This window comes from Infirmifilum sp., from assembly GCF_049970975.1.
Taxonomy (GTDB): domain Archaea; phylum Thermoproteota; class Thermoprotei; order Thermofilales; family Thermofilaceae; genus Thermofilum; species Thermofilum uzonense.
In genome coordinates, this window is sequence record NZ_JBMFLX010000001.1 from 1 (window position 1) to 43,479 (window position 43,479).

Sequence of the window (43,479 nt, forward strand, 5' to 3'; positions counted from 1 at the left end):
TTCCTGGCGATGTTCAAGCATGAGTTGAGATCGGCGTTTACCTCGAGGCCCGAGTCCTGCACAAGCATCGCAGCCTTCAGGTCGTACACCTGCATCCCGCCAGACCTGGGGAAGGCACTCGACAGCATAGATGCAATGCTCAGGGAGCTCGAAGAACTCTCAGCCAGGATTGAAGTCCTTCTCGGAGGCTGGATTCTTTCTCTAGCCTTGACTTGAGAAGCTATCACCTCACCCCTCAAACAAACCGGCGTTCGACAATCATTCAATAAAAAAGAGAAGGTAAATAATGATTACTCTCTAAGTCCCAAAAGAGTGTTGGGGCATGCCCCAGGGAATGGCTCCTCAGGAGAGAGCTGCCATCCACTAGACTCAGAATACTTCCGATCGAAGATGAGATATAAAAGCCGGTATGGCATGAGTAAAAGCGATATGAACAATAGTAGTTCTGAGAAAATAGGAGTATTATGGTATACCGAGTGGCTTAGCCCACTAGAGGCTCATGTTCACGGAATCAAGGAGGTTATCTTTGACGGCTGGACTAAATATCAGCGGGTAACAATTGCGAAGACCGGGTCATTTGGAAAAGTACTCTTCCTAGACGGATATGCCCAAAGCTCCGAATATGACGAGTTCATTTATCATGAATCATTAGTACATCCTGCGATGATTACTCATCCCACCCCGAGAAAAGTCCTCATTGTCGGAGGAGGCGAGGGGGCGACATTGCGGGAGGTATTAAAGCACGACACTGTGGAACACGTGGTTATGGTTGATATAGACCAGGAGCTGGTAGAGCTGGCTAAGAAATACCTCCCCGAATGGCATAAGGGCGCTTTCGATGATCCACGTGTAGAGCTACTCTTTATGGATGGAAAAGAGTATATCGAAAAAACACGGGAAAAATTTGACGTAGTAATACTAGACTTGACAGACCCCATAAAGGATACGCCCGGAGTCTTACTTTACACACGCGAGTTCTACGAAGCGGTCAAGAAGATTCTAAACAAGGAGGGTGTAATGGTTACTCAGGCCACCTCGACAAGATACTATATAAATGCGTTCACAATAATTGGAAACACTCTACGGGAAGTTTTCCCATATGTGAGACTATACAAAGTATTCGTTCCCGCCTTTTATAGCGAGTGGGGATTCGCAATAGGCACGATTTCCAGGGATCCATTGTCCATCCCTCAGGAAGAGGTTAAAAGGCGTCTCGAAGCGATGGAACTCAAGTACTTAGATCCAGAAGCCTACGCGTTTCTATTCCACATTCCACGCTACATGCTGGAAAAAATGAAAAAATACACTCAAGTATCGACTCTAGAAAACCCCTTAGAGTTGGCCCCTTGGAATCATCAGACGTGAGCTCTTGCAAGTAGCCTCCAATAACTGATAGACTTCGACGTCTGTTCCGCCTTCGTCTCAGCTCTTTCTTGGATCATTGTTGTAGTCACAGGCTCCTCCAGGTTTTTGAAGAGTTCTCTTTTCTCTAGAATTTGGGTGGTGTAGGAGCCTTTAACGAAATCCTCATCTTCCAGTATCCTAATCAGAAATAAACGATTTGTTTTTAACCCTCTAATCTCAAGTTCGCCTAATGCACGTTTCAGCCTTCTTGTTGCTGACTCTCTATCATGGCCCCAAGCTATTACCTTCATAAGGAGTGGATCATAAAACTCAGGCACTCTGAAGCCCTCATAGACGCCGCTATCTACTCTTATCCATGGTCCAGCAGGAAGGCTTAAACGTGTTATTAAGCCGGGCGAAGGAGCGAAATCCGATGCGGGATCCTCGGCGTAGATCCTGGCCTCAATAGCGTGACCCCTGAAGGAGGGGTCGGAGAGAGATGAAGGTAAATGTTCCCCTGAAGCTATGGCTAGCTGTTGCTCAACGATATCCACACCAGTAATCATCTCAGTTACGGGATGTTCTACCTGTATCCGCGTGTTCACCTCGAGTAAGTAAAATCTCCTTTCATTTAAATCGAAGAGGAACTCAAAGGTTCCCGCGTTCACATAATTGCAGCTCTGAGCAGCTTTAACAGCCAATGCAAGGAGCTTTTCTCTCTCCTCAGATGTTATCGAAGGGGAAGGCGCTTCCTCTATGACCTTCTGGAATCTTCTTTGCACACTGCACTCTCTCTCGAAAAGATGAATTACTTTCCCGTGCATATCCCCGAGAATCTGAACCTCTATATGTTTAGCCCTGGGAAAATATTTCTCAAGGTAGACCTCGGTTCTCGCGAAGTATGCTTTAGCTAGTCTAGAGGCTTTGGCGATTTTTTCTTTCAGTTCCTCGGGGCTGAAAGCCACAAACATGCCAATACCGCCGCCACCACCTGAAGGCTTCACGACCACAGGATATCCAATTTCTTCTGCTTTAGCCTCTGCCTCCTCCAGACCAACCGGATCAAGTGTACCGGGAACAATAGGTATTCCAGCCTTGGCAAAAAATCTACGGGAGGAGATCTTGTCTCCAGCCAGCTTTAGAACGTCGGGTGTGGGACCTATCCAAGTGAGACCGGCCTCCTTAACCTTTTCCGCAAAAACAGGATTTTGTGATAAGAATCCGTATCCAGGATGTATCGCTTCCGCCCCTGAAGATGATGCAGCACGAATAATTTTTTCCATGTTCAGGTAGCTCTCCCTAGGTTCGGAAGGCCCTATAAAGACTTTCTCATCAGCAAGCTTTACATGAAGGGAATTTTCATCTGCCTCGCTATACACAGCTACAGTTTTTATTCCAAGCTCCTTAGCAGTTCTTATTATGCGAACTGCTATTTCTCCCCTATTTGCTATTAGGATTTTGTCAAAGTATTCTCCCATTACACATTCCCTATCTTAACCCGTAGAATATTAGTGCGTTTTCAGTCGTTATTTTGTCTATCTCCTCAAAATTGACCTCTCTCAATCTGGCTATCTCTTCTATCACATATTGCACTCCAAGTGGAGTGTTTACGCCCCCATCGGGTCCAAGGAAAGGTGAGTCCGTCTCGGTAAGTATGTGTTCCAAGGGAAAGCCCTTAGCTATTTTACGCATGTTCTTAGTGTCTCGGACTTTTAAATTGACTGAGAAATAAAAGCCCATGTCGAGGGCTTTTCTAGCTGTGGTCATGTTGCCTGTGAAAGAGTGCATTAAGACCTTCTCGTCTAGTTTATAGCTAGAGAGAATCTCTACAGCCTCCTCCTCTGCTTTTCTACTATGAATGACCACGGGTTTTCCAATTTTCTCAGCAACCTCGAGCATCTCCAAGAAGACTCTTTCGGAGCGCTTGTATTCCTCCTCGTTTTTTATCCAGAACCTGTCGAGCCCTATTTCCCCTATAGCCACTATCCTATCTTTATTCTCGAAAATGAACTCCTTGTATTTCTGAATTTCTAGATCACTCATTTCAACCACTTGGGTTGGGTGTAAGCCGAGGCTGACGAAAACTCGCCCATTATATCTTTGAGTGAGTTCAAGAGCTATTCTGGCATCTATGAAATCCTCCTTTTTCTCACGGTCGAAAGGGAATGCTGAAGTCACTATTCCCGTTAGGACAGTTGCTGCCTCGGGAAGAACCCTATCCAAGATTTCCTTTAAACCCGGATACGTTAAATGGCAGTGCGCATCGAACACAAATCGGTGTTTGTGGATAGCCTTATATTGCTTATGTAAAGTGATGAAAAAGGTATTTCATGCTGAACGCTGCCACAGTGTACTCCCGGATGAGTGTGCTTCGAGAAATGCTTGAAGCATATATTCAGGATACCCTCTCAAAAGAAATCCCTTACGAGGAGGTTTTCTATGCTCTTAAAGGAGGTAAAGCACTTAGGGGTACACTGGCTCTTTTTATGGCTGAGTGTCTTGGAGGTGATCCATCGATTGCTCTCCCGATTGCATTTGCCTTAGAACTCATGCATTCTGCCTCCCTGATACACGATGATATAATTGACAAGTCGGAAGTCAGACGAGGGAGGGAAAGCTTCTGGAAAAAGTATGGTTTAGAGAAGTCTATAATATACCCACACGTCCTTATGGCCACCGCCATTAAATATGTTTCAAAAGCGGGGATAGAAGCGGTTCGGGAGAGCATGGATGCTTGGAGGAAGGCAGCTATTGGCCAGATTTGGGATATGGAAATCCTTAAAGGAGAAAGGGGCGTCGCCAGTTACATCGACATAGTAGTTTATAAAACGGGCGCTGTATTCGAGGCTTCCTCCGTTCTTCCACTCTACGCTTTAGGATTAGATGGAGGAATCATAAGTACAGCTAAAAAGTTCGGTCTATCTCTCGGTTCAGCGTACCAGATCTTGGATGATCTTTCCGATATCGAGAAGGGAGAAAAGAGCAGCGGAAGCGTTTTAAAACTACTTGAAGAATCTGGTGGAGAGGTATATCCTTATGCTCTAAATCTGTTTAAAGAGGAACTAGATAAAATTCTAAAGAATGCAGCAGAGCTTTCAATCAAACTAGCATATTATGCAAGATATTCTCTGGAAACATTTCTACAGGAGACTAGTGACGCGACCCGCCAAAAAATCCTTGGGATTATAAGTTCGAGGTGGACTTATTGGGGACTACCGGATTATCGGTAAAGCTTTGGCTTCAAGTTGAGGAAGTTTTAAGATATCTCTTTGATGAGGATATCTACGAGAGAGCTAACACTGCGATGAGCCTTGGTCTCCACAAGCTTTTAAGAGAATATGTTTTGAGTATGGTTACTAATACAATCTTAGACGTCGGATGCGGTAAGGGGGAGTATATACCTTATCTTGCAAAAAAATCCGACTTTCTCGTGTGCCTCGATCCAATCCTACCCAGGTTTAACTCGAAGCATCCAAAAATGGATAGGGTTGTAGGTGTTGCCGAGTACCTACCCTTCAGAGATTGGGCTTTCTACTTTGCTACTGCCATGTTTAGTTTTCGGGACTTTTTCGATAAAGCTAAGGGCATATACAATCTGAGGCGTGTCGTTAAAAGAGGCGCGCTAATCCTAGATCTTTTCTCGCCGTCCTACATCCTTCGTCCTCTCTTAGTGCTATATTTCGGTGTTGTTGCTCCTGCTATGGGTTGCCTGGCAACAGGGTGTAAGAAAGGACGGTGGGAGCTAATCTTACCCACCATCTTGCTAATGCCTAGGTCAACCTTTTTCGAAAGAATAGGAGGAAAGATCATGTTAAAAAAGGCATATGGTTTGGTTGCTATTGTGTACTTGCCTCCTTATTTTTGAGAAAAGGTGTCTAAGGATTCGTACAATATTTCAATAAATTTATATATATCCCAAACAAGAAGTATTTCAGGATCCTATGTCTAGGAAACAATCTTCAAGCGATGTGGGGGCACTCCGAGTAAATACAACTATAAAACTTTACACCTTAATCCTCCTAGCAGAAGGGGAAAAACACGGATACGAGCTCATGCGAACCCTTGAGAAAATGATTGGAGCGCCTGTAGGTCCCTCACAAATATATCCCTATTTAAGGAAGCTTGAAGAAGCAGGATTAGTCAAATCAAGAGAAGTGGGGTCACGGGATAAAAGATCTTACAAGCTTACCCGAGAAGGTGTGGAGTTCGTAAGAGATGTTTTGGAACGTTCTCTTTCGGTTATCCAGGCCGCTGTTAAGGTTATCGGGAGAGAAAAAGTGTGCTTACCTTAGGAGCTGAAAAATTCACAATCAATCCTTAAATAAATGATAGTCTCTAAGGGTGCTGATGCTCAGGGTTGTAGTCATAGGCGTTGGACCAGCAGGCGCCGCTGCGTTAAGACGTCTAGAAGAACTTGGTGTGAAAGCCATAGGAATAGAGAGGAAAAAAAGTCTGGAAACACCAACTGTGTGCGGTGAGTTTCTACCTGAGCCAACTGCAATATCTTTCATCTCTAACAAGCCGTCTGTTAAGAAAGCCTATCAGTATATCGCTCTTGCCCGTAAGCTAAACACCTTTAGGGAAGTTCACCTTGAGATAGAAGGAATAAAGACTTTCAAGATGAAGATTCCTGGCTTCACAGTAAACCGTAAGGAACTAGTCGAGAAACTAGCCGGCAACTCCGAGTTGATTCTTGGAGATGACATCGTTTCCGTTTTAAAAACTCCCGATGGATATCTAATCAAGACGCGTAAAGGTGTATCTATAGAATCCGAGTACATAATAGCGGCAGATGGTTTTCCATCTACGACTCGGAGAATCGTGAACTGTCCTGCCCGACTCAGCGAAGTGGATTTGGCTCTAGGCATTAACGTCAAAGCCGAAACCCCCAATATGGACAAAAAAATAGTTTACATGTATGCCTCGCCCAAAACACCCGGTGGTTATGCCTGGATAATACCATACAATGGGTCGGTTTCAAACGTAGGTGTAGGTATAAGGTATAACTTTGTAAAAAAGGGTGAAAACATCTCATATTTACTCGAGGAGTTTATACGACTTAATCCGAAGGGCTTTCTCACCGATTATAGCCTACTTGAAGCGCCGCGTTCAAGGTGGATTCCCGTTTCAGGGTTTTACGGGTCGCCTGTCTGTGGCCACGTCCTCTTTGCCGGTGATTCTTTAGGAGCCACTAATCCAATCAACGGAGGTGGTATATTTACCTCTATGAGTCTAGGAATACTCGCCGCTGATGCAGTCTGGCTCGATAATCCAACTGTTTATGAACAGAGGGCCTGGAATGAAATAGGAAGCATCCTTGAAATCGGTAGAGCTTACAGAAAACTAGTTGACTGGTTTTTCGAAAACTGGAGTTACGCGAAAATTATCTCTTTGTTGCCGAATACATTAATCACAAGGATAATAAAAGGTGAAAAAACACTCCTTTATCCTCTACTTACTCTTGGAACAAGAAGCTAAACCTTTGATCGACCTCTGCGGGTTCGAGCTTCTCATAAGCTTCAGTAGTCCCTAAGTCGAACCAAAAGCTAGAAGTTATATAGCCTCCTACTCGTAAATTCCGTTGAAGGAACATTCCTATTAAGTCGCCCATAATGTCAATATCCTTTTTGTTCTCAGCTATCTCACTCAGATAGTCCAGCGCACGCCTCCTTACGACTAGCACTCCTATTGTTACCGGCTTGCCGAGAAATGGCTTTTCGACAAGTTTTGTCACCCTGTCTCCTTCGAGCTCGGCTACTCCGACAGCAACACGATAATTTGGAGACAATGCAAGCGTTGAAGTGAAGTTTTTCTCCTCATGGAACTTGATCATATCAGCGAGATTAATGTCCGAGAGAATATCTCCATAATATATGAGAACGTTCTCCGCGTTATCTAAGACGCCCTTCAAGTAAGCATTATAGAGGGCTCCACCGTTACCTCCATAGTTAGGGTCATCCCACACATAAGAAATGCTTACACCATATCTCTCTCCTTTATTGAAGTAATTGACTATTTGTTGACCTTTGTACCCCACAAGCATTACAATGTCTCTAATCCCATGATACTTCATCAAACGTACAATGTATTCTAAGAGCGGTTTTTGCTGCGTGCCTATAGGTATCATAGCTTTCTGAAAGTAATAGGTTAAAGGTCGCAGCCTTTTTCCCTCACCCCCGCAAAGAATGACACCAACGGTATTTCCTAGTTCGCCCATACGGTTTTAGTGACGTCAACAAATTATTTGTTTTTATTGGTCACATCGTGATTTTACGAAATCAATGATTAATAATAAAGGTTAAGAAGGATAATTGTTAAAAAGGGGTTTCCTTAATACCATGTGCAAAGCAAAAGTTACTTGTGGGAAGATGACTTTGATATAACAAAGATTAGATCCCGATGGGTTCTTGATTCACGCTCTAATCCTACCGTTGAAACAGAGGTTTATACGCTCGCAGGTGGTTTTGGAAGGGCTATAGTACCTTCAGGAGCATCTACAGGTTCCCACGAAGCACTAGAGTTGAGAGATGGATCCCGCGAATTTCACGGTCGGGGTGTTTTAAAAGCAGTCGAGAACGTGAATACGGTAATAGCGCGAGAGATAATAGGAATGGATTCACGCCGCCAAGAAGACATTGATAAGAAAATGTTAGATATTGACGGGACACCAAACAAATCAAGACTAGGGGCTAACGCAATCCTATCTGTTTCCCTAGCGGTAGCCCACGCAGCCTCAAGCACTTATGGTGTTCCTCTATACTTTTACCTAGGAGGAATGCAGGCCTATCTACTTCCAGTTCCCCTAATGAATATAATTAACGGCGGGAAGCACGCTGGTAACGAGCTGAAGATACAAGAATTCATGATAGTCCCGGTGGGCGCTAAAACTTTCCGTGAAGCCTTGAAAATGGGCAGCGAGACATATAATTCATTAAGAAAAATTTTGAAGGAAAAATACGGCAGCTCAGCCATAAATGTGGGCGACGAGGGAGGTTTTGCCCCTCCAATGAAAAACACACGTGAAGCGTTAGATGCCTTGATAGCAGCCATAAAGGACTCGGGTTATTCTCCCGGCAAAGACATCGCCCTTGCTCTCGATGCTGCAGCCTCAGAATTCTACGACGATAAGAGGAATGTTTATTATCTTGATGGCAAGGAATATTCTCGTGAGAACCTCATCAATTACTATAAAGAATTAGTGCAAGAGTATCCCATTGTTTCAATAGAGGATCCTCTCCACGAGGAAGACTTCGAAGGTTTCGCCATAGCGACGCAAGAGTTAAAGATACAAATCGTGGGGGATGATCTCTTTGTCACTAATGTTAAGAGGATATCAAAGGGCATTGCCTCAAGGGCTGCAAATGCGCTTCTCTTGAAGGTGAACCAGATAGGAACACTGACGGAATCATTAAATGCTGCGAGGCTTGTAACTATGAACAACTACTCTCTTATAATAAGTCATAGGAGTGGTGAAAGCGAGGACGTAACAATCTCGCATATAGCAGTTGCTCTAAATGCTGGGCAGATAAAAACTGGGGCGCCCGCTAGGGGGGAGAGAACAGCTAAGTATAATGAGCTCTTAAGGATTGAGGAGGAGCTAGGCTCTCGAGCCACCTACCCGGGCATAGGTATATTCAAACACTATAAGCTAGGCTCGTTGTAAAGTGAAACTAAAAATTTATTTCTGATGTTAAGATAAGTCATTCTGTGTCTTTGCCTTTGACACATGGTACTGTCGTATCTAAGAATATCCTTAGTAAATGGACGGAAGCAGACCCCTTTGTAAACCGACTGGTTTCTACTCTAGAAAGCGACGAGGAGGTAATAGCTCTACTCGAAATGAGCAATATTAACGCAGTGAAACGTCTTGGATTCAATGATCACGGCCCGGTTCACGCTAGAATAGTTGCAGGTGTGGCGCTAGAGATACTAAACTTATTGCTAAACAGAAATATTGGAATGAGTACTTTGCAGGATGGAACATCTAAAAGCATCGATGAGGTAAAAGCGATACTCGTCCTTGCAAGTTACCTTCATGATGTTGGTAATTCTATTCACCGCGAATACCATGAAATGGTTGGAAGCCTCCTAGCTAAAGATATAGTTGATAGGATACTTCAACAAATATTTCCGAAAATTGGCGGAAGGCGTTACATGTTGCGCCAAGAGATACTCTCTGCAATATTCAGCACTGAATATGATGTGCGAGCATTAACGATGGAGGCCAGTATAGTGAAGCTCGCAGATGGATTAGACATGTCTGAAGGAAGAGCCAGACTGCCCTACAAGATGGGTAAGATTGACATGCATTCCCTATCGGCTCTTAACATTAAGCATGTTGAAATCTCTCCAGCAGAGGACGTTCCTATACTTGTATCAGTTTACATGGATGATCTGGCAGGTTTCTTTCAGGTGGAGCGCGTTCTCATGCCTAAGATTGAATCAACTAAGCTGAAAGGTCTAGTAAGGATAAACATCTATAACGCAAGAGGGGAGCTAGTAGCCTCTATAAAAACAGGCTAAATTGCTCGAAAATACCCTTAATTACCTCGTACTCCATAAAGCTAAGCGACAAAGCATGGAAGTACCAGCCATCGAAGGAGGCAAGCCGCTGCGTGAACATTTTAAAGAGTATTACCCCTCATTCACCGAATACGAAAAACAATTAGTTTTATCCGTATTGGAATCCGGAAGACTAGCCTCTGGTCTAGGCAAGTATGTAAGAGAGTTTGAGGAGTCCTTTGCTAGATTCATAGGGGTTAAGCATGCCCTCGCACTTATGAATGGAACAGCCGCGCTTCACACTGCCGTGGCAAGCTTAGGGATTGGTTCCGGAGATGAAGTTATAACTACGCCCTTCAGCTTTGTGGCAACTGCCACCTCCATCCTTCACAACAACGCGATTCCGGTTTTCGGGGATATAGAGCTGGATACATTGAATCTTGACCCAGAAACGATACCTGACAAGATAACAAACAGAACTAAGGCGATACTCGTTGTCCATCTGGCTGGGCACCCCGCCGAAATGGATGAAATAATGAAAATAGCCCGGGAGCACGATCTAGCCGTCATAGAGGACTGTGCACAGGCTATCGGAAGCGAGTATAAAGGAAGAAAGGTAGGATCCATAGGAAACATTGGAGGTTTTAGCTTCTATCAATCCAAAAATATGACGACAGGAGAGGGAGGAATGATTACGACGTCAGACGAACTCCTTTACCGACGTGCAAAGCTTTTCATCGAGCATGGTTCTGAGGAAAGATACTATCACACCATTCTCGGATGGAACTACCGAATGACTGAGTTACAGGCTGCACTGGGCCTTGGCCAGTTAAAGAGGATTGACGAGTTGAATCGTGCAAGAGAGGAAATAGCTAAAATCTACACAGATGAGCTGGAATCACTAGATGGGTACCTCTTACTACTGCCTAAACCTAAACCGCACGTAAAACATACGTGGCACATCTATCAGGTACTTTTAAAGCTGGAAAACCTGCGAGTAAATCGTGACCGAATAGTTGAGGCCGTAAGAAAGGAAAACCTTCTCGCACTAGTAGCCTATCCTAGAACTATATACGAGAACCCGTTATTTCAGAACCTGAATGCTTACGGTAATGGATGTCCATGGTCATGCCCGTTCTATGGAGCTAAGATCACATACAAGGCTGGCCTCTCTCCCAAAGCGGAGTTTGCCGCCCGAAGCGTCGTAACACTACCGACTCTAGCGGGTATGACAGCTGAAGATGCTATCGACACTGCAAAGGCATTAAAGAAAGTTTTAATATACTATAAAAAGTGATATACCTGTGAGTCATCCAATAATCGAGAAAGCGTTACAGGATAAAAGAACCCTTCTCTCCCTCTCTGAATCTCTCCAAATACTAGAGAGCTATGGATTACCCGTCGTAGACTATGTTTACATTAAATCCCCTGAGGAGGCTACCGCAATTAAAGGTCTCTCTTTCCCTGTAGTTCTTAAAATAGATAGTCCTGACATTGTTCACAAGACTGAGGCGGGGGCAGTGAAGGTGGGTATAAGGGACGCAGATGAATTAAAGAAATCAATAGAGGATATGTTGTCCAGAATCCGCCGGAGCCATCCAGATGCTCGAATAAACGGATTTGTAATCCAGGAGATGGTCCGAGGGGCTCAAGAAGTAATAATAGGAGGATTAAAGGATGAACAGTTTGGTCCCGTGATAGCTTTTGGGATAGGCGGAATACTAGTAGAGGTTCTAAAAGATGTTGTGTTTGAGATAGCTCCCGTAACTCCTGAACAGGCCCTGGGGATGATTCGTAGGATCAAAGGTTACCAGTTACTCGAGGGGTATAGGGGGTTGCCTAAAGCCAACGTAAATCTCTTAGCAGATATTATTAGCAAGGCATCCATAATGTTTACTCAGCTTTCCTCTTTTATCTCCGAAATGGATCTTAACCCGACCTTTGTCTCCTCTGATTGGGTCAAGATTGCCGATGCACGGTTCAAGCTAAACGTTTAGACACGATCAGGGCTCACAGTTTTTTTGTTTGAGTCTACATCAGTCGCGAGAAGACTCGTCACTCGTCCTGTTACCGTCGCCTCATCATCTAATGTTGAATACACAGTTCATTTATATATCGCTTACTTCTGGTTAGAAAAATAAAAATAGAAGTTTTACTAATATATTTGCGGTGACGGCCTTGACCCTTTCCTTTGGAACTCTTCTCGAGTTTCTCATTTCGTGGATAGTAAGTGCTGTGATAATATATATTGCATTGAAGATCTTTCCTGGTAAACAGCAACGAGAAAACATAACCGGGGCTCTAATTGCTGCTCTTATAGGCGAGATAATTTTCGCTTTCTTCAACCTTATAAGAATACCTTTCGGCAATCTACTAGCGATTATAGTGTGGTTGTATGCACTTAGAAAGCTCTTCGGGGTCGGTTGGCTGGGTGCTGTTGTAATTGCTATCCTGATATACATCTTGAGCTTAATAGTTTCACTTATAGGTCTACCTCACCTTCTGTAAGATTACTTCGAGAATAGAATATCTTTTTTAGGAACCTTTGCGTAAGGAGTTGCAGGTGTGTGTAATATCATGGAGGGGAGGATGTCGTATTCTACGCTGAAGTCCATTATATCTCATTATCTCTTAAATGTTTTCTCAGAGCTTTCACAACAAGAGGCTGATTTTATGAGCGATGTAGCTACACAGGACTTCATCAATTATGTTTCGGTAATGAATGACTTCTTACACGATAGTGACTTCTCTATTAAAGCTTTGAACTATATTTCGCGTTTGGCTGATCAAAATCCCTTGGAAATAGATAAAATTCTAAGGGATTGGATTGAGGTATGGGTTCTCAAGTGGAAACAAAGGGTAAAATTAGTCATGGGTGATGATGAGGCGAACAATAAAGCTTACCAGGAATTAGAAGACAAAGTCTCTCCTTTACTCAGCACGCTTGGAGGAGACCTTATTACTTTCAGGAAGTTTGCGATAGGTTCACTTATAAGTTCTGGGGAAGTATGTTTCACAAATCTAATGGCCGACATGATCATAAAGGAAGTTCTTTTTAAAGTCGCTTCGAGTCAAAATAGCGAAGAGGTACTGCGATTCGTGAAATCCAACCCTATTTTCATAGTAAACGAAATTATCAAGAAGGTTAAGGAGCTTAGCAGGTTTAAAGGGAACCTTGTTGTTGTAAGGATTAATCCAGCATTTTTCCAGGAGATGCAAGGTGAGGCAATTGAGTGGTGGTGAAGCCGAACGTTATTTGAAGGCTGAAGTTGTAGGGGTTTACCCTGTAGTTATCGAGTCATCAGGAGCAGCATTCGTGATGCTACTCGAAGCAGCTGAGTGGAAAGGTAAAATGCTGCCCATATACATCGGTGTCAGTGAAGGATTATCGATACAAAATGCTCTATCTGGAGTCAAGATGGAGAGGCCTCTAACGCATGATCTTCTAATAAATATTCTTGAAGCACTGGGAGTTACGATTGAAAAGGTGACAATAGATGCCTTGCTTAACAACACGGTATATACTGCAACCTTAGTACTGAGAAAAGGAGAAGAGGGAAACTCTGAGAGGATCTTCATAGACGCCAGGCCTAGTGATAGCGTTGCGCTGGCTTTAAGAGCCGGCGCCCCTATATATGTAGCCGCCCATCTTGAAGCATATGCCCGGAGTCCTGAAGAACTGGGGTTGAAGGAATAAAATGAGCGGTGCAAATCAAGCAACAGGTCTTTCTAATGATGAACTGGTGAGACTTTACATATCTCATTTGATTGCTAGGAACAGGTCTGAGAGGACTATAAAGTCGTTCCGCAGTATTCTTGAAAGATTTATCGGTTTTCTCGGAAGTAAAAGTGTAATGGAAGTAAGCGTCTACGACATAGATCTCTTTCTAGCTCATCTGCGCCAAAGAGGTTGGAAGCCAGATAGCTTGTACACGGCTGCCGTTGCAATTAAAAGGTTCCTCGAATTTATAGGGAAGAAAGATGTTTTGAAAGACTTCGAACTTCCAAGACGCGAGAAGAAACTCCCTAGATACTTAGAACCCGAGGAAGTTAAAAAAATGCTCGAAGTAGCGGAAGACTCCAAGGAGAAGCTAATCGTGCTCCTCTTGTATACGACAGGCTTGAGAGTTGCCGAACTTGTAAACATTAAAAAATCAGATATAGATCTCGAGAAAAACACTATAAGAGTCAAGGGCAAAGGCTCCAAGGAACGTTACGTGTACTTTCCACCCGGCGTCACTCGACTCCTAGCGCAGGAGCTAAGCCGTAACAGCTCTGAGTGGCTTTTCCCATCTTCAAAGAATCCCAATCATCACATACATTACACTACAGTCGAGAGAATACTGAGAAATCTAGGTAAGAAGGCAGGCCTAGGAAAACGTGTCACACCGCACGTTTTGCGCCACACATTTGCAACCATAAGCCTTGCAAGTGGTCTGGACATCCGCGAGATACAGGAACTTCTCGGCCATTCTAATCTGAATACAACCCAGGTCTACGCTCATGTATCTCGTGAAAGATTAAAGAGAGACTATGAGAAGGTTTGGGGAGCTTTTTCAGGACTTTAAACGATTTCAACCTGATTTGCCCGTAGTTCAACCTCAAGCCGTTTAAGCAGAGTATCTAGTCCAACAAGCTCCGCTCCCGCGAAGTTTTGCATATACTGCAGGCCAACCTTATGCCATTCATCGCTAGCTGCGGCCACACACTCTAAAGGTACGATGACCCTGTAGCCCCTGTAGAAAGCACCCATGACTGTTTGCTGCACGCATATGTGAGTGTGTATACCTGCTACTATCAGCGTGTCAACTCCTAGTTCTCGTAACAGAAGGTCGAGGTCCGTGTACTCGAAAGCGTCGTATCTTCTCTTTGGAATAACAAAGTCTCCAGGAGATGGGGTTAACTCACTAACGATGCGGCTTTCACTAGAGCCTTTCAAGGCATGGGGCCCCCATAATCTTTCCTCAAAATCTATGTTCTGATAGTGCTGATCTATCACGTGTATAACAGGGATGTTCTTACTATGTGCATAATCAAGCAATCTCTTTATGTGAGGGATTATCTGTTCGGCTTTCTCTGCCCGTAGACGACCCCGGACAAATTCTTCGAGCATATCAATAATTAAAACAGCATGTTTGGGCATTGTGTGAAGAATCGGAATCAGAGTTTAAATTGTTTTTCATTCAGGCTTGAGTACAACGACCTTGGGTTTGAGCTCTTCATCTAACTGTTTTAAAAGCGTTGCAATTCTGTGCCCCTTTTCTGTGAGACGTAAAATCCTGTTACCCGGAGCTCCTTTCCTATCTTCCTCTACAAGGTTATATTGTAGGAGCTTCTTGATGTTATTATAGATGGAGGTTGTTGAGAGGCCCGTGGATGGCCTTAAATCGGTAATCTTCTTTTCACCTTCAAGCAGAGCGAGAAGAATAAGATCACTTTCAGTGAATATGATCTTTCTATCTATTTCTTCACCCAATTCAAGCCCCCTATTTTCAAGAGTATATCCGAAATAAAAATTAACCTCTATTTCAAGAACCATATGGTATGTCAACAATCAAACTATCTGATTTCCAGAAGCTCGATATACGTGTTGGTCGCATTCTTGAAGCCCAAGCTATACAGAAAAGTGATAAGCTTATTCTCTTAAAAGTGGATATTGGAAGCGAGGTCAGGCAGCTAGTAGCAGGTCTACGTCCATACTACAAGCCAGAAGAGCTTGTTGGCAAGCAAATAATTGTTCTTGCAAACCTCGAGCCTAAATCGTTAATGGGCTATACGTCTCAAGGGATGTTACTAGCAGCCATAGACGACGGAAAACCAGTTCTGCTGGTACCGGAAAAAGAAGTAAAGATCGGCTCAAAAATAGGATAAAAATTATTTTTAACGGATACCTAAGTGAAGTCCTCGATCGAATCTAGCAGTGTCCATCTCCCTGTAACTGCTAAGGAGTTTTCTGATTGCCTCTCGAATCGCATCACTTCTATTCTGAAAGTATCCCTTCTCGATAAGCTGGTCCAATGCATCAATGAGACCTGTAGGAAGTTTAACTGAGATAACTTTTGTGATCGAAGTATAGTCACCCCTATTTGTCACGTAATAACTGCTTGTAAGATCGTTGCGTGTTGTCATCGAGCATTATATACACGTGCTTAGTATATAGAATCCTCGCATTAAACCGATCGCATAGTTGTAGGACAAATTGATGATCCTAGAATCGCGGAGCCTTAATTACCTTAGAAACTAAGTTCTGGCATCAGAAACGTTAATTTATGAAGGTTCGCTCTAACCTTGAGTTTTATGGCAGAACGGCGTCCTAACTACCAGAAAGAAAAGGAGAATATTCGGAGGGAGACATGGCTTACCCTCGAAAAATATGAAGTAGTCACTACCCCGAGACCTTGTTATGGAAAAATACCAGGCTTCATTGGAAGCTCCGGCGTGCAAACTAAACTCGTAAAACTAGAACATTTCAGAACATCATCGGTGATCTACACCACTCCTGACGTCCCAATGAGAGTTGTACGCGAGGAATCACTCAGGAGGGGGAAGCAGGTAATCCTCTCCCTTCCCGGGTTAAAAGGCTATGTTTTACTGGATTCTGATAAAATACCCCCTCACCGACTAGGATATGCATCGACACTAAGAGGAGCCCTTGCCATGGGCGAGAGGATTAAATGGCCTGAGAATATGAAAATAGATATTGTGTTCATAGGTAGCGTGGCTGTAAATACTAACGGTGCAAGACTTGGAAGAGGCGACGGGCTCTACGACTTAGAATATGGAATACTCCGCGAACTTCACGTTATCTCCGAACGAACGCCCATAGTAACCATTGTCCACGACCTTCAGGTTATCGAGAAGAAGATCCCAATGCTGCCTCATGACGTCCCAGCAGATTTTATAATAACTCCTACGCGTGTATTGATTACATCCACACCCTTTCCACGACCTCCAGGAGTTATATGGGAATCCCTCTCTATCGAGTTCATCAAATCAACTCCTATACTCCGGGCTTTGTTTGGAATTTCATAGAATTATCTTGCTCTAAGCAATCCAGGCGCCTCTATGTTAAGCCTGATCTGACATTGCGCACAAAAAGTCGCGGGCTTGCTATCTACATCATACACCGAGTTACTAAAACGCATAACACAGTTCCGCGAGCAGTGAGGCAGACCAAAGCTATGTCCGAGCTCGTGTAGGCTTTCCTTTAACAATCTTGCACGAAACAGTTGAACAGAGTTTGTAGAGCCGTAAAGATCTGGCTTAAGCCTTTCTGTAAATACTATTCCCCCCCAATTCGGTTTAGCTATTCCGAAAACAAAATTCAATCCCTCGACGAATCCATCTCCATCAATCACTACCAGCACCCTTTGGTGGGGTAAAACGCCTATTTTCTCGGAGAGGTAATCTAAAAGTTTATCAGCCTGAAGCTGTTCTCGCTCCTCTGAATAAACCCCTATCAGCGAGCCTAAAGTAATCGTTTTCGAATCTGTGACGATCGAAGCATTGAAAATAAGTCTCAGCATGTTTTCTAGCCACTCAATATGTTCAATTGGTATTCCTACAGATAATATCTTTATAGCGTATTCAGCCATAATACGACAGTATGTTAAACATACCAAGACATTAAATAAAGTGTTACTGTTATTCCATGGATTGGGACCTTGCTAGGATAGGTTATGTACTACAGGCTAGATGATATACTTGATGAGGCTATAGCTGTATCAGAGGAGAGCATCCGGGTACTTCTGATCACAATTATTGGAGCGACAATTATTTCTCTATTGTTTAATTCTCCGAATGTCTTCTTATTCCCGCCGCTAATAGCATCTTCCTACTTTTTTGTTTCATTTTTACGTAGAATTTATGAGTTTTACCGGAAGGAAGGAAGCAGAGGGCTAGGGTTGCTGTTTGTAGCGCCATCATACGTGACGTTGGTAACAGGTTTTTTAGCTTTCTCGGGTTTTCTATCAACGCTAGCCTACACAATTATATTGATTGGCTTCCTCCTAATGATTGTTTTTAAAATCATTGAGGGTAAACGTGACTTCATCGTTTTAACGTAGCGTTTTCTTTTCAAAAGTTTCATGTTGTACTTAGGAAAAGTTAAAGATAAAAACCAGGGGGGTATAATCAAGTCGTGTCTAATCTCACTAAATACGAGATTTTCCCATTGCTCCTAGAACTAGCTAAGAGGAACTGTCTCAACTTTCCTGAAAGGATAAGTCGGACAGAAATAATAAAATCTCTAGATATCTCTGCATGGCGATTTCGGAAGCTTCTAAAATATGCTGAGGATGAGGGGTATATTGAGCGTGTGCCTCTAGGGCGTTTTATCGCTTTCAAGATAACGCCTCGAGGGAGAGAGTTACTAGAGAGCATCTATGGGGATTTAAAGAGGATACTTGACTCAGGCTTAACCGTTGAGCTCAGAGGTAAAGTTGTTCCTGGTTTGGGCGAGGGTGCGTACTATCTTAGCATTCCACAGTATGTTGAAGCTTTCAAGGAAGCTCTAGGCTTTGAACCCTTCCCTGGAACGCTTAATGTGAGGCTCGATGAGGACTCAGTGAAGAAGAGAGGTTTCGTAAGGAATTCAGGAAAAGGAATATACATTCCGGGTTTTACTTTGAATGGTAAAAGTTTCTGTGGAGTCACAGTCTATAAGGCTGTGATTAGTGCCAATGGAGTATCTGTATTCGGCGCAGTCCTAGATATTGAAAAAACCAAGCATGGAGATGAAATTCTAGAAGTGATATCTCAGGTGAGATTACGTTCAGAGTTAAAGCTGAGAGATGGAGATCCCGTCGAAATAAGGGTTATGCTTTAGGCTCCTCTACTTCTTTCAATTCAAAAATACAAAATCCCTCTTTGAACTCGACAAGTTTCTCACTAATTGCATAAACTCTTCTGCCCGTGAGCGTACGGATACCGGCTGCCACATAGAAGGGAAGAGGACAGTACTCTCTCAATTGGCAATCTGTTCCCTGTACCTTCACTTTAATGCTCTCTCCCTCAATCTCAACATAGCCTTTAAGTTGTACCTTATCGAGTACAATGCCGATCGCCTCATCAATGGAAGATGCTTTCATGTCCTTGAAGACTTCACGGGCAAAGAGCTCTGATGCTACTGCGACCTGGCCCCTTGTAAGGCTGAGCTTTTCAACCAGCTTTCTAATGACTGCAAGCCATAAGTTACAGCAGTGAGGGTCTTGCATCTTGTAAGTATCTATCCAGTGATGTATAAGGTTATTCTAACCTCCTCCGATATGGGGAAGTACCTTGACTTCATCCCCCACCCTTATAGGATGCTCTAGCTCTGCAGGCCTATCATTTACCAGGAAAAAGATTCTACCGAGATGCGGAAGAAGTATAGGGTTTAGGATACTTTTTAGGGTGTAAGTCTTTTCTTCACTTACATCCAATTCTTCAAAGGTTTTGCCGACTAGCTCCGTTACGAAGCCATAATAAAGTATCTTGATTTTTCCCATACCCCCTCAGTAAGTTAGCTGTATAAAACTTTCTAAATCCTTGCGTACGTCCGTTAATCCTAGCCTTTCAAGCGTGGACGCTCTAGGAATGCCTCTGTGATCCCACCCAACATACGAGTAGTAAGCACCCAGCATTTCGTCGTATCTATCTATGTCCAGTCTTGCTCCCTTGAATGGCCCTTTTGTTAGCGGACGTGTAAACCACTTCTTAGGTGGATAGTCCCTGCCTCTATGCCAACCTTTACCTTCAGCTTGGAACTCTCTCACCCAGAAAGCCCGGATTAAAGTTAATACTCTCTCAGCAGCTATCAGAAAATCGTCCCATGTCCAGGATAGCCCCGTAGCGAGGTTAAACAGCCTTACATACCAGTCCAACTCTAGACTTACCTCAACCCAGGGCAACCTACATGATACCAGCATTTCAAAAACCCCACCTCTTATTCTTTGAAGCTCGAATACCCTGAACGCTTTTTGACGTGTATACTCGAACCTTCCGTGTGCTACTTCCCATGATATAACCCATGCGTCTTTATGATGGGCTCCCACCGTGCTTACACCATATGATAGTGCCATGGCCGGTGCGGCGTGGCAGTCATAAGCAGAAACACTAAGTCCCTTAACGTGGACAGCAATTTCATCCCCTCCAAGCTTGAGTGAGGCGTGCTCTAAGCCCTCTGCAAGCAGGTCGCCCAGGCCCCGCCGATAAACGATATCCTCGGATAATTCAAGCATCGAGTTAAAGTCTCCGAAATCAATCTTCTCCTCTATGATTTTGCTTTGAGAGGCCTCCGCTGCAAAACCCAGAGCGGCACCAAGGCCAATAGTATCAATTCCCCACATGTCGGCAAGCCTGTTAAGCCTTGCGATCTTGGCCAGGTCATTAAGACCTATGTTGGAACCGAGCATGGCTACATTCTCGTAGTCAAGTTCAGAGATCTCTCCAGTATCATCTAGAATATAATTTCCGCAGGGCATGTTGCAGTTAGGGCATCCTCGCTGCCCTTTCTTCACCCGCTCCATTGCATTCCCGTCGATATTCTCGCTAAACTCGAAGACACCCTCACTGAAATTATAGGTTGGTAGTACGCCGTTAGCCTGCGACCATTGTATTGTTGACATGGTTCCCTGTCTCATCCAGAAAGAATAAGCCGGCTTCTTCTTAATCTCTGCATATGCTTCGGCTGCTAGCTTTTTATACTCCTCTGGATCGTGGAGCTCAGGAAGTCTATCTCCTGAAAACACTATAGCTTTCAAGTTTTTGCTACCCATAACCGCTCCTATGCCTGGCCTACCACCGCTCCTACCCTCCTGTGACATAACCGTAGCGAGCTTTACCTTATTTTCGCCAGCCGGCCCAATGAGAAGTATACCTGTGTTTCTCCCATGTTTCTTTCGGAGTATCCTCTCGCTGGTAAATGTATCTCTGCCCCAGAGGTCTTCAGCCGGACTAAACTCGACTTTCCCATCGTAAATGTGTAAGTAGACAGGTTTCTCGGATTTCCCTGTTACCACTAGAGCATCGTAACCAGCGTATCTCATATAAACGGCTCCTAAGCTCCCAATATTTCCGTCTCCGTAACCGTGTGTGAGTGGGCTCTTAGCTGCAACGACGAGTTTTCCAGTGCTTGGGCCGGGAAGACCTGTTATAGGCCCTGTTGCTATCACAAGCAAGTTGTGTGGTGAGAAAGGATCTAGTCCTGGGGGAAGGTAATCCCACAATATACGTGCAGCAAATCCTCTCCCACCTATGTATTTTTGGGCGAATGAGCCATCGTATTCATGTATCTTGATCTTCCTATTGGATAAGTCAATCCATAATATCCTCCCATTCCATCCTTTCAGCATCATTTTTATTTCCTGCACAGTACTAGTTAAAACTTATTTCGATAAATATATAAATAAGAATGGGGATAAAATGAACCCTCGTCGGTGATGAGCATATGGAGCTCAGAACTAAACTGCTACCTTATGAGAGTATTCATCACACGGTGGTGCTTGACCAGTCTTTAGCAAGAAAACTCGATCTTAAACCAAACGATAGGGTTCGTGTCCAATCCAAAACTAAAAGTATCATTGCGGCGGTCAACATTGCAAAGGAATTTCCAAACGACTCGGTAGGACTTTACTTAAACGTAGCTAAGACCCTTGGGGTAAATGAGGGAGATCTTGTTGAGGTCGAGCCTACGGAACCTCCCAAGTCTCTGAATACTCTCCGTAAAAAGCTTTCAAGAGGTAAAATAACTTTCGATGAAGCTTTACAGCTTATGCGTGACGTAGTCGAGGGAGTTTTGAGCGAAGTAGAGCTTGCCGCACTGGTAACGGCTATTCATTTCCAAGGTCTTTCAATAGATGAAGCCTACAATCTAACAGTAGCCATGGTTGAAACCGGGAAGAGATTATCCTTGAACAGACAAACAATTCTTGATAAACATAGCCTGGGGGGAGTCCCTGGAGATAAGACAAGTCTCATAGTAGTTCCCATAATAGCGTCGCTGGGATTCACAATACCAAAGACATCCTCCAGAGCAATAACGTCACCAGCCGGGACAGCAGACAGGATGGAAGCCCTAGCCCCCGTGAACCTCTCAATAGAAGAAATGACCCGTGTAATCGAGAAGACTAACGGCTGCATAGTTTGGGGTGGGGCATTAAACCTGGCTCCTGCAGACGACATAATTATTCGTGTCGAATACCCCTTAGGGATAGACCCCTTCTTTGTGCCGTCCATCCTGGCTAAGAAGCTTGCAGTGGGTTCTACCCACGTAGTGCTCGATATACCCACAGGCAGGGGGACTAAAGCTCGCACCATTGAGGAGGCCCGCAGGATTTCATATGATTTCATAGAGCTTGGATCCATGCTTGGCCTTAAGCTTCAGGCTGTAGCAACCTATGCCGAGGAGCCCTTAGGTTATGCTGTTGGTCCGAGCTTAGAGGCAAGGGAAGCGCTTCTAGCCTTATCTACGCTTAAACCTATGGATCTTGTAGATAAGGCGGTCACCCTAGCAGGTACACTGCTTGAGATGGTGGGGATTCAAAACGGTTATGAGGTGGCGTATGAGGCTCTACGCTCCGGAAAGGCTGAAAAGAAACTTCGACAAATAATAGAGGCACAGGGAGGGAACCCTGAGATAAAGCCCGAGGAGTTGCCCGTCGGAGATAAAACTTACACATATTATGCTGAAGAAGAAGGTTTTGTATACTATATCGATAATCCTTTGGTTGCACTTATAGGTAAGATGGCCGGCGCTCCACTTGACAAGGGAGCTGGGGTTCTACTCCACGTAAAAATAGGTGATAAAGTTAAACCCGGGGATCCGCTGTTTACAGTATATTCCTCCAGTTCAGTGAAGATACAGAGTGTTGAAAAGATGCTAGCATCATCCAAAGTTATTGGTATCGGCAAGATAGCTGGCAGAAAAATGCTACTCGAGAGAATAAGTTTCACTCCAACGAGACCCACCTTTGAAAGATAATGTCAAGTTTTAGCACAGCAAGTTTTTTAGACACTATTACTAGTTGAACGCGTGGATAACGTGGGTGAGTTTATAAAGCTGTTCGCAAGCAACCTAACTAACTGGGTACAAGCTCAGAAGACATTCCTGGACTCTGCGCGCTCAATAGAGACTGACCTTGTCAATGCGGATCGACTGGAGTTGATACTGGCTACTCGTGCGGCATTCACCCACATGGTTAAAACAATAGAGGCTTTTGACAAGTGGTTGCAGGATCCCTTTATAGTTGGTCATATGCCTAGAGAGATGCTCTTAGACATACAGAGAAATGTTTGGGAGATTTTAAAGAAACTTCTTGAACTCGATATAAAACATACCTCAGAGTTCAGAGACATGTTATTGAAATTAGCTGAGGAAGGCAAGTTAAATCCTCTCCTCTTTGCACCTAGAGAGGAGTCTAGAAGGGAGGATAGATTTCATATAAGCTATTGACAGAATGAAAGATTCTCAGGTGCTGAGAGGTGAGCATAGGGGACCTTGTGGAGACTTTGAGGAACGGTAAGCATTTGATTGAAATCGAGGAGAGCGTTTTAGCCGACTACGAACTTCCTTGGTTTACCGTCAACCTAGCTCGTAAAACGTCGAAAGCATTACTTTTTAAAGATGTAGTGGATAAGGAGTACCCAGTTACGACGAATATCTATTTGGGCAAGATAGATATATCTTTTCACAACAGTACATCACTAATAGTTGAAAATTTTAAGAGGCTTATCTCGATCCTTCTTAACGTATCATTAGACCCTTCCTCTAAGATAAGCGTTTTAGCCTCATTTGCCTGGATCTCCGACGTATACCCGAGAGTCGTAGGAAGCCAGGGATTCCTAAGACGCTCGGCACTTGAATTTGACCTCACAGGTCTGCCAGCAGTAAGACATACAGCCCGAGAAGAGCACCCGGTTATCAAAAACCCAGTTATTCTACTCTCGGATCCGAAGACTGGCCAAACAATATTATTCTCAGAACCAGTCCAGGTTATAGATGAGAAGACCCTACTCCTTCACATACCCAGATCATCGAAAGCTTTTATGTTTCTAGAGGAGTCTACAAAACATAGTGAGGCGATTAACGCCGCGATAATAATCGGTGTTTCGCCTTACCTTCAACTCGTCTCGAAAATGGATTGGCTTCCTTGGTTTAACAAATATCTGCTCGCAGGTGGTTTATCAGGAGGACCGGTCAACCTAATGAGGGTAGATGGAAATCTCTACGTACCTTTTGATGCCGAGACGATTATATTAGGAGAGCTTGTGCCGGGCGATGTTAGGCCTGAAGGAAAAATGCTCTATGAAGACATGAGATATTATGGAGGTTTTCCAATGCCTTTAGTACGTGCGAAAGCCCTGATGCACAAGCCTGAACCCGTATTTTATACGTCGATAACGCATCCATACCTTAGTGACGAGTATGCTCTTAACAATCTGCGAGAACAACTAATGACGGAGTATGTAAGGCTTCTCGCCCCCGATGTTTCCTATCTAAGCTTTCTAAGCTTCGACGCGTATAGAACAGTAGTCGTCGGCTTAAAAAATGCGAACTCAAGGCGTGCTTACGAGATAGGTGTTCTTCTATTTTCTCTAAAGCTCACTCCTTATCTTGACACTGTAGTGGTAGTATCGGCCGAAAACAAAGTTGAGAAGGTTGAGAATCTTGCCTCAATGCTTTTGACCTCACTTGCCTCAAATAGAATCCTATACTTTGAAAATCCTCAAGAAGAGGAGTTATTGAGAGATACACGTCGCGAGAAAGTAATAGTTGATGCTACCTCTCTACGCTTAGATTATATTTCAGAAAGAGATGTTTTAACTAGCGACGAATTCAAAGATTCCCGTGAAAAATACGAGAAGATTCTGCAAGAACTTCGGGGTGAGTAGCTCTTATGTATCTACATATTTCACATAATATCTCTTCTCGATTGATTTTCTTGTCGATAAGCAGCTTTGTTACCTCTTGTATTTTTTCCTCAAGATCTTTAGAAGCTGACATTGCTGTCCACTTTCCACGTTGCTGATTAATGTATCTGCTAATGCTTGACTGGCTGACGCCGAGCAACCTCGCGATCTGAATCTGTGTCAAGCCCAGTTCTTCATACATGTATCTTACAATGATCCCCCTTATGCTTGGTAGTACTTTTTTCCCTATTATTTCACAGGGCGCTTGCATCTAAAATCACTCCTAGTTAATATGTATGACACCGTCAATAAATGTGTTGTTGTAGGGGAGTCTTAGCAGACTCTATAAAATTTCTGTTTAAAATAAGCTACGAATACCTTTTGAAGAAATAAATCTCTTTTTAAAAATAACGAAATAAATACTACCGTTATACAAAAGAAGAGAATTTTGAGACGCAAAGGATATATACCTCCAATAGGAAATTAGTCTTGGTGAAAACCAATGCCCGAAAAAATCATGGCATACTGCGTTAAGTGCCGCAAACAGGTCGAAATGAAGAACCCTCAGCAGGTAACTCTTAAGAACGGCAGGCTTGCTTACAAGGGCACATGCCCTCACTGTGGCACTACTGTCTACAGATTCATTGGCAGGGTAAAACAATAAAGCAGCTAGGAACCTAATAGGAATACATCAAAAATATATTTGCTTTTTCTCATTTTCTGTTGATGGTTTAGATGAGTAAAGATACTACTCTACTCGAGAAGCTGGAGTTAATGGTTCCAGGTTTCCGAGGATACAAGCAAAAGGAGCTTATCCGCGAGGACGATGCCCTTGTAAGGCGCAAGATCGCCTCTATACTGGATGATGCTAGGATTAGAGTAGAGCGTTTGATCTCGGCTGTAAAAAAGAAAAATATTTCAGCAGCTCTAAGGCTCGACGACTTGAGACTCGAACTCATGAAAGCTTCTCAGATGATAAAGCATGCAAGTTATGGATACTCCGGCCTCTTCGACCGCGTGAAAATTCGCGAGAAGGAACTTCAAACACTCCTCGAACTAGACTACAAACTCTTAACTCAAGCATCAAAAGTAATGGAGAAAGTTCTCGAACTCTCTACTGTTACGGACCAAGAACTAATGGAGAAAATAAATAACGCCATAGATATCGTGAGGCAAATGGAGGACGACATAAATCAACGTGAAAACCTCTTTAAGACAGTGGTGAGCGAGTAGTGTCTAAAGGTTCACTTCCTGTGATAAGATGGGTAAACCCTTCACCGGACGATATCGTATGGAGGTATCCAAATGAGGATTTAAAGCTAGGCTCGGTCGTTATAGTCGAAGAGTACCAGGCGGCAGTGTTCTTTCGAGATGGAAAAGCATATGACGTTTTGGGTCCTGGGCGTCACGTATTATCCACTCTTAATATTCCTTTACTTGCAGAAGCTTACAAGATAGTTTATTCGGAGACTCCATTCAAGGCTACTATCATATTTGTTAATCTTAAACAATTTCAAGGAAAGTTTGGAGGACAGACCCAAACGCAGGATCTGGCGCCTTTGAAATTCTATGGGAGCTTCTGGTTTAGAGTCGCTGATCCCAAACTTTTTGTGGTAGAGGTTGTTGGCGCTCAGAGAGCCTACGACACAGAGTCTGTAAACAGGTTTCTAAGAGGATATTTTCTAGAAAATGCCATGGCCTCGCTCAGCAAATACAAACTCGCTGAGGTTTTCTCTAATATTGACAAGGTTACAGCTGAGCTGAAATTCGACCTATTAGAACCCTTCAGGCGTATAGGCTTAGAGCTCATCGACATAAAAATGGAGGGACTGGACACGACACCCGAGTACCGCGACAGGATTTTCTGGATTACTCAGACAGGGACAGCTACAGAGGTTATGCGTATGGACACGATAAAAAGCGTAGCTCAAGAGCTGGGTAAATCACCTGGAGCCTCGATTGGGACAGGCATGGTAGTGATTCCTCCACTCTTATACCCTCAGCCTGCCCCCCAGCAGCCTCCTGCACCAGCTGTAGCTCAACAGCAGCCGCAACAACCACAACAGACCGGCATACAGTGTCCCAAGTGCGGGACCATAAACCCGCCCGGAGCAAGATTTTGCTACAATTGTGGTACACCCCTGACTAAGAAATGTCCTAAGTGTGGAAACGACGTCCCATTGAACGCGAAATTCTGTCCCTACTGTGGTAATCCCCTTACCTAGGTGAGCAGATGAATTTAGCAACATTGCTCATACTGATTTCATGGGGACTCGCTTTCGTCATTATAGGGCTTGGGTTAGTCACGGGCTACGAAGTCTTCCCGCTGGTAATAACAGTTTCCGGGCTATCCCTACTGTTCAGGGCGTTTGGGGTAAAGTGCCGAGCAGATAAATGCAGGGATAGGGGCTTTTTGCTTCTATGGTCTGTTTTTCTCCTAGAATCTGGGCCTTTGATAGAGCTTTATAAATATTATCCTTCACCAGCTCTTATCATTGGTATCTTCTTAATAGTGCTGGCAGTTTCAGCCTACATAATAGATAAAAAATATTCTATAATTTGACGCCCGGCTCCTTTAAAACAATTATTTCCCCGCCCAGCTTCTTAGCACTCATGAGTATGTACTCAAAGCATGATCGAAGCTGTGACATGTTCTCGATACCAAAAGTGGTAAGATGTATTTCGAGAACAGGAGAACCTAGCTCCACGCCCTTAGGATGACTCTTTACATATACTGACTTATACCTCTCGGCAGCGTCCTTTACGAAAGGGGCAAACTCAGACTCAGGAATACCTTTGATCGTTAAAAGTGCTTCATAAAAATCAATTCTCTGAAACTCCCTCTCAATAATCGGCTGTACACTCGTCTTAAAAACGGCCTCAACTTCGCGAGGTGGTCCCGGGAGAACAAAGAAGTGAACTCCACGGTATTTGAGGTAAACTCCCGGTGCGGTACCAGCCGGGTTATCCAACGGTTTAGATCCCAAGGGAAGATACGCCATTTTAATTCTTTCTGGTGTTAGAGGCAAACCCCTCGAAGAATACTTCTCCCTTACAAGGGCGAGCGCCTCAGCGTTCAACACTAGCGGTAGGCTGAAAGCTCGAGCTAACCCTTCAACTGTTTTATCGTCGAAAGTAGGTCCAAGGCCCCCTGTAGAGATGACCAGCTGGACTTTTCTCTCAATTGCTGAAAGAAATGCCGATGCGATTTCAGACACATCATCTTTAACAATAACGATAGAATCTACAATGAACCCCATTTTTGTAAGCTCTCCTGAAAGCCAGTGGGCATTCGTGTTCAAAACTTTCCCTATGAGAAGCTCGTTTCCAATACTTAGGATCATTGCCTTGTTAAATTGCATAGGAGGATGCTCAGCCTCTAGTTTATTCGTCACGCTATCAGCCGTCTCTTCCATCATCACCGAATTACAGTAAGAGAGTTTAAACTTAAATTTTCCAGTCTCGAGTATCCACTTTTTTCAAGATAAAAGTTCTAAGAAAGCTTGCCATCATTATAGATGACCAGATCGGTGAATAGAAGAAGAAATACAAAGTGAGCCACAATGGTTTTACCTCATATCCTATCCTTCGACCGAACGCGTAAACGATGGTGGAATAAGCGAGAAAGTATGGAATGGTGAAATATATCTGAGGAGGTAGAAATGCTAAAACAGCATCTGCCAAGTAAACTATCGGTAGAAGGGGAGCAAAGAAACCAAGACCCAAGTGCCATAAGGTAACGAGGAAACCGGATATTGCTGGGAAAAATAAAAGAATCTCCGCCATGAAAATAAATATCCATGGAAACATTACCACTAGGGCTGAGAGAGATTCAAGCGGGTACGATAGGCTACCTTTGTATAAGAGTGGAAAGTACTCCTTTAACCATAACCATGCCCCCTGGGACCATCTTAGTCTCTGATTTATCCATTCACGTACACTTGATGGAGGATCTACTACAACATAGGAAGAATAAAAGTACCTGTATCGTAAGTTAAGATAAAAGCTCCTAAACCCTATATCCATGTCCTCTAGAAGACAGTTCTTAAATCCTCCAAGCTCCTTCAAAGCATTTCTTCTGAAGGCAAAGGCTGCGCCGTTGAGTCCAGCACAACGCTTTACCCTTCTATCGAAGATGTAACTTGCAATTCCGAAGGAAAGGTAGTCGTAATAGATGAGTTTTCCGATCAGCCCTTTATTCTTAGAAATCTTCTTTATTTCCATAACGTCATATTTTTCGATTTCCTTAAGTAGTGCGTCTAGGAATGCTGAATCCCTTATGGTGACATCACTATCCAAGAAAATAAGGACCTCGCCTCTAGCGAGCGATAAGGCATCATTAAGCGCCGCGACCTTTCCCCTCCTAACGTCACTTACTGAAAGAACTATCTTTTCCCGATACATAGACAATATCTCTTTCAACTTTTCACTAGGCTCGTCGACGCTTGCTATAACTTCGATCGTATCGCCTAAAGAGTTTTGCAGGAAAAACTCTAGTAGTTGTTGGATGTTCTCGGGTTCACGGTAAGCTGTAAGAATTACTGTAATCTTTGGTCTCATTGCACGCCCTCAATATGCCCATCCCTGTGAACTTTAACAGCAGGTCCCAATACAGTTCCAGACTTAATGCGTGCGTATGGAGATACAAAGGCTCCTAGTTTCTTCTTCTTACCGACAATACCTTGTAATGGAAGTTCGCGTACTGCGGTAAAGTTCTCAGGTAGCATGCTGATAACCGTTGTACGGGGTTCAGCCACGCTCCCATACCCAAAAACGCTATCGGTGATCAGCGAAAAGCTACCCACTGTAGAGAAAGGTTGTAGAACGCTACGCTTTATCTCAGAGTAAGCCCCGACAACAACGTTCTCCTCGATCGAAGTATATTCCCTAATGAAAGCTCCCATACCTATAAAGGAGTTCCTTCCAATGTACACAGGACCCTTTATAACTGCATAGTGATCCACAGTAGCTCCTTCATCTATTATTACGCATCCTTCAAGGATGGCTGTAGGAGAAACCTTGGCACTCGGTGCTATTATTTTCCCGCACTTCTTATCTATCAGGCTGTATAAGGCGTTTATAAGATCCCAGGGATAGTCGACAGCTATCCAGTCCCCCGTCCAGAAGGCTGCATACACGCCAGTCTTCTCGATTAGCTGATTAAGAGCTTCAAAGAACGACGAGTCATTTTTTAAAAGTGAAAAGAACTCTGAAGGTAGAATGAAAATCCCTCCCACCACATAGCTCGTCTCATCGCTAGATCCTCCTGGAAGGAACCTTGTGATCATGTTCTCGCGTACTATAGCAGATCCAAAAGATTGGATGTTCGAGCTGGGGATAAGTAGTGCTGAAGGTCTACCACTCCCTGCGTGGACATCAAGAACAAGTCTAAACGCCTCCTCATTGACTATTACGTCACCGTAAGCAAGCATGAACCATTCTTCTCCCTCGGTAAACTCTCTAGAGGCTAAAAGTGCTCCCTCAATGCCAGGTTCCTGCTGGGTCTTAACAGATACATGAGCGGATAATCCTGTTGCCTGGAGATGTCTGATTATCTCGCCAAGAGGTGTATCGGATGAGGTTACTACCAAGCCCTTGCCAGCTACAACCTTTAAAGCCGTCTGAAGTGGATACATGAAGAGAGGTTTTCCCATTATGTTAAGCAGAGCACGGGAGTAACCCTCTGTTAAGGGTAGCATCCTTTTTGTCTGTCCTCCCGTCAACACGACTACACGCATTCTACTCCACCGTAACTGTCTTGGCCAAGTTTCTAGGCTTATCAGGGTCATAACCTTTAGCCACGGCTGCATAATAGGCTAAGAGTTGCAACGGAATAGTCTCTAGGACTGGTAGTAACAGTTCATCACTTGAGGGTACTATAATTCTTTCATCAACTCTGCTTACGAGTTCAGACTGTTCTCCAAAAATACCGATGGTAAATGCTCCTCTAGCCTTCATCTCTTCAATGTTTCCAACAAGCTTTCTTTCAAGATTCTTCTCTATTGACACAAACACAACTGGGAATCCTGGCTCGACAAGAGCAATGGGACCATGTTTGCTTTCTCCAGCGGGATACCCCTCAGCGTGGACATATGCTATTTCTTTGAGTTTCAGAGCTCCCTCGAGAGCTATAGGAAGCCCTAGACCTCTCCCCAGGTAATAAACACTATGCCTACTCGAGATAACCTGACTTAGACGTCTAGCCCAACCCTCGCTTCGACTAATAGTTCTAGTAGCCAGATCGGGTAGTTTCATTATTCTTCCTTTTATCTCAGATAACTCGTCTCTCCCAATTTTACCTGTGTAGAAGGACACAAGTGAGGATAGCCAGGTAAGGGCTGTTAGCTGTGTAGTAAACGTTTTTGTTGCAGCAACACCTATTTCTGGACCAGCCTTCATGTAGACTGGAAGATGGCTCTCCCGTGATATCACACTTCCTATAACGTTTGTTAAAGATATTATTTTGCATCCTCTTTCTTTGAAGGATCTCAAAGCCATTAGAGTGTCTATTGTCTCTCCACTCTGCGAGACAGCCACCAGGACATCTTCCTTGTTCGCCAAATTAGCATAGGACTCGTACTCGCTGGATATAAACGGTATAACCTTCTTTCCAGCCAATCTAGCTGTCAAAAGCGAGAAATATAGGGACGCATGAAAACTCGTGCCAGCAGCTGTTATAAAGATGTTTCCGCTAGATGCAAGAGTGCTCGCAGCCGCTTCATAATCTTTGCTGAACCCAAAGATGGTATCCCCGATCACCCGTGGCTGTTCGTGAATCTCCTTTAGCATGAAATGCGGGTATCCCTCTTTTCTCGCAGATTCTGGGGACCAGTCCACTTCAAGAATTCTACTTGGAATATCTACTACTCTGCCACTCATATCTTCAATATGAATTGTTTTAGATGAGACATATCCAATCTCGCCGTCATTTAGAGGTATAACTTTACGCGTGTATTCTAGGAAAGCGGGGATATCCGAGGCTAGAAAAACAATATCCACACCTACCCCAATTATAAGTGGCGAGTATCGCCTTGCAAAGTAGATCCTATCTGGTGTGTCTATTATTAGGACGGCCAACGCGTAACTTCCTCTAAGCCTTCCAACCGCTTTTTTAAAAGCCTCATAGGGCTCTAATCCTTGATAAAGGTAATCCTCAATAAGGTGCGCTATTACTTCTGTGTCCGTTTGACTCTTAAATTCATGCGACTTTCTCATAAGTTCTTCCTTTAATTCGAGATAATTTTCAATGATTCCGTTATGTACCACTGCCACCCTATCTTTGCAGTCAACATGCGGATGTGCATTGTTATCTGTAGGTGGTCCATGAGTAGCCCATCTAGTGTGGCCCACTCCAATATTACCTCTTAGACATTGAAGGCAAAGCCTAGAGTCGACCTCGTCTATCTTTCCCGCACCTTTAGCAACTGTGATTTTGCCATCATTTATAGTAGCGATACCTACGCTATCATATCCTCTGTACTCTAATTTTCTTAAGCATTCTCTTAGAAGATACCCAGCGCTAATATTTTCGCCGGCGACCCCGACTATCCCGCACACAGGTGGTGGACTCCCTTCAGGTTAATAAATAATGCGTATAATATTGGTAATATGTTCTTATGCTCGTATATTTTGAAAGAAAGCCTACAAGATGTGATGAGGTGCCTATTTGTTAGGGAAAAACATGGAAGAACTAACACTCGAGGATTTTCTGAAAAAACTTGCAGGCAAAAGCTTACGTGTCAAACAGGTCATAGCGCCTCCACCAGCCATAATCATTGAGTCCATGGGGAGTACATATAGGGTTAGGGTAAAGTAGTCCCGACTAAATGAAAACGAATTTATTTTTCTTCATCTTCATGCTAGCGTGCGTTTTGGCAGGGACATTGTTTATTTAACCCGGAAAATCCTGCTCAACCGCAACATATACTTCTCTAACGATCAGATGAACAGCGAGGGGAGAAAGATTTTCGAGGAACTTTCAAGGATGATAATAGACGAACATCCATACCTAAAAAACCAAGTTAAGAAAACCAGGAAAAGGGGTGATCTCTTGTCCTTTATAAAATTATCCGAGATTATCTTGGGAGAAAAGGAGGTCCAAGAGATACTCTACGCTACCACACACCCACCTTATGTTTTCAAGGATACCGATCCGCCTTACTAGGAACGGCTCTTTACTTTGTTAGATCTAACTTTATTATGTCCTCTAGTTCAAAGTAGAAGATCCGCGCGCTCTTAAAAGATATATACTTTGACTTGGAATCGGAAACGATACTATAGGTTAGAACAATCTTGCATGGGGCCTCAATTATCCCCCTCTTCCTCGTCTCTTCTATCAGAACTCCAGCAACTCTTCTCCACTCCTCTAGGCTTCTATTCCGGTCAACACCTTGTTCCCGCGCCAGCCTCGTTAACGTTGCATAGAAGGCTTTCCTCAAATTGAACATTGCCCCCCTAGAGCTTGGACTTATTGGGGACTGAATGGTATTCTCCTGAACGCTAATCTCGGCAACGTCAAGGAATAACCTCATGTTTCTCTCAAGTTGCTCAACGTAAGTTCTCATAGCCTCAGGTATCTTTTTCTCATTGATGCTCTGATCGATCATTTTCAGGATTTGGTCTATGCTTTTAACAAGCTCCTCCATGGTTGATCATTTTAATCTTTCCCAAACTCTTTATTAAGTTTTTTAGTGCAATGGCGTGAAAAATTTCTTTTAAGAATCTTTTTCCACATACCGTTTTAGTTTTTAAGAATGTAAAGCTTAAATTCCTCTGAAACTCAGATATCACGTGTCCAAGCCGATTTTAAAAACAAGCCACATTTCGAGTAAGCTTGGAGCCGAGGAGTCCTTTGTATATCTTGCTCGCAGCCTCGAGCTTAAGAAAAAAGGTGTAGATGTCATATCTTTCGGGATTGGTCAACCTGACTTTCAGCCCCCACCCCATGTTATAGAATACGCGAAGCAGGCTATGGATTCAGGATTTAACGGTTATGGTCCAAGTTTGGGTATGCCAGAGCTGCGAGAAGCTGTCTCAGATTTCATAAACGAGGAATACGGAGTGGACGTTAAACCGGAGGAAGTGGCCATAACAGCTGGAGCAAAAGCCGCGATTTTCATAGGGATGCTTGCACTCCTAGAACCTGGAGATGAGGTGATTATTCCAGATCCCGCTTATCCCTTATATGAATCCGTTGCGAGATTTATTGGAGCCAATATAATTTTCCTTAGGCTTCACCGCGGAAACAACTACAAAATAAGATACGAGGATATAGAGAGACTGGTCACAAATAGAACTCGAATGATAGTGCTAAACTATCCCGAGAACCCTGTTGGATCTACAATGGATCAGCGCGATGTTGAGGCACTCGTGGACCTCGCATATAAGAAAAACTTCGTCATTGTTTCTGATGAGATATATGATCACTTCGTTTACGAGGGTAAACACTTTTCAACACTCCAGACCCCGTACTGGAGGGACGTCGTTTACTATGTTAACGGTTTCTCAAAGACATTCGGGATGACCGGCTGGAGGCTGGGATACGTTGTTGCTAACAGGGATCTGATATCTAAGCTTTCCGTGATAGCAAACAACATGTACTCGTGTCCAGTGACTTTTGCGCAGATAGCGGCGGCGAAAGCTTTACAGGACGGCTTGGAATGGTTTAAACCCATATTAAACCAGTATAGGAAGAGACGTGACCTGATCCACCGGCATCTAGGCAGTATAAAAGGTGTTCACGTCTTCAAGCCTGAAGGAGCATTCTACATATTCCCAGACTTTACAGAGATTATAAAAGCAAAGGGACTTAAAGATGAAAGAGAACTCGCAGATCGATTATTAGAAGAGAAAGGAGTAGTAGTACTACCGGGAACAGCGTTTTCAAAGGATGCGGGCAAGGGACATCTTAGGTTTGCTTTTGCCGTAAGGGAGGAGGATATTGAGAAAGGAATTGAGCGCATAAAGTCATGGCTTGAAAGCTAGAAATAAACAAAAATAAGAAATACTGTTTTCTAAGGGTCAAAAATATAAATTATTCAATAATGATAGACGTGAAGGCATAGTGTCGACAAGTGTAATAAAACTGTCGCTATGTGGTCCTGGTGGAGTGGGTAAAACCAGTCTAGCAAGAGTTTTTACTGGTGGCTCATTTAATGAATCAGAAAGGATAACGGTAGGTATTCAGCACTTCTTTAAAAAACTAAGATGGGTAAATGGGACAGAAGTTACTATCTCTATATGGGATCTTGGCGGCGAACACAGGTTTTTTTTCCTTGCCCCAGCATTTCTAAGAGGGGCAAGGGGCGTCGTATATGTCTTCGATATTACACGGGAGGAAACATTTATAGAGATTGAGAACTGGCGTAGAGTTGTAGAGGACACCCTGGGCCCTATCCCAGCAGTTCTAGTAGGTAACAAAAAGGATCTTGAATCGCTTAGAATGGTCCCCCGTGAGACAGCTTTGGAGTATGCTCGTGCACATAACCTTTTAGGATATTTTGAGGTATCCGCGAAGCAATTAATTGAAGTTGAGGCTCCATTTTTATTTTTGATAAAATATATTTTAGATAAAAGGCGAGAATATGAGCAGGGCTCAAGTCATTAGGACTGTTAAGGTGCGCTGCCCACGGTGCGGAGCGGAAATCCCTTTAGAATTAACACCTAATATTATAGAAGAAGCCAAGGCTAATCCTTTAGGGCTTGCAGGAGTAGCCTATCCCCATCTTGACCACGTTTTAATAGCATATTTTGACAGGAATGGGGAAGAAAGAGGGGTAAGAGTATTTTTAACATTACAGGCTCCTGAAAAAGGCTTATATGAAATACTCCTTTCGAAAGACGATTTGAAGGGTTTAAGGAATATTTCTGGTTTTCGCGTAGAGTCAAGAAAGCTCAACATTAGAATAAGTTCGTTTACCACGGCTACAACTGCGGCACTTAAGATTTCAGGTAGGGATACTATCGTGGAGGTGGACTTCCAACGAGACTTTAGTTATCAAATACTCCGCGGATGGCTTGAAATTCTCTTAGACGTTCTAGAGAATTCGTATTCATCGGCTCCATTAGACTATGTCAACACCTTTAGAATTCTAGATATAATGTTGGAGGAAAAGCCTTTCGCCTATGCTAAGCAGGTTTTCTGGCTCGTAGCTAACGGCTCAACTATCACGATAAGACCGCGACTACCTGAGGCTTTGCTCTTCAAGAAGTATAGACCAACTCTTGTCTACGAGAAATATAGTGGAGCATTCATCTCGAAGGTTATTGAAAAAAACGAGATGAAGGTCAGTGAGGCTTTAGGAGAAGATAATCCTCAAGTATTGTTTGTCAATGCTGAGGCTCTCCTCTCGCTATACAGGAGAGGAGTGCTGGATCTGGTGATAGAGTAATGTCTGAAAGCATAATTTATGATGTTGCTCTAAGGATAATGTTTGATACGTATAGAACTCTAGAGGAACTAAAACATCCCAAGGCTCGCATATTCGAGACTATCAAGAAGGATTTTCCCATGTTGATTACCAGTGCTACGGAAAGATTGAGAAATGTTTCACTAGACGCGGAAGTTCAACAGTTACAAGATTTTCTTAGATATGCTTCAACGACACTAACGAGGGTTTATCTAAGTGGAGATTGGAGACCCCATGTATTCTTGAGTGAGATCTTCTATGAGGTTCTACCTCTCAAAAGGCTTCATGAGTGGGTTATAAATATGTCGAAACTACCTTCCTCCCCACAGATTGCAGAGATCAACAGCATCATCCCCCTCACATCAGCAAAGATATCTTCTAGGCTTGGAGGTAAGCAGATACTCCTTTTTGAGGCGAACCTGATCGAAAACACTTTATTCCGTGAAATACTCGACGAGTACTCTCGACGCTACTTGATGAACGACGAGAGACTCCTCCTAAGTAACGTTGACGAGATAAACAGGCTGAAAGAGTCCTTAGACTTTTTATATGTGGGCTCCTTGGATGCTTGGAGACTGGGATGGCCCAACATATTGTCGCTCGCCTCTCAACTCTTAAAGCGTAAAGGGAACTTGTCCCTTATTTTACCCATTAACCAGCGAGAGGGTTTGAAAACCTTTCTCAAACTTTTCGATGTACCAGAGTATCCTGAGCCTGAGAAAATAATTGAGGATCTTCAGAGGCAACGCTTTACTAATATATACACAAGCAAGGGACCTGGATTTTTAGCCTTAGTGGCGGCTAGGAGATAGGGATAATGGTCATGAGAGTGATCTATCTTCCCGAACCATTTTTCTCGCCAGTAACGCCTTTACTTATAAGTGAGGAGGAGCCAACTACGATATACCTCGACGAGAAATTACAACCTGTGAAGTGCTATTCGCGAGATTGGTTTCCCGTCGAGTGTCCTAAAAGTTTAGATTTCCAGGAAGGCGAATATTATGTCGTTGGAGGGGCATCGGCAGAGGTTTTGGCTTCTTACCTCAATCTTCCCTTTGTTGACGAAAAGCGAGTAAAGATGCAGGAGGAGTATGATTCTCGAGATAGTTTGTCGCTTGTTAAGTGCTTAAAGCTCGCTGCTGGGAAGCCAGAGGAGGAGCCTTTAATAAAGAATACTATTCTTGCCATCCTTCCGGGAAGTATTGTAAAAAAGAAGACTTGGGGTGTTGCCTATGTAGCGCGCATTGATGGAGATGAGCCAGAGGTTAAGGCCGAGGTTCACTTTGATCAAAATTTTAGGACGGTTGAAGAGAGAATCTCTGAACTCGATGAAATATACAAGTTCGAGTATTGGTGGCAGCCGCCTTGGGAATACATATTTGCTTATGGTAAAAATTTCAGGAGGCTTGTTGAGATCATTAGCGAGAGACCCGTTGAAAAGATACCTCCCGAGATATTGAGAAAACACGTACATCTTTCCGTAGAAGACATTATCCGAGATCTCTACCTGAGTATTCGCAGATCAAGTGCCGAGTCTGTGTCGCGTAGAAGCCTCAAAAAAGCTGTGATTTACATTGATGACAACCTTGTAAAGCCCTCGAAGACCTATACGGCTGTCCTAGTTACGAAGAATCAGCAGCGAAAAATTTTTGCGAGATGGTATTTCGACGAGAAATTGAATCTTAGGGGGTTCGATAATGTTCCACCAGAGGCAGTCACTGGGATCGATGCCGAGATAGCTGTTGGTAGAGTACCCCGTGAGACGCAAGCCAGTCTCTCTGAGGCCCATTCATCCTTTCTGGTAAAGAAGGCAATTTATTCCCCAGTTAGGATTATTGACTACCTCGCAATAAAAGTTCACAGGTGGTACGAGGTAGCACTCATCTAGACGAGCCCTTTTAGGAACTTGTAAACACGCGTATAGTCCTCCTCTGATATAGCCTTTCGCATAGAAGCGCTTAAAAGCAGCTGAGCCATGGATGAGATATGAGGTAAAGATATTCCTTTTTCAGATCCAGCAACTGTTGCATAATACATATCCTTAGCAGCTAATCTCAGCTTAAAGCTTACTGGATACTCCTCAGCAATTAATCTCGAACCATATCTCTCAATAATGCTTTTTATCCATAGATCCTGTCCTATCTCGAAAAATTTTTCAGGGCTCACCCCCCAGCCCTCAGCTAAAACTAGCGCCTCTGCGAGCCCAATCATTGCAGAGAAATAAACGCTATTAATAGCGAGCTTTACAGCCGAGGCCTCCTCAGGACTGCCCACAACGTGAACTTTCCTGAACAACGCATCAATGTAGTCTTTGTGGGTCACGAGTTTATCATAGTCTCCTCCGGCGATTCCAACAAGGTCGCCGCTCATAGCTTCCTTCGGGCCACCCATTATAGGTAGAGCAATATATGGACAATTTTTCCTTGTACTCATCTCATATGCCCTTCTAGAATGCAAGGGTGTTACGGTTGAATGATTTACTACTACCAGATCATTTCCGAGGTTATTCAATATGTTTTCCAAGACGTAGAGAGATGCGTTGTCATCTGAAACATTTATTGAAGCTATCTCAGCCCCTTCAAGGGCCTCCCGTATGCTTTTCGTTACCCTCGCTCCGAATTGGCCGAGAGAGGCTGCCTTCTCGTAACTACGGTTCCAGACAGAAACTCTAAATCCCCTCTCTAGGAGTCTCCTAGCTATGTTCGAGCCTATAAGTCCTGTTCCAAAAACTGCGACTGACATACATCTTCTCGAAATGAGGACAAATATTTAAGCATGTGTAAAATTTTTTACTTATTGGGGGTGAGGATGGAACCTTTAAAGGCTCTCGAGATCGTTGAGCAGGCACTTCAACAAAGAGGCTACCATACCAAGAGATCAGTGGAAGAGGGCGACTATGTTTTAGAAGTCTCTAGTTTTAATAAAAAAGCAAGAATTCGATTTCACCAACAGAAGGGCGAACTCATTGAACTTAGATTGAAGTATGAGGGTACAGCCGGTCTAACGATCCTTAAATGCGAGCAATACGAGAAGTCACTCTCTTGTATAGAAGATCTATTAAATCGGTTCTAAAAAACCAAAAATCTATTTTAACGACGAAGCAATAATATCTTAACAAATGAAGCTAAAGCATATTGCTTCAGTCTTCCTGTTAATATTCATAATCTATGAGCTAATGGAATTTTACGTAATTTACTCCGTTGAACCAGTATTCATAGAGGTTAGCAGGGTGTATGGAGAAACCGAGGAAAACACACTCTTGGGAATCCGAATATACTTCCCTAACCCCTACTTTCTCTCGGTCAGGGTTTATAGCTTCAAGCTCAAGCTCAATTGCCCAGGTTTATCTGGAGGCGAAGGCCAGGCGTTTAATCTGACACTCACGCCCAGGTTCACAAACATTTTCTCTTTAAATGCTAGTGTGTCTGGTGGACTGGGCTCCAAATGTGAGGTGATTTACTCATGGGTTCCCGATCCCTTCATCTTATATCTTCTCAATCTTCATCCGTTAAATTTCACTCGAAGAACGGATTTGGTCATGCCGGGCAAATCACCTTTTCTGTGGGCTGGATGGAATGAAACAGAGACCAGCATCGGTGAATGTGTGTCCCTTCAAGTCTATACTTATCCTTCCTCAGTCTTCAATGTTAGAGTTTTCGCAGATTATCTCTCAATGCCACCCGTAGCGGTCTTCGAAAAATCGGGTGTTGGTGGAGGAACTTTTATTTTTTGTCCGAAAGAACCCTCCTCTCTCAGACTTAAGGGGTATTTCCTAGAAGTAGTTTCTGGAGATGCTCGATGGGTTCAGGCTGACAGCTATCCTCCTCGGCTTAAAGTCTCGCCGTGAAATTTTCAGCCTCGAGATAAATTTATACGGTTACAGGAAGAGCTACCTCTGTGCTCTACATCGTGTTTACAACGGGCCAGTGCAACCTAAAATGTGATTATTGTGGAGGTAGTTTTCCCAGGGAGAAAGTTCCTTGGGAAATAGAGTATGATTTGGCGAACCTAAAGAGGCTAATTGAGAAAGATGACGAGGCAGTGGTTGCGTTTTATGGTGGGGAACCCCTGCTAAATTACAAGAAGGTAATCTGGATATTGGATAATATTAAGGCTAAGCATTTTGTGATACAAACGAATGGATTACTGTATCACATGCTCCCGGACGAGTATTGGCGTAGATTTGATACAGTGTTACTATCCATTGATGGGAGGCGAGAGATTACAAACAAGCATAGGGGTGCTGGTGTCTATGAGAAGGTCTTGGAAGCGGCAAAGCATCTTAGAAAAATAGGATTTCAAGGCGACGTCATAGCAAGGATGACTGTGACACAAGATACAGACATATACGAGGATGTATCGCATCTATTGTCTCTTAATTTATTCAACCATATTCACTGGCAACTAGACGTAGTCTGGAGCGATAGGTGGAGAAACTTCACAGAATGGAGAGATAACAGCTATAAACCCGGTTTAAGGAGACTGATGAGCTTATGGATTACCCGGATAAAGAAGGGAAAGGTTCTGGGAATCGCGCCTTTCAAAGCCATTGCCTCACAAGCCATCTTTGGAAACGTCTATAACGCTCCGCCCTGCGGCTCCGGAGTTAATTCAGTGTCAATACTAACGAATGGAAAAATAACGGCATGTCCAATAGCAGTCTCTGAGAACTGGGCTTTACTGGGCGACATTAAAACAGGCTTTAAACTAATGCAAAGACCGATCTTGGAGCCATGTATAAGTTGCCCCTATTTCAATTACTGTGGGGGAAGGTGTCTTTACGCATATAGAGAAAGATATTGGGGGGACTCAGGATTTAGGGAAGTATGTGAAGCTACAAAGACGCTTATAAAACTCGTTCTTGCCTCGGTTCCAGCAATAATTGAGAGCATTGACAGCGGGGTTATTTCCCCTGAAGATCTCCTCTACCCTCCATTCAATAACACGGTGGAAATAATCCCTTAAGAAATAATTTCGGAAAATACATGAGAAAACTAAAATAGTCCTAGAAATCAGTTTGCAGCGAACATGATCGATCCATCGCTAGCCGTGGAGGTTGTAGCACTAACTGCTGGTGGTGTGGTTTCGCCAGGTCCTCTGTCCTCCTCAGCTATAATAGGAGGTAGTATTCATGGATGGAAGTATGGTTTTAAAGCGGCCTTGGGTCACATGTTCTTTGAACTACCCTTGTTTGTCCTCTTAGGCGTAGGGACCTATAATTTCCTTCTTAACCCAACGACTCGTAGATTATTATCCATTGCGGGAGGATTCATAATTCTGTTTTTTGCCGTAATGTTTCTACGAGACATACTCGCAGGTGAGCACGCGGAGGGAAAAACTGTGAAGACTATGGGAATGGCGGTAAACCCCATTTTGTTAGGGCTCATGCTTACAGCATTTAACCCCTATTTCCTAGTATGGTGGGGAACTGTAGGTGTAAAAATAATAGCGGATATCAACCTTTATTCCCCAGGTCTCTCCGGAATGCTCGAGTATTATGCAGTGCACGTATGGATGGACTATGCATGGCTTTCTTTACTGGCTTATATGGCTAGCAAGGGTCTAAGAGCAAACAAGAAAATCCTAGAACTCATACAGCTTGTCCTCATTACAGCAATGATATATTATGCTCTGAGATTCTTAATTGATGCTTTTACATAATTAAAAAATATATGTTTTGATTTTGATTTCTACTGGGCTTCATGACGCGTAGCTATGATCTTGTCCTAATACATCCTCCAAGTGTTTACGACTTTCGTGATTTAAAACGCGTCCATTATGGTCCTATAAGTGACGTCATTCCATCCAAGCCCATCTTTGATATGTATCCTGCAGGCTTCTTCTATCTAGCCTCCTACCTCGAGAAAAGGGGGGTAAGAGTCGGTCTATACAATGTAGCTGCAAGAATGGTTAACGAGCCTGACCTGGATGTTCCACACCTCCTTAAGACCATCAAATCATCTGTTTATGGTTTTGACATTCACTGGCTTGTCCACTCTCATGGTGCAATCGAATTAGCAAGGCTTGTAAAGGAGCTTCATCAAGCTCCGATCATTATAGGTGGTTTATCAGCAACCTATTACTGGCGCGAAATAATTGAAAAATACCCATTTGTCGACGTCGTTGTTCTAGGCGACACTACTGAGCCCATCGTTTTCGAGCTTGTACAAGCTTTGGAGAAGGGTGAAATGGCCCGTCTTCAAAACATCCCTAATCTTGCTTTCAGGCAAGAGGGCAAGTTGAAATTTACAGGCCTTAAATATGTTCCCGTTGAGCTGGATGACCTGAAACCAGACTACAAGATAATCTCTAAGGTTATGATAAAGAGCGGCTTAAAAAACTCTTTACCTTGGAGCAGTTTCCTAAAGCACCCTGTTACAGCTGTAATCACATACAAGGGATGTTCATTAAACTGCCTAGCTTGCGGTGGAAGCAATTTTACTTACCATGTGATATTCCGTAGAAAGATGCTTGGAGTTAAAAGCCCGAGGACCTTGTTTGAGGAGTACAAAGAGATCACAGAGAGGCTGAGGGCTCCAATATTTTTCGTTAATGATCTCCAACTCCTCGGAAGAAAGTTCATAGAGGAGTTCACGAGTTTGCTTGCACAAGAAAAAACTGATATAGAGCTTTTCTTCGAGTTCTTCACACCTCCTTCTCGTGATATTTTGAATCTTTATAGGAAAACCGGAGACAAAGTGTATCTTCAAATTTCACCTGAGTCTCATGATGAGAGGGTAAGGAAAGCTTATGGGAGACCTTACGGAAACGCTAGCCTCAAGGAGTTTGTACGGAATGTTCGGGAGCTTGGCTTTACAAGGGTAGATTTGTACTTCATGGTGGGGCTACCTATGCAAACACCCTTAAACGTCCAAGCACTAGGCGACTTCTATCTTGAGCTCTTTAAAATAGGAGGAAGATCCGTAGACGCATTTGTAGCGCCTTTGGCGCCTTTCGTAGACCCTGGTAGTATTGCTTTCCATATGCCGCGAAAATTCGGTTACCGTATATTGAAACACACCTTAGAAGAGCACCGTGAGTTGCTTACAGCACCTAACTGGTACTTGATGCTTAATTATGAAACTGAATGGATGACACGTGTACAAATAGCTGAGGCGACTTACAACGCGGTGGAAAGCCTGACACGCGCAAAGTACGAGGCTGGTGTGATTAGTAAGGATTACATGGAGGACGTCCTTGACTCCATTCGTCGTATCCGGAGTGGACAACCGAGGCTTGGATTAGACTCAAAGGAAACGCTTAGGGAAGAAGAGCTCTACCCAGCCAGAAAACTATGGATCACCTATTTAACTCCACGTTCCCTAGCCGAACTTAT

Annotated in this window: 54 protein-coding genes; 37 read left to right on the forward strand and 17 right to left on the reverse strand. The window is 43.6% G+C overall.

The window, feature by feature from the left end; all coding sequences use genetic code 11:
* A partial coding sequence (locus ACP5KC_RS00005) for a hypothetical protein (protein ID WP_428286692.1) occupies positions 1-216 on the forward strand: 216 nt, incomplete at its 5' end.
* A gap of 213 nt (positions 217-429) precedes the next feature.
* Positions 430-1,365 (forward strand): polyamine aminopropyltransferase, encoded by a 936-nt coding sequence (gene speE, locus ACP5KC_RS00010; protein ID WP_273433106.1) that lies wholly within the window; start codon positions 430-432, stop codon positions 1,363-1,365.
* Here the strand turns inward: speE and ACP5KC_RS00015 are convergent.
* Both ACP5KC_RS00015 and ACP5KC_RS00020 read right to left on the reverse strand, forming a co-directional pair.
* Positions 1,356-2,822 carry an acetyl-CoA carboxylase biotin carboxylase subunit gene (locus ACP5KC_RS00015; protein WP_273433107.1) on the reverse strand — a complete coding sequence of 489 codons (1,467 nt, stop codon included), beginning with the start codon at positions 2,820-2,822 and terminating at the stop codon, positions 1,356-1,358. The genes speE and ACP5KC_RS00015 overlap by 10 nt on opposite strands.
* Before the next feature lie 10 nt (positions 2,823-2,832).
* On the reverse strand, positions 2,833-3,615 hold the full coding sequence (locus ACP5KC_RS00020) for a TatD family hydrolase (RefSeq protein WP_428286693.1): 783 nt from the start codon (positions 3,613-3,615) through the stop codon (positions 2,833-2,835).
* A gap of 59 nt (positions 3,616-3,674) precedes the next feature.
* On the opposite strand from ACP5KC_RS00020, the gene ACP5KC_RS00025 reads away from it, so the two are divergent.
* The 4 genes from ACP5KC_RS00025 to ACP5KC_RS00040 all read left to right on the forward strand — a co-directional run bounded on the left by ACP5KC_RS00025 (position 3,675) and on the right by ACP5KC_RS00040 (position 6,822).
* Entirely contained in the window at positions 3,675-4,574 is a 900-nt protein-coding gene (locus tag ACP5KC_RS00025; protein WP_428286694.1) for a polyprenyl synthetase family protein, read from the forward strand.
* On the forward strand, positions 4,550-5,209 hold the full coding sequence (locus ACP5KC_RS00030; RefSeq protein WP_428286695.1) for a class I SAM-dependent methyltransferase: 660 nt from the start codon (positions 4,550-4,552) through the stop codon (positions 5,207-5,209). Before ACP5KC_RS00025 ends, ACP5KC_RS00030 begins: the two co-directional genes overlap by 25 nt.
* Positions 5,210-5,285: 76 nt before the next feature.
* Entirely contained in the window at positions 5,286-5,636 is a 351-nt protein-coding gene (locus ACP5KC_RS00035) for a PadR family transcriptional regulator (RefSeq protein WP_052883473.1), read from the forward strand.
* Positions 5,637-5,691: 55 nt separating this feature from the next.
* Complete coding sequence (locus ACP5KC_RS00040; RefSeq protein WP_052883474.1) at positions 5,692-6,822, forward strand: FAD-dependent monooxygenase; 1,131 nt, start codon at positions 5,692-5,694, stop codon at positions 6,820-6,822.
* Here ACP5KC_RS00040 and ACP5KC_RS00045 read toward each other — a convergent pair.
* Complete coding sequence (locus tag ACP5KC_RS00045; protein ID WP_052883475.1) at positions 6,800-7,561, reverse strand: nucleotidyltransferase family protein; 762 nt, start codon at positions 7,559-7,561, stop codon at positions 6,800-6,802. The two genes, ACP5KC_RS00040 and ACP5KC_RS00045, sit on opposite strands and share 23 nt — an antisense overlap.
* 141 nt (positions 7,562-7,702) lie before the next feature.
* Between ACP5KC_RS00045 and eno the strand changes: the two genes are divergently transcribed.
* The 8 genes from eno (at position 7,703) to xerA (ending at position 14,414) form a co-directional block, all read left to right on the forward strand.
* Positions 7,703-9,007, forward strand: coding sequence for a phosphopyruvate hydratase (eno, locus tag ACP5KC_RS00050; RefSeq protein WP_052884842.1), 1,305 nt, complete (start codon positions 7,703-7,705; stop codon positions 9,005-9,007).
* 44 nt (positions 9,008-9,051) lie between these two features.
* Positions 9,052-9,867: an HD domain-containing protein gene (locus tag ACP5KC_RS00055; protein ID WP_273433113.1), complete on the forward strand. Its 816-nt coding sequence runs from the start codon at positions 9,052-9,054 to the stop codon at positions 9,865-9,867.
* Between the two features lie 55 nt (positions 9,868-9,922).
* Entirely contained in the window at positions 9,923-11,143 is a 1,221-nt protein-coding gene (locus ACP5KC_RS00060; RefSeq protein WP_424739907.1) for a DegT/DnrJ/EryC1/StrS family aminotransferase, read from the forward strand.
* Between the two features lie 7 nt (positions 11,144-11,150).
* A complete protein-coding gene (locus ACP5KC_RS00065) occupies positions 11,151-11,843 on the forward strand; it encodes an acetate--CoA ligase family protein (protein WP_052883476.1) in 693 nt (230 codons plus the stop codon).
* A gap of 181 nt (positions 11,844-12,024) precedes the next feature.
* Positions 12,025-12,354, forward strand: coding sequence for a hypothetical protein (locus ACP5KC_RS00070; protein WP_273433115.1), 330 nt, complete (start codon positions 12,025-12,027; stop codon positions 12,352-12,354).
* 165 nt (positions 12,355-12,519) lie between these two features.
* Positions 12,520-13,089, forward strand: a complete 570-nt coding sequence (locus ACP5KC_RS00075; RefSeq protein WP_428286696.1) for a hypothetical protein — start codon at positions 12,520-12,522, stop codon at positions 13,087-13,089.
* Positions 13,076-13,543 (forward strand): bifunctional nuclease family protein, encoded by a 468-nt coding sequence (locus ACP5KC_RS00080; protein WP_052884846.1) that lies wholly within the window; start codon positions 13,076-13,078, stop codon positions 13,541-13,543. The genes ACP5KC_RS00075 and ACP5KC_RS00080 overlap by 14 nt, the downstream gene beginning before the upstream one ends.
* A gap of 1 nt (position 13,544) precedes the next feature.
* A complete protein-coding gene (gene xerA, locus ACP5KC_RS00085) occupies positions 13,545-14,414 on the forward strand; it encodes a site-specific tyrosine recombinase/integron integrase (protein WP_052883478.1) in 870 nt (289 codons plus the stop codon).
* Here the strand turns inward: xerA and ACP5KC_RS00090 are convergent.
* Both ACP5KC_RS00090 and ACP5KC_RS00095 read right to left on the reverse strand, forming a co-directional pair.
* The gene (locus tag ACP5KC_RS00090; RefSeq protein WP_052883479.1) at positions 14,411-14,989 is read right to left on the reverse strand and encodes a cysteine hydrolase family protein; all 579 of its coding nucleotides are present in this window, start codon (positions 14,987-14,989) and stop codon (positions 14,411-14,413) included. The two genes, xerA and ACP5KC_RS00090, sit on opposite strands and share 4 nt — an antisense overlap.
* Positions 14,990-15,025: 36 nt before the next feature.
* Positions 15,026-15,385: a winged helix-turn-helix transcriptional regulator gene (locus ACP5KC_RS00095; RefSeq protein ID WP_052883480.1), complete on the reverse strand. Its 360-nt coding sequence runs from the start codon at positions 15,383-15,385 to the stop codon at positions 15,026-15,028.
* Between the two features lie 5 nt (positions 15,386-15,390).
* Between ACP5KC_RS00095 and metG the strand changes: the two genes are divergently transcribed.
* Complete coding sequence (gene metG, locus ACP5KC_RS00100) at positions 15,391-15,717, forward strand: methionine--tRNA ligase subunit beta (RefSeq protein ID WP_052883481.1); 327 nt, start codon at positions 15,391-15,393, stop codon at positions 15,715-15,717.
* A 9-nt stretch (positions 15,718-15,726) separates the two neighbouring features.
* On the opposite strand, the gene ACP5KC_RS00105 is transcribed toward metG, so the two are convergent.
* Positions 15,727-15,975 carry a ribbon-helix-helix domain-containing protein gene (locus ACP5KC_RS00105; RefSeq protein WP_052883482.1) on the reverse strand — a complete coding sequence of 83 codons (249 nt, stop codon included), beginning with the start codon at positions 15,973-15,975 and terminating at the stop codon, positions 15,727-15,729.
* A 168-nt stretch (positions 15,976-16,143) separates the two neighbouring features.
* On the opposite strand from ACP5KC_RS00105, the gene ACP5KC_RS00110 reads away from it, so the two are divergent.
* Positions 16,144-16,878 (forward strand): 5-formyltetrahydrofolate cyclo-ligase, encoded by a 735-nt coding sequence (locus ACP5KC_RS00110; protein WP_273433117.1) that lies wholly within the window; start codon positions 16,144-16,146, stop codon positions 16,876-16,878.
* Positions 16,879-16,880: 2 nt separating this feature from the next.
* Here the strand turns inward: ACP5KC_RS00110 and ACP5KC_RS00115 are convergent, their stop codons facing one another.
* On the reverse strand, positions 16,881-17,441 hold the full coding sequence (locus ACP5KC_RS00115; RefSeq protein WP_273433118.1) for an archaemetzincin family Zn-dependent metalloprotease: 561 nt from the start codon (positions 17,439-17,441) through the stop codon (positions 16,881-16,883).
* Positions 17,442-17,525: 84 nt separating this feature from the next.
* Between ACP5KC_RS00115 and ACP5KC_RS00120 the strand changes: the two genes are divergently transcribed.
* Entirely contained in the window at positions 17,526-17,912 is a 387-nt protein-coding gene (locus ACP5KC_RS00120) for a hypothetical protein (RefSeq protein WP_052883485.1), read from the forward strand.
* Between the two features lie 74 nt (positions 17,913-17,986).
* Positions 17,987-18,673: a DUF120 domain-containing protein gene (locus tag ACP5KC_RS00125; RefSeq protein ID WP_428286697.1), complete on the forward strand. Its 687-nt coding sequence runs from the start codon at positions 17,987-17,989 to the stop codon at positions 18,671-18,673.
* Here the strand turns inward: ACP5KC_RS00125 and ACP5KC_RS00130 are convergent.
* The 3 genes from ACP5KC_RS00130 to ACP5KC_RS00140 are packed head-to-tail and all read right to left on the reverse strand — an operon-like array spanning position 18,663 to position 21,197.
* A complete protein-coding gene (locus tag ACP5KC_RS00130) occupies positions 18,663-19,061 on the reverse strand; it encodes a hypothetical protein (protein WP_273433120.1) in 399 nt (132 codons plus the stop codon). The two genes, ACP5KC_RS00125 and ACP5KC_RS00130, sit on opposite strands and share 11 nt — an antisense overlap.
* 36 nt (positions 19,062-19,097) lie before the next feature.
* The gene (locus ACP5KC_RS00135) at positions 19,098-19,334 is read right to left on the reverse strand and encodes a MoaD/ThiS family protein (protein ID WP_052883488.1); all 237 of its coding nucleotides are present in this window, start codon (positions 19,332-19,334) and stop codon (positions 19,098-19,100) included.
* Positions 19,335-19,340: 6 nt separating this feature from the next.
* Complete coding sequence (locus tag ACP5KC_RS00140; protein ID WP_273433121.1) at positions 19,341-21,197, reverse strand: aldehyde ferredoxin oxidoreductase family protein; 1,857 nt, start codon at positions 21,195-21,197, stop codon at positions 19,341-19,343.
* 77 nt (positions 21,198-21,274) lie between these two features.
* Between ACP5KC_RS00140 and ACP5KC_RS00145 the strand changes: the two genes are divergently transcribed.
* The 3 genes from ACP5KC_RS00145 to ACP5KC_RS00155 are packed head-to-tail and all read left to right on the forward strand — an operon-like array spanning position 21,275 to position 24,717.
* Positions 21,275-22,807 (forward strand): AMP phosphorylase, encoded by a 1,533-nt coding sequence (locus ACP5KC_RS00145; RefSeq protein WP_052883489.1) that lies wholly within the window; start codon positions 21,275-21,277, stop codon positions 22,805-22,807.
* Between the two features lie 60 nt (positions 22,808-22,867).
* Entirely contained in the window at positions 22,868-23,278 is a 411-nt protein-coding gene (locus ACP5KC_RS00150; protein ID WP_191118620.1) for a DUF2153 family protein, read from the forward strand.
* 29 nt (positions 23,279-23,307) lie between these two features.
* Positions 23,308-24,717: a UbiD family decarboxylase gene (locus ACP5KC_RS00155; protein WP_428286698.1), complete on the forward strand. Its 1,410-nt coding sequence runs from the start codon at positions 23,308-23,310 to the stop codon at positions 24,715-24,717.
* Here ACP5KC_RS00155 and ACP5KC_RS00160 read toward each other — a convergent pair.
* Entirely contained in the window at positions 24,662-25,006 is a 345-nt protein-coding gene (locus tag ACP5KC_RS00160) for a transcriptional regulator (RefSeq protein ID WP_191118621.1), read from the reverse strand. The genes ACP5KC_RS00155 and ACP5KC_RS00160 overlap by 56 nt on opposite strands.
* A 231-nt stretch (positions 25,007-25,237) precedes the next feature.
* Here ACP5KC_RS00160 and ACP5KC_RS00165 point away from each other — a divergent pair, with 231 nt between their 5' ends.
* The 4 genes from ACP5KC_RS00165 (at position 25,238) to ACP5KC_RS00180 (ending at position 27,298) form a co-directional block, all read left to right on the forward strand.
* Entirely contained in the window at positions 25,238-25,399 is a 162-nt protein-coding gene (locus ACP5KC_RS00165) for a DUF5679 domain-containing protein (protein ID WP_191118622.1), read from the forward strand.
* Positions 25,400-25,470: 71 nt separating this feature from the next.
* Positions 25,471-25,968: a hypothetical protein gene (locus ACP5KC_RS00170; protein ID WP_052883491.1), complete on the forward strand. Its 498-nt coding sequence runs from the start codon at positions 25,471-25,473 to the stop codon at positions 25,966-25,968.
* Positions 25,968-26,960: an SPFH domain-containing protein gene (locus tag ACP5KC_RS00175; protein WP_052883492.1), complete on the forward strand. Its 993-nt coding sequence runs from the start codon at positions 25,968-25,970 to the stop codon at positions 26,958-26,960. Before ACP5KC_RS00170 ends, ACP5KC_RS00175 begins: the two co-directional genes overlap by 1 nt.
* An 8-nt stretch (positions 26,961-26,968) precedes the next feature.
* A complete protein-coding gene (locus ACP5KC_RS00180; RefSeq protein WP_273433124.1) occupies positions 26,969-27,298 on the forward strand; it encodes a hypothetical protein in 330 nt (109 codons plus the stop codon).
* On the opposite strand, the gene ACP5KC_RS00185 is transcribed toward ACP5KC_RS00180, so the two are convergent.
* From ACP5KC_RS00185 to glmS, 4 genes are read right to left on the reverse strand one after another with little or no spacing between them, the layout of a single operon-like run.
* Positions 27,288-28,151, reverse strand: a complete 864-nt coding sequence (locus ACP5KC_RS00185; RefSeq protein ID WP_273433125.1) for a nicotinamide mononucleotide deamidase-related protein — start codon at positions 28,149-28,151, stop codon at positions 27,288-27,290. The genes ACP5KC_RS00180 and ACP5KC_RS00185 overlap by 11 nt on opposite strands.
* A 31-nt stretch (positions 28,152-28,182) precedes the next feature.
* Positions 28,183-29,295: a glycosyltransferase gene (locus ACP5KC_RS00190; protein ID WP_052883495.1), complete on the reverse strand. Its 1,113-nt coding sequence runs from the start codon at positions 29,293-29,295 to the stop codon at positions 28,183-28,185.
* Positions 29,292-30,473 carry a sugar phosphate nucleotidyltransferase gene (locus ACP5KC_RS00195; protein ID WP_428286699.1) on the reverse strand — a complete coding sequence of 394 codons (1,182 nt, stop codon included), beginning with the start codon at positions 30,471-30,473 and terminating at the stop codon, positions 29,292-29,294. Before ACP5KC_RS00195 ends, ACP5KC_RS00190 begins: the two co-directional genes overlap by 4 nt.
* A gap of 1 nt (position 30,474) precedes the next feature.
* Positions 30,475-32,292, reverse strand: a complete 1,818-nt coding sequence (gene glmS, locus ACP5KC_RS00200) for a glutamine--fructose-6-phosphate transaminase (isomerizing) (RefSeq protein ID WP_273433128.1) — start codon at positions 32,290-32,292, stop codon at positions 30,475-30,477.
* A gap of 109 nt (positions 32,293-32,401) precedes the next feature.
* Between glmS and ACP5KC_RS00205 the strand changes: the two genes are divergently transcribed.
* On the forward strand, positions 32,402-32,551 hold the full coding sequence (locus tag ACP5KC_RS00205; RefSeq protein WP_191118624.1) for a hypothetical protein: 150 nt from the start codon (positions 32,402-32,404) through the stop codon (positions 32,549-32,551).
* A 48-nt stretch (positions 32,552-32,599) separates the two neighbouring features.
* Positions 32,600-32,899, forward strand: a complete 300-nt coding sequence (locus tag ACP5KC_RS00210; RefSeq protein ID WP_273433129.1) for a hypothetical protein — start codon at positions 32,600-32,602, stop codon at positions 32,897-32,899.
* A gap of 10 nt (positions 32,900-32,909) precedes the next feature.
* Here ACP5KC_RS00210 and ACP5KC_RS00215 read toward each other — a convergent pair whose 3' ends face one another.
* Positions 32,910-33,380: a hypothetical protein gene (locus tag ACP5KC_RS00215; RefSeq protein WP_428286700.1), complete on the reverse strand. Its 471-nt coding sequence runs from the start codon at positions 33,378-33,380 to the stop codon at positions 32,910-32,912.
* 145 nt (positions 33,381-33,525) lie between these two features.
* On the opposite strand from ACP5KC_RS00215, the gene ACP5KC_RS00220 reads away from it, so the two are divergent.
* The 5 genes from ACP5KC_RS00220 (at position 33,526) to ACP5KC_RS00240 (ending at position 38,031) form a co-directional block, all read left to right on the forward strand.
* Entirely contained in the window at positions 33,526-34,719 is a 1,194-nt protein-coding gene (locus ACP5KC_RS00220) for a pyridoxal phosphate-dependent aminotransferase (RefSeq protein WP_191118625.1), read from the forward strand.
* Between the two features lie 79 nt (positions 34,720-34,798).
* Positions 34,799-35,341 (forward strand): Rab family GTPase, encoded by a 543-nt coding sequence (locus tag ACP5KC_RS00225; RefSeq protein ID WP_424738116.1) that lies wholly within the window; start codon positions 34,799-34,801, stop codon positions 35,339-35,341.
* Entirely contained in the window at positions 35,319-36,125 is an 807-nt protein-coding gene (locus ACP5KC_RS00230) for a hypothetical protein (protein ID WP_428286701.1), read from the forward strand. Before ACP5KC_RS00225 ends, ACP5KC_RS00230 begins: the two co-directional genes overlap by 23 nt.
* Positions 36,125-36,955, forward strand: coding sequence for a hypothetical protein (locus ACP5KC_RS00235; protein ID WP_428286702.1), 831 nt, complete (start codon positions 36,125-36,127; stop codon positions 36,953-36,955). Before ACP5KC_RS00230 ends, ACP5KC_RS00235 begins: the two co-directional genes overlap by 1 nt.
* A gap of 11 nt (positions 36,956-36,966) precedes the next feature.
* Positions 36,967-38,031, forward strand: coding sequence for a hypothetical protein (locus ACP5KC_RS00240; RefSeq protein WP_424739922.1), 1,065 nt, complete (start codon positions 36,967-36,969; stop codon positions 38,029-38,031).
* Here ACP5KC_RS00240 and ACP5KC_RS00245 read toward each other — a convergent pair.
* Positions 38,028-38,885 carry an NAD(P)-dependent oxidoreductase gene (locus ACP5KC_RS00245; RefSeq protein ID WP_273433135.1) on the reverse strand — a complete coding sequence of 286 codons (858 nt, stop codon included), beginning with the start codon at positions 38,883-38,885 and terminating at the stop codon, positions 38,028-38,030. The two genes, ACP5KC_RS00240 and ACP5KC_RS00245, sit on opposite strands and share 4 nt — an antisense overlap.
* A gap of 60 nt (positions 38,886-38,945) precedes the next feature.
* On the opposite strand from ACP5KC_RS00245, the gene ACP5KC_RS00250 reads away from it, so the two are divergent.
* From ACP5KC_RS00250 to ACP5KC_RS00270, 5 genes are all read left to right on the forward strand, one after another.
* Entirely contained in the window at positions 38,946-39,215 is a 270-nt protein-coding gene (locus ACP5KC_RS00250) for a hypothetical protein (protein ID WP_428286703.1), read from the forward strand.
* Between the two features lie 46 nt (positions 39,216-39,261).
* A complete protein-coding gene (locus ACP5KC_RS00255) occupies positions 39,262-39,990 on the forward strand; it encodes a hypothetical protein (protein WP_052883506.1) in 729 nt (242 codons plus the stop codon).
* 50 nt (positions 39,991-40,040) lie between these two features.
* The gene (locus ACP5KC_RS00260) at positions 40,041-41,108 is read left to right on the forward strand and encodes a TIGR04084 family radical SAM/SPASM domain-containing protein (protein WP_273433136.1); all 1,068 of its coding nucleotides are present in this window, start codon (positions 40,041-40,043) and stop codon (positions 41,106-41,108) included.
* A gap of 63 nt (positions 41,109-41,171) precedes the next feature.
* Positions 41,172-41,804 carry a LysE family transporter gene (locus ACP5KC_RS00265; RefSeq protein ID WP_273433138.1) on the forward strand — a complete coding sequence of 211 codons (633 nt, stop codon included), beginning with the start codon at positions 41,172-41,174 and terminating at the stop codon, positions 41,802-41,804.
* A 41-nt stretch (positions 41,805-41,845) separates the two neighbouring features.
* Positions 41,846-43,479: TIGR04190 family B12-binding domain/radical SAM domain protein (locus tag ACP5KC_RS00270; RefSeq protein ID WP_428286704.1), on the forward strand; the 1,634-nt coding region annotated here is incomplete at its 3' end.

Excerpts from the sequence above, each read along its gene's own strand:
- speE (WP_273433106.1), top strand. The coding sequence starts at position 430 with ATGAACAATAGTAGTTCTGAGAAAATAGGAGTATTATGGTATACCGAG.
- ACP5KC_RS00015 (WP_273433107.1), bottom strand. The coding sequence starts at position 2,822 with ATGGGAGAATACTTTGACAAAATCCTAATAGCAAATAGGGGAGAAATA.
- ACP5KC_RS00025 (WP_428286694.1), top strand. The coding sequence starts at position 3,675 with ATGCTGAACGCTGCCACAGTGTACTCCCGGATGAGTGTGCTTCGAGAA.
- ACP5KC_RS00035 (WP_052883473.1), top strand. The coding sequence starts at position 5,286 with ATGTCTAGGAAACAATCTTCAAGCGATGTGGGGGCACTCCGAGTAAAT.
- ACP5KC_RS00040 (WP_052883474.1), top strand. The coding sequence starts at position 5,692 with ATGCTCAGGGTTGTAGTCATAGGCGTTGGACCAGCAGGCGCCGCTGCG.
- ACP5KC_RS00045 (WP_052883475.1), bottom strand. The coding sequence starts at position 7,561 with ATGGGCGAACTAGGAAATACCGTTGGTGTCATTCTTTGCGGGGGTGAG.
- ACP5KC_RS00060 (WP_424739907.1), top strand. The coding sequence starts at position 9,923 with ATGGAAGTACCAGCCATCGAAGGAGGCAAGCCGCTGCGTGAACATTTT.
- ACP5KC_RS00075 (WP_428286696.1), top strand. The coding sequence starts at position 12,520 with ATGAGCGATGTAGCTACACAGGACTTCATCAATTATGTTTCGGTAATG.
- xerA (WP_052883478.1), top strand. The coding sequence starts at position 13,545 with ATGAGCGGTGCAAATCAAGCAACAGGTCTTTCTAATGATGAACTGGTG.
- ACP5KC_RS00090 (WP_052883479.1), bottom strand. The coding sequence starts at position 14,989 with ATGCCCAAACATGCTGTTTTAATTATTGATATGCTCGAAGAATTTGTC.
- ACP5KC_RS00095 (WP_052883480.1), bottom strand. The coding sequence starts at position 15,385 with ATGGTTCTTGAAATAGAGGTTAATTTTTATTTCGGATATACTCTTGAA.
- metG (WP_052883481.1), top strand. The coding sequence starts at position 15,391 with ATGTCAACAATCAAACTATCTGATTTCCAGAAGCTCGATATACGTGTT.
- ACP5KC_RS00105 (WP_052883482.1), bottom strand. The coding sequence starts at position 15,975 with ATGACAACACGCAACGATCTTACAAGCAGTTATTACGTGACAAATAGG.
- ACP5KC_RS00110 (WP_273433117.1), top strand. The coding sequence starts at position 16,144 with ATGGCAGAACGGCGTCCTAACTACCAGAAAGAAAAGGAGAATATTCGG.
- ACP5KC_RS00115 (WP_273433118.1), bottom strand. The coding sequence starts at position 17,441 with ATGGCTGAATACGCTATAAAGATATTATCTGTAGGAATACCAATTGAA.
- ACP5KC_RS00120 (WP_052883485.1), top strand. The coding sequence starts at position 17,526 with ATGTACTACAGGCTAGATGATATACTTGATGAGGCTATAGCTGTATCA.
- ACP5KC_RS00130 (WP_273433120.1), bottom strand. The coding sequence starts at position 19,061 with ATGCAAGACCCTCACTGCTGTAACTTATGGCTTGCAGTCATTAGAAAG.
- ACP5KC_RS00135 (WP_052883488.1), bottom strand. The coding sequence starts at position 19,334 with ATGGGAAAAATCAAGATACTTTATTATGGCTTCGTAACGGAGCTAGTC.
- ACP5KC_RS00145 (WP_052883489.1), top strand. The coding sequence starts at position 21,275 with ATGGAGCTCAGAACTAAACTGCTACCTTATGAGAGTATTCATCACACG.
- ACP5KC_RS00160 (WP_191118621.1), bottom strand. The coding sequence starts at position 25,006 with ATGCAAGCGCCCTGTGAAATAATAGGGAAAAAAGTACTACCAAGCATA.
- ACP5KC_RS00165 (WP_191118622.1), top strand. The coding sequence starts at position 25,238 with ATGCCCGAAAAAATCATGGCATACTGCGTTAAGTGCCGCAAACAGGTC.
- ACP5KC_RS00170 (WP_052883491.1), top strand. The coding sequence starts at position 25,471 with ATGAGTAAAGATACTACTCTACTCGAGAAGCTGGAGTTAATGGTTCCA.
- ACP5KC_RS00180 (WP_273433124.1), top strand. The coding sequence starts at position 26,969 with ATGAATTTAGCAACATTGCTCATACTGATTTCATGGGGACTCGCTTTC.
- ACP5KC_RS00185 (WP_273433125.1), bottom strand. The coding sequence starts at position 28,151 with ATGGAAGAGACGGCTGATAGCGTGACGAATAAACTAGAGGCTGAGCAT.
- ACP5KC_RS00190 (WP_052883495.1), bottom strand. The coding sequence starts at position 29,295 with ATGAGACCAAAGATTACAGTAATTCTTACAGCTTACCGTGAACCCGAG.
- ACP5KC_RS00195 (WP_428286699.1), bottom strand. The coding sequence starts at position 30,473 with ATGCGTGTAGTCGTGTTGACGGGAGGACAGACAAAAAGGATGCTACCC.
- ACP5KC_RS00215 (WP_428286700.1), bottom strand. The coding sequence starts at position 33,380 with ATGGAGGAGCTTGTTAAAAGCATAGACCAAATCCTGAAAATGATCGAT.
- ACP5KC_RS00230 (WP_428286701.1), top strand. The coding sequence starts at position 35,319 with ATGAGCAGGGCTCAAGTCATTAGGACTGTTAAGGTGCGCTGCCCACGG.
- ACP5KC_RS00235 (WP_428286702.1), top strand. The coding sequence starts at position 36,125 with ATGTCTGAAAGCATAATTTATGATGTTGCTCTAAGGATAATGTTTGAT.
- ACP5KC_RS00240 (WP_424739922.1), top strand. The coding sequence starts at position 36,967 with ATGAGAGTGATCTATCTTCCCGAACCATTTTTCTCGCCAGTAACGCCT.
- ACP5KC_RS00245 (WP_273433135.1), bottom strand. The coding sequence starts at position 38,885 with ATGTCAGTCGCAGTTTTTGGAACAGGACTTATAGGCTCGAACATAGCT.
- ACP5KC_RS00255 (WP_052883506.1), top strand. The coding sequence starts at position 39,262 with ATGAAGCTAAAGCATATTGCTTCAGTCTTCCTGTTAATATTCATAATC.
- ACP5KC_RS00265 (WP_273433138.1), top strand. The coding sequence starts at position 41,172 with ATGATCGATCCATCGCTAGCCGTGGAGGTTGTAGCACTAACTGCTGGT.